At 62.8% G+C, this 57,671-nt stretch carries 41 protein-coding genes and 3 pseudogenes (1 of these 44 cut by a window edge); 24 read left to right on the top strand and 20 right to left on the bottom strand.

Annotation, left to right across the window (positions count from 1 at the left end; all coding sequences use genetic code 11):
- The first annotated feature begins 75 nt into the window (after nucleotides 1-75).
- On the top strand, nucleotides 76-1,140 hold the full coding sequence (gene hemE, locus QIY50_08935) for a uroporphyrinogen decarboxylase (protein WGV22281.1): 1,065 nt from the start codon (nucleotides 76-78) through the stop codon (nucleotides 1,138-1,140).
- A 116-nt stretch (nucleotides 1,141-1,256) separates the two neighbouring features.
- Nucleotides 1,257-1,604, top strand: coding sequence for a NirD/YgiW/YdeI family stress tolerance protein (locus QIY50_08930; protein ID WGV22280.1), 348 nt, complete (start codon nucleotides 1,257-1,259; stop codon nucleotides 1,602-1,604).
- A gap of 81 nt (nucleotides 1,605-1,685) precedes the next feature.
- Here the strand turns inward: QIY50_08930 and QIY50_08925 are convergent, their stop codons facing one another.
- Entirely contained in the window at nucleotides 1,686-2,873 is a 1,188-nt protein-coding gene (locus QIY50_08925; protein WGV23024.1) for an MFS transporter, read from the bottom strand.
- 166 nt (nucleotides 2,874-3,039) lie between these two features.
- On the opposite strand from QIY50_08925, the gene QIY50_08920 reads away from it, so the two are divergent.
- Nucleotides 3,040-3,939 carry a LysR substrate-binding domain-containing protein gene (locus tag QIY50_08920; protein ID WGV22279.1) on the top strand — a complete coding sequence of 300 codons (900 nt, stop codon included), beginning with the start codon at nucleotides 3,040-3,042 and terminating at the stop codon, nucleotides 3,937-3,939.
- 76 nt (nucleotides 3,940-4,015) lie between these two features.
- Nucleotides 4,016-4,789 (top strand): ParA family protein, encoded by a 774-nt coding sequence (locus QIY50_08915; protein ID WGV22278.1) that lies wholly within the window; start codon nucleotides 4,016-4,018, stop codon nucleotides 4,787-4,789.
- On the opposite strand, the gene trxC is transcribed toward QIY50_08915, so the two are convergent.
- From trxC to betI, 7 genes and pseudogenes are all read right to left on the bottom strand, one after another.
- A complete protein-coding gene (gene trxC, locus QIY50_08910; GenBank protein ID WGV22277.1) occupies nucleotides 4,786-5,220 on the bottom strand; it encodes a thioredoxin TrxC in 435 nt (144 codons plus the stop codon). The two genes, QIY50_08915 and trxC, sit on opposite strands and share 4 nt — an antisense overlap.
- 131 nt (nucleotides 5,221-5,351) lie before the next feature.
- Nucleotides 5,352-6,813, bottom strand: a pseudogene (locus QIY50_08905) (YdiU family protein).
- Nucleotides 6,814-6,993: 180 nt separating this feature from the next.
- The gene (gene mscK, locus QIY50_08900; protein WGV22276.1) at nucleotides 6,994-10,302 is read right to left on the bottom strand and encodes a mechanosensitive channel MscK; all 3,309 of its coding nucleotides are present in this window, start codon (nucleotides 10,300-10,302) and stop codon (nucleotides 6,994-6,996) included.
- A gap of 35 nt (nucleotides 10,303-10,337) precedes the next feature.
- Nucleotides 10,338-12,080: a potassium/proton antiporter gene (locus QIY50_08895; GenBank protein ID WGV22275.1), complete on the bottom strand. Its 1,743-nt coding sequence runs from the start codon at nucleotides 12,078-12,080 to the stop codon at nucleotides 10,338-10,340.
- A gap of 268 nt (nucleotides 12,081-12,348) precedes the next feature.
- Nucleotides 12,349-14,046 carry a choline dehydrogenase gene (gene betA, locus QIY50_08890; protein WGV22274.1) on the bottom strand — a complete coding sequence of 566 codons (1,698 nt, stop codon included), beginning with the start codon at nucleotides 14,044-14,046 and terminating at the stop codon, nucleotides 12,349-12,351.
- A 77-nt stretch (nucleotides 14,047-14,123) separates the two neighbouring features.
- A complete protein-coding gene (gene betB, locus QIY50_08885; protein ID WGV22273.1) occupies nucleotides 14,124-15,596 on the bottom strand; it encodes a betaine-aldehyde dehydrogenase in 1,473 nt (490 codons plus the stop codon).
- A gap of 39 nt (nucleotides 15,597-15,635) precedes the next feature.
- On the bottom strand, nucleotides 15,636-16,292 hold the full coding sequence (gene betI, locus QIY50_08880) for a transcriptional regulator BetI (protein WGV22272.1): 657 nt from the start codon (nucleotides 16,290-16,292) through the stop codon (nucleotides 15,636-15,638).
- A 533-nt stretch (nucleotides 16,293-16,825) separates the two neighbouring features.
- On the opposite strand from betI, the gene QIY50_08875 reads away from it, so the two are divergent.
- Together QIY50_08875 and QIY50_08870 are read left to right on the top strand one after the other, a co-directional pair.
- Nucleotides 16,826-18,772, top strand: coding sequence for a BCCT family transporter (locus QIY50_08875; protein ID WGV23023.1), 1,947 nt, complete (start codon nucleotides 16,826-16,828; stop codon nucleotides 18,770-18,772).
- A 122-nt stretch (nucleotides 18,773-18,894) separates the two neighbouring features.
- Nucleotides 18,895-23,547, top strand: coding sequence for a hypothetical protein (locus QIY50_08870; GenBank protein WGV22271.1), 4,653 nt, complete (start codon nucleotides 18,895-18,897; stop codon nucleotides 23,545-23,547).
- A 77-nt stretch (nucleotides 23,548-23,624) separates the two neighbouring features.
- Here QIY50_08870 and QIY50_08865 read toward each other — a convergent pair whose 3' ends face one another.
- The 5 genes from QIY50_08865 to gpmI form a co-directional block, all read right to left on the bottom strand.
- Nucleotides 23,625-25,028 (bottom strand): trypsin-like peptidase domain-containing protein, encoded by a 1,404-nt coding sequence (locus tag QIY50_08865; GenBank protein WGV22270.1) that lies wholly within the window; start codon nucleotides 25,026-25,028, stop codon nucleotides 23,625-23,627.
- 78 nt (nucleotides 25,029-25,106) lie between these two features.
- Nucleotides 25,107-25,874 carry a divergent polysaccharide deacetylase family protein gene (locus QIY50_08860; protein WGV22269.1) on the bottom strand — a complete coding sequence of 256 codons (768 nt, stop codon included), beginning with the start codon at nucleotides 25,872-25,874 and terminating at the stop codon, nucleotides 25,107-25,109.
- A gap of 8 nt (nucleotides 25,875-25,882) precedes the next feature.
- The gene (locus tag QIY50_08855; protein WGV22268.1) at nucleotides 25,883-27,199 is read right to left on the bottom strand and encodes a S41 family peptidase; all 1,317 of its coding nucleotides are present in this window, start codon (nucleotides 27,197-27,199) and stop codon (nucleotides 25,883-25,885) included.
- Between the two features lie 77 nt (nucleotides 27,200-27,276).
- Nucleotides 27,277-28,581: a murein hydrolase activator EnvC gene (locus QIY50_08850; GenBank protein WGV22267.1), complete on the bottom strand. Its 1,305-nt coding sequence runs from the start codon at nucleotides 28,579-28,581 to the stop codon at nucleotides 27,277-27,279.
- A 230-nt stretch (nucleotides 28,582-28,811) separates the two neighbouring features.
- Nucleotides 28,812-30,347: a 2,3-bisphosphoglycerate-independent phosphoglycerate mutase gene (gene gpmI / locus QIY50_08845; GenBank protein ID WGV22266.1), complete on the bottom strand. Its 1,536-nt coding sequence runs from the start codon at nucleotides 30,345-30,347 to the stop codon at nucleotides 28,812-28,814.
- A gap of 207 nt (nucleotides 30,348-30,554) precedes the next feature.
- Here gpmI and QIY50_08840 point away from each other — a divergent pair, with 207 nt between their 5' ends.
- From QIY50_08840 to secB, 3 genes are read left to right on the top strand one after another with little or no spacing between them, the layout of a single operon-like run.
- Complete coding sequence (locus QIY50_08840; protein ID WGV22265.1) at nucleotides 30,555-30,968, top strand: rhodanese-like domain-containing protein; 414 nt, start codon at nucleotides 30,555-30,557, stop codon at nucleotides 30,966-30,968.
- A 1-nt stretch (nucleotide 30,969) separates the two neighbouring features.
- Complete coding sequence (gene grxC / locus QIY50_08835; protein ID WGV22264.1) at nucleotides 30,970-31,224, top strand: glutaredoxin 3; 255 nt, start codon at nucleotides 30,970-30,972, stop codon at nucleotides 31,222-31,224.
- A gap of 39 nt (nucleotides 31,225-31,263) precedes the next feature.
- Complete coding sequence (gene secB, locus QIY50_08830; GenBank protein WGV22263.1) at nucleotides 31,264-31,749, top strand: protein-export chaperone SecB; 486 nt, start codon at nucleotides 31,264-31,266, stop codon at nucleotides 31,747-31,749.
- 151 nt (nucleotides 31,750-31,900) lie between these two features.
- On the opposite strand, the gene trmL is transcribed toward secB, so the two are convergent.
- Nucleotides 31,901-32,362 carry a tRNA (uridine(34)/cytosine(34)/5-carboxymethylaminomethyluridine(34)-2'-O)-methyltransferase TrmL gene (gene trmL / locus QIY50_08825; GenBank protein ID WGV22262.1) on the bottom strand — a complete coding sequence of 154 codons (462 nt, stop codon included), beginning with the start codon at nucleotides 32,360-32,362 and terminating at the stop codon, nucleotides 31,901-31,903.
- On the opposite strand from trmL, the gene QIY50_08820 reads away from it, so the two are divergent.
- Nucleotides 32,361-32,798 carry a hypothetical protein gene (locus tag QIY50_08820; protein WGV22261.1) on the top strand — a complete coding sequence of 146 codons (438 nt, stop codon included), beginning with the start codon at nucleotides 32,361-32,363 and terminating at the stop codon, nucleotides 32,796-32,798. The genes trmL and QIY50_08820 overlap by 2 nt on opposite strands.
- A gap of 381 nt (nucleotides 32,799-33,179) precedes the next feature.
- On the opposite strand, the gene ntrC is transcribed toward QIY50_08820, so the two are convergent.
- The 4 genes from ntrC to glnA form a co-directional block, all read right to left on the bottom strand.
- The gene (ntrC, locus tag QIY50_08815; protein ID WGV22260.1) at nucleotides 33,180-34,616 is read right to left on the bottom strand and encodes a nitrogen regulation protein NR(I); all 1,437 of its coding nucleotides are present in this window, start codon (nucleotides 34,614-34,616) and stop codon (nucleotides 33,180-33,182) included.
- Nucleotides 34,613-35,698, bottom strand: coding sequence for a nitrogen regulation protein NR(II) (glnL, locus tag QIY50_08810; GenBank protein WGV22259.1), 1,086 nt, complete (start codon nucleotides 35,696-35,698; stop codon nucleotides 34,613-34,615). The genes ntrC and glnL overlap by 4 nt, the downstream gene beginning before the upstream one ends.
- Nucleotides 35,699-36,005: 307 nt before the next feature.
- Nucleotides 36,006-36,473 (bottom strand): cupin domain-containing protein, encoded by a 468-nt coding sequence (locus QIY50_08805; GenBank protein WGV22258.1) that lies wholly within the window; start codon nucleotides 36,471-36,473, stop codon nucleotides 36,006-36,008.
- A gap of 152 nt (nucleotides 36,474-36,625) precedes the next feature.
- Nucleotides 36,626-38,032, bottom strand: a complete 1,407-nt coding sequence (gene glnA, locus QIY50_08800; protein ID WGV22257.1) for a type I glutamate--ammonia ligase — start codon at nucleotides 38,030-38,032, stop codon at nucleotides 36,626-36,628.
- A gap of 490 nt (nucleotides 38,033-38,522) precedes the next feature.
- Here glnA and thiI point away from each other — a divergent pair, with 490 nt between their 5' ends.
- Nucleotides 38,523-39,977 (top strand): tRNA uracil 4-sulfurtransferase ThiI, encoded by a 1,455-nt coding sequence (thiI, locus tag QIY50_08795; GenBank protein WGV22256.1) that lies wholly within the window; start codon nucleotides 38,523-38,525, stop codon nucleotides 39,975-39,977.
- A gap of 127 nt (nucleotides 39,978-40,104) precedes the next feature.
- Nucleotides 40,105-41,925, top strand: a complete 1,821-nt coding sequence (gene typA / locus QIY50_08790) for a translational GTPase TypA (GenBank protein ID WGV22255.1) — start codon at nucleotides 40,105-40,107, stop codon at nucleotides 41,923-41,925.
- 170 nt (nucleotides 41,926-42,095) lie between these two features.
- Here typA and QIY50_08785 read toward each other — a convergent pair whose 3' ends face one another.
- On the bottom strand, nucleotides 42,096-42,500 hold the full coding sequence (locus QIY50_08785; GenBank protein WGV22254.1) for a YkgJ family cysteine cluster protein: 405 nt from the start codon (nucleotides 42,498-42,500) through the stop codon (nucleotides 42,096-42,098).
- A 184-nt stretch (nucleotides 42,501-42,684) separates the two neighbouring features.
- Here QIY50_08785 and QIY50_08780 point away from each other — a divergent pair, with 184 nt between their 5' ends.
- The 5 genes from QIY50_08780 (at nucleotide 42,685) to QIY50_08760 (ending at nucleotide 48,120) form a co-directional block, all read left to right on the top strand.
- A complete protein-coding gene (locus QIY50_08780) occupies nucleotides 42,685-45,135 on the top strand; it encodes a glycogen/starch/alpha-glucan phosphorylase (GenBank protein ID WGV22253.1) in 2,451 nt (816 codons plus the stop codon).
- A 255-nt stretch (nucleotides 45,136-45,390) separates the two neighbouring features.
- Nucleotides 45,391-46,401 (top strand): class 1 fructose-bisphosphatase, encoded by a 1,011-nt coding sequence (locus tag QIY50_08775; GenBank protein ID WGV22252.1) that lies wholly within the window; start codon nucleotides 45,391-45,393, stop codon nucleotides 46,399-46,401.
- 3 nt (nucleotides 46,402-46,404) lie between these two features.
- Nucleotides 46,405-47,001 (top strand): DUF924 family protein, encoded by a 597-nt coding sequence (locus QIY50_08770; protein WGV22251.1) that lies wholly within the window; start codon nucleotides 46,405-46,407, stop codon nucleotides 46,999-47,001.
- A 295-nt stretch (nucleotides 47,002-47,296) separates the two neighbouring features.
- Nucleotides 47,297-47,551 carry an outer membrane protein assembly factor BamE gene (gene bamE, locus QIY50_08765; GenBank protein ID WGV22250.1) on the top strand — a complete coding sequence of 85 codons (255 nt, stop codon included), beginning with the start codon at nucleotides 47,297-47,299 and terminating at the stop codon, nucleotides 47,549-47,551.
- Nucleotides 47,548-48,120, top strand: a complete 573-nt coding sequence (locus QIY50_08760) for a lipocalin family protein (protein WGV22249.1) — start codon at nucleotides 47,548-47,550, stop codon at nucleotides 48,118-48,120. Before bamE ends, QIY50_08760 begins: the two co-directional genes overlap by 4 nt.
- A gap of 145 nt (nucleotides 48,121-48,265) precedes the next feature.
- Here the strand turns inward: QIY50_08760 and QIY50_08755 are convergent, their stop codons facing one another.
- Complete coding sequence (locus QIY50_08755; protein WGV22248.1) at nucleotides 48,266-49,630, bottom strand: formimidoylglutamate deiminase; 1,365 nt, start codon at nucleotides 49,628-49,630, stop codon at nucleotides 48,266-48,268.
- A 145-nt stretch (nucleotides 49,631-49,775) separates the two neighbouring features.
- Between QIY50_08755 and hutC the strand changes: the two genes are divergently transcribed.
- From hutC to hutG, 7 genes and pseudogenes are all read left to right on the top strand, one after another.
- The gene (gene hutC, locus QIY50_08750) at nucleotides 49,776-50,486 is read left to right on the top strand and encodes a histidine utilization repressor (GenBank protein ID WGV23022.1); all 711 of its coding nucleotides are present in this window, start codon (nucleotides 49,776-49,778) and stop codon (nucleotides 50,484-50,486) included.
- Nucleotides 50,483-51,055, top strand: coding sequence for a HutD family protein (locus QIY50_08745; protein WGV22247.1), 573 nt, complete (start codon nucleotides 50,483-50,485; stop codon nucleotides 51,053-51,055). The genes hutC and QIY50_08745 overlap by 4 nt, the downstream gene beginning before the upstream one ends.
- A 257-nt stretch (nucleotides 51,056-51,312) precedes the next feature.
- Entirely contained in the window at nucleotides 51,313-52,986 is a 1,674-nt protein-coding gene (hutU, locus tag QIY50_08740; protein WGV22246.1) for a urocanate hydratase, read from the top strand.
- A gap of 105 nt (nucleotides 52,987-53,091) precedes the next feature.
- Nucleotides 53,092-54,625: pseudogene (gene hutH, locus QIY50_08735) on the top strand (histidine ammonia-lyase).
- Nucleotides 54,626-54,776: 151 nt separating this feature from the next.
- Nucleotides 54,777-56,183: pseudogene (locus QIY50_08730) on the top strand (amino acid permease).
- Nucleotides 56,184-56,199: 16 nt separating this feature from the next.
- Complete coding sequence (gene hutI, locus QIY50_08725) at nucleotides 56,200-57,405, top strand: imidazolonepropionase (GenBank protein ID WGV22245.1); 1,206 nt, start codon at nucleotides 56,200-56,202, stop codon at nucleotides 57,403-57,405.
- 10 nt (nucleotides 57,406-57,415) lie between these two features.
- Nucleotides 57,416-57,671, top strand: partial view of an N-formylglutamate deformylase gene (hutG, locus tag QIY50_08720; GenBank protein ID WGV22244.1) — the beginning only. Its footprint extends 548 nt past the window's final position; 256 of the gene's 804 nt are visible here — the first part of the coding sequence; it begins with the start codon at nucleotides 57,416-57,418; the stop codon falls past the right edge of the window.

Genomic DNA, 57,671 nt, shown 5'->3' with positions numbered 1-57,671 from the left:
AAAACGCATGGCCATGGCCGTGCCTTTTGCGCTGGCCTCTGAGAAAATGCCCGCACTATTTTTCCGGATGCCGACATGACTGCCCTGAAGAACGATCGTTTCCTGCGTGCACTGCTCAAGCAACCCGTAGACGTCACCCCGGTGTGGATGATGCGCCAGGCCGGCCGCTACCTGCCGGAGTACCGCGCCAGCCGCGCCAAGGCCGGTGACTTCATGAGCCTGTGCATGAACCCGCAGTTCGCCTGCGAGGTTACCCTGCAGCCGCTGGACCGCTATCCGCTGGACGCAGCGATCCTGTTCTCGGACATCCTCACCATCCCCGATGCCATGGGCCTGGGCCTGTATTTCGAAACCGGCGAAGGTCCGCGTTTCAAGAAGGTCATCAGCACCCCGGCCGACATCGAAGCGCTGCCGATCCCCGACCCGCAGAAAGACCTTGGTTATGTGATGGACGCCGTCAGCACCATCCGCCGCGAACTGAATGGTCGCGTACCGCTGATCGGCTTCTCCGGCAGCCCTTGGACCTTGGCCACTTATATGGTCGAAGGCGGCTCGTCGAAGGACTTCCGCAAGACCAAGGCCATGGCCTACGACAACCCGCAGGCTCTGCACCTGCTGCTGGACAAACTGGCCCAGTCGGTCACCAGCTACCTCAATGGCCAGATCCTCGCGGGTGCCCAGGCTGTACAGATTTTCGACACCTGGGGTGGCAACCTGTCGGCGGCGGCTTACCAGGAGTTTTCCCTGGCCTACATGCGCAAGATCGTCAGCGGCCTGATCCGCGAGCACGAAGGGCGGAAGGTGCCGGTGATCCTGTTCACCAAGAACGGCGGCCTGTGGCTGGAAAGCATCGCTGAAGCCGGTGCCGACGCGCTGGGCCTGGACTGGACCTGCGAGATCGGCGATGCCCGCCGCCGCGTGGGTGACAAGGTTGCGCTGCAGGGCAACATGGACCCGACCGTGCTGTACGCCAAGCCCGAGGCCATCCGCAAGGAAGTGGCGCGCATCCTGGCCAGCTATGGCCACGGCACAGGCCATGTGTTCAACCTGGGCCACGGTATCACCCCGGAAGTCGACCCGGAGCACGCCGGCGTGTTCATCAACGCCGTGCATGAGCTGTCGGCGCAGTATCATCAGTGAATTGATTGCTGAACACGAAAGCCCGGCCATGTGCCGGGCTTTTTGTTGCATTAAGTTTTAATTCAGCGATCGTCGTTAATCTGGTCCCATCGAAACCGAAACAGGACCCGATCCTCATGAAAGCACGTTATCTTGCGTTGATCCTCGCCCCGTTGTTCAGCACTGCCGCCCTGGCCGCCGGTTATACCGGCCCCGGTGCCCAGTCCGTCACCACTGTAGCAGCGGCGAACGACGCTGCCGACGACACACCAGTGGTGCTGCAAGGCTTCGTGACCAAAAAGATCAACAACGACGACAAGTACGAGTTCAAGGACAACACCGGCACCATCACCGTGGAAATCGATGATGAAGACCTGCCGACGACACCGTTCAATGACAAGACCAAGGTCAAGCTGACCGGCGAGGTGGAGAAGCACCTGATGAGCCGGGAGGTGGATGTGGATATGGTTGAGATCATCAACTGATCCGCTGGCCTCTTCGCGGGCACGCCCGCTCCCACAGGGTACTGCGCCGAACCTGTGGGAGCGGGCGTGCCCGCGAATGCTTCACACCGATTTCGGTGGCAGCTTGCTCAGGTGTAGCGCCACCAGCAGCGCTACCACCAGCAGGCTGCCGATGAACAACCCGATGCCATTCCAACCCCACTGGTGCCAGAACACCCCGCCCGCCGTACCGGCCACACTCGACCCCGCGTAATAGCTGAACAGGTACAACGACGACGCCTGCCCCTTGGCCTTCAAGGCCCGGCGGCCGATCCAGCTGCTGGCCACCGAGTGCGCGCCGAAGAAGCCAAAGGTGAACACCAGCATGCCGGCAATCACCATCACCAGCGGGCTGGCCAGGGTCATCAGCAAGCCGCCCGCCATGACCACGATACTGGCCCAGAAAACCTTGCGCCGGCCCAGCTTGTCGGCCAACGCGCCGACCTGCGCCGAGCTGTAGATGCCAGACAGGTACACCACCGACAGCAAGCCGACCAGCGCCTGGTTCATGTGGTAGGGCTCGGCCAGCAGGCGGTAGCCGATGTAGTTGAACAGGGTGACGAAAGCGCCCATCAGCAGGAAGGCTTCGAGGAACAGCCAGGGCAGGCCGGCATCCCTGAAGTGCATGACGAAACCATCCAGCAGGCTGCGTGGGTTCATCGCCTGCGCGCGGAAATTGCGCGATTCGGGCAGCACCTTCCAGAACACCAGCGCCGCCACCAGGGCCAGGCCGCCGATGGTCAGCATCGCCGTGTGCCAGCTGACGAAGTCGATCAGCACGCCGGTGATCAGGCGCCCGCTCATACCGCCAATGGCATTGCCACCGATATACAAGCCCATGGCCAGGCCGATGTGCTGTGGGTGAATTTCTTCGCTCAGGTAGGTCATGGCCACCGCCGCCAGGCCGCTGAGTGACAGGCCGACCAGGGCGCGGGTGGCCAGTACCAGCTCCCAGCTCGGCATTATCGCGCTGGCCAGGGTGGAGAGGGCGGCGCAGACCAGGGCAAACACCATCACCGGCTTGCGCCCGATGCGGTCGGAGATGGGGCCGGTGATCAACAGGCCGAACGCCAGCATGGCTGTGGAGACCGACAGCACCAGGCTGCTCTGCGCCGCATTGATGGCAAATTCCTTCGACAGCAACGGCATCATCGGCTGCACGCAGTACAGCAGGGCGAAGGTGGCGAAGCCGCCGCTGAACAGTGCCAGCACGGTCTTCATGAAAGCGGGGGTGCCTTTTTCGATCCACATTTCGTTCAGCGGGGCAGGTTCGGGCTCGGCGGGAAGGGGCGCTACAGCAGTTTTCACGGGCGGGTACCTCTGGCGCAATGAAAAAAAGCATATAGCTGGCTAATAATTACATCCAATATATTGTTCGACCTATTTGAGACGTTTTGCGACCTGTTCGGAGCCACTCATGGAATTGCGTCATCTGCGTTACTTCATCGCCGTGGCCGAAGAGCTGCACTTTGGCCGCGCTGCTCGGCAGTTGGGTATTTCGCAACCCCCCTTGAGCCAACAGATCCAGGCGCTGGAGCAGGAACTGGGGGCCCGCCTGTTCGAGCGTACCAACCGTCGGGTCGAGCTGAGCGAGGCAGGGCGGCTGTTCCTCGACGAAGCCCGCCAGGCACTGGCGCAGGTGGCGCGGGCTGCCGATGTGGCCCGGCGTGCGCAGTTGGGTGAACTGGGGGAGATGAAGATCGGTTTTACCTCGTCGGCACCGTTCACCTCGAAGATCCCCAAGGCCATCCATGCCTTCCGCCAGCGCTTCCCGGCGGTGCACCTGAACCTCAAGGAAATGAGCAGCCGCGACGTTGCAGAAGGCGTATTCGACGAGTCTATCGAGGTGGGGCTGATGCGGCCGATGCCGCTGCCGGAAGGGCTGGTGGCCACTGAACTGTTTCGCGAGCCGCTGGTGGCGGTGATCAATGCCTCGCATCCATTGGCAGAAGGCACGGAACATGGCGTGCACATGGGCGACCTGGCCGATGAGCCGTTCGTGTTCTTCCCACGCAGCTATGGCAGCGGGTTGCATGCGCAGTTGCTGAGCCTGGCGCGCCAGGCGGGTTTCAGCCCGCATTTTGCCCAGGAAGCTGGGGAGGCGATGACCATCATTGGCCTGGTGTCGGCGGGGCTTGGGGTGTCGGTGCTGCCGGCGTCGTTCCAGCGCATGCGCATCGAGGGGGTGGTTTATCGCACGTTGCTGGATGAAGGGGCGATATCGGCGGTATGGCTGGTGCAGCGCGAGCGCGGCAATTCGGTGATGGCCAAGGCATTTGCCGAACTGTTGACGGGGCAGGTGGGCGGCCAAGGGTAATGCCGGTCAAATGGCACTGGCCATTGCCGCAGTGGCGCCACATACTCGGGCATTCGTTGATACACGGAGGTCAATCATGCGGCGCGTGGTGTTCAATCAGAAAGGTGGCGTGGGCAAGTCGAGTATCGCCTGCAATCTGGCGGCGGTCAGTGCCAATGAAGGCTACCGGACCCTGTTGATCGACCTGGATGCCCAGGCCAACTCGACCCAGTACCTCACCGGCCTCACCGGCGAGGACATCCCCATGGGCATCGCCGACTTCTTCAAGCAAAGCCTGTCCAGCGGGCCGTTCAGCAAGAAGAACAAGGTCGATATCTACGAAACCCCGTTCGATAACCTGCACGTGGTGACCGCCACTGCCGAGCTGGCCGACCTGCAGCCGAAGCTTGAGGCCAAGCACAAGATCAACAAATTGCGCAAATTGCTCGACGAACTGGACGAGGACTACGAGCGCATCTACATCGATACCCCGCCGGCGCTGAATTTCTATGCGGTTTCCGCGTTGATCGCCGCCGATCGCGTGCTGATCCCCTTCGACTGCGACAGTTTTTCCCGTCAGGCGCTGTACGGCCTGCTGGCCGAGATCGAAGAACTCAAGGACGACCACAACGAAGACCTGGTGGTCGAAGGCATCGTGGTCAACCAGTTCCAGTCCCGCGCCAGCCTGCCCCAACAGATGCTCGACGAGCTGCTGGCCGAAGGGCTGCCGGTGCTACCGGTGTACCTGGGTAGTTCGGTGAAGATGCGAGAGTCGCACCATGCCAGCCTGCCGCTGATTCACCTGGAGCCCAGGCACAAGCTGACCCAGCAGTTCGTCGAGTTGCATTCGCTGCTCGAAGAGAATGCTTAGACCCCCTGGCTACGCAACCACTCCAGCAACGACTGCAGTGGAAACGCCCCGGCCTGGCGACTGACTTCACGGCCATTCTTGAACAGCAGCAGGCTGGGGATCGAGCGGATGCCCAGTTGCCCGGCCAGGTTGCGGTTGGCTTCGCTGTCGAGCTTGGCCAGGCGGCAGCGGCCGGCCAGTTGGCGGGCGGCCTGTTCGAAGGTGGGGGCGAAGGACTTGCACGGGCCGCACCAATCCGCCCAGATGTCGACCAGCAATGGCAGGTCGCCTTTGATCTGGCTGGCGTAGCTGGCTTCGCTGAGTTCGAAGGGGGTGCTGAGCAGCACGGCCTGTTTGCAGCGGCCGCATTTCGGCGCGTCGCCCAGGCGCTCGGCGGGCAGGCGGTTGAGGCCGTTGCAGTGGGGGCAGGGGATTACCAGTGGTTCGGACATTTCATCTCCAATAGGTGTATCGCGAATCCCTGTGGGAGCGGGCTTGCCCGGCGAACACCGGCGAAGCCGGTGCCATCCATCGCGTTGCCTGCTTCGCGGGCAAGCCCGCTCCCACAGGGTTCGGTGTTAAATCAGGACGAGCAGCTGATTTCCAGGTGTTTGCCCCATTCCGGTGGGCGTTCGGCGTAGGCCTGCATTCCGGCTTGCTCTTCGAAGGGCTTGCTCAGCACCTGATGCAGCCGCCGCACTTCGCTGTAATCCCCTGCTTCGGCCGCTTCGATGGCTTTCTGTGCCAGGTAGTTGCGCAGCACGTAAAGCGGGTTCACCGCATGCATGCGCTCACGCCGCCCTTCGGCATTATCCGCTTCGCGTGCGCAGCGGGCCAGGTAGTCCGCCCCCCAGGCATCGAAACCGGCCAGGTCGATGAAGTCGTCGCGCACCACTTTCAGCGCCTCGCTGACCGGCTGATCGCCCAGCCTGCGGAAGAACAGGTTGTAGTCCACACCTCCACTCTGCATGCGCTGCAACAGGCGCTCCACCAGCGCCATGTCTTCCTCTTCCCCGGTGGTCAGGCCCAGGCGCCGGCGCATCAGGTCCAGATAGTGTGCCTGGTACAGCGGCAGGAACATGCCCAGCGCTTCCTTGAGCGGTTCGACTTCGATCACCGTGGTCAGGGCCTGGGCCAGCGCACTGAGGTTCCAGTGGGCGATCGGTACCTGGTTGGCGTAGCTGTACCGGCCACGGTCGTCGGAGTGGTTGCAGATGAAGTTGGCGTCGAAGTCGTCGAGGAAGGCGTACGGGCCGAAATCGAAGGTGATACCGAGGATCGACATGTTGTCGGTGTTCATCACCCCGTGGCAGAAACCATAGGCCTGCCAGCGGGCGATCAGCTCGGCATTGCGTTCGACGATGGTGCGGAACATGGCCAGGTAGGGCTGTTCGGCATCGCGGCATTCCGGATAGTGCTGCTCCAGCACATGGTCGATCAGCACCCGCTGCTGTTCTGGTTGCCTGGTGTAGTAGAAGTACTCGAAATGCCCGAAGCGCACATGGCTCTGCGCCAGTCGGGTGAGCATGGCGGCGCTTTCGCGGGTTTCGCGCCACACCGGGGTGCTCGAGCCGATCACACACAGCGCCCGGCTGCTGGGAATGCCCAGGGCGTGCAGGGCCTCGGAGGCGAGGAATTCGCGGATCGAGGAGCGCAGCACGGCGCGGCCGTCGCCCATGCGCGAGTAGGGCGTCTGTCCCGCGCCCTTGAGGTGCAGGTCCCAGTGTTCGCCTGCGTCGTTGAGTACTTCGGCCAGCAGCAGGCCACGGCCATCACCCAGGCGCGGGTTGTAGGAGCCGAACTGATGGCCGGAATAGACCATCGCCCGAGGGTCCGCCTCTTCCCACAGCTTGTGGCCACTGAACAGCTCGGCGAAAACCGGCAGCTCTGCCTGGGCCGGGTCGAGGTCGAGCAGCGCCATGGCCGACTCGCTCGCTACCACCAGGCGCGGGTCTGCGATGGGTTCGGGCAGCACCTGGGTGGAGAACGCGTCGCCCAGGCGTGGCAAAGCGATTGTCGAAGGTGAGTTGGTCGAGGGCTTTCACGGGGCCGGCTCCAGAAATTGATGGACTGGGGCCGCTTTGCGGCCCTTCGCGGGCAAGCCCGCTCCCACAGGTATTGCGCAGTGCCTGAGAGCGGCGCGGCCCTTGTGGGAGCGGGCGCGCCCGCGAACGAGGGCGAAGCCCTCGCAGGGATTCTGCACAGAATAAAGTATTAGAGCCCACTCAGGCCGAAGCAGTGCCATCCGGTTTTGGCTGTTCCACCGGAATCAGCTGCTGTTTGCCGCCCTTCGGGTCCATCAGGAACACCTCGACCTGGCGCACCGAGATCTTGATATTGTGCGCCTTGAATTCGCGGTTGATGTAGCGGTTGATCTCGTCCAGCGTCGGGTTGCGGTCGCCCAGGTCGCGTACGTGCATGCGCAGCTCGTGGTCCAGCGAGCTCTCGCCGAAGTTGAGGAAGTACACGATCGGCTCCGGGTCCTTGAGTACGCGTGGGTTTTCATGGGCGCCCTTGAGCAGCAGATCGCGCACCAGGTCCAGGTCCGAGCCATAGTCGATGCCCAGCTTCAGCGTTACCCGGGTGACCGTGTCGGTCAGCGACCAGTTGATCAGCTGGCCGGTGATGAAGGTCTTGTTGGGGACGATGATGTCCTTGCGGTCGAAGTCGGTGATGGTGGTGGCACGGATGCGGATCTTGCTCACCGTGCCCGACAGGTTGCCGATGGTGATGGTGTCGCCAATCCGTACCGGGCGCTCGAACAGGATCATGATGCCGGAGATGAAGTTGGCGAAGATTTCCTGCATGCCGAAGCCCAGGCCCACCGACAGCGCGGCTACCAGCCATTGCAGCTTGTCCCAGCTGACCCCCAGGGTCGACAAGGTGCTGACGATACCGATACCGACGATGGTGTACGACAACAGCGTGGTGGTGGCGTAGGCACTGCCTTGGGCAAGATTCAGGCGTGACAGCACCAGCACTTCCAGCAGACCCGGCAAGTTGCCGGCCAGGGCGAAGGTGATGCCGACGATCACCAGAGCGCCCAGCAGGTCGCCGAGGCTGATAGGTACCATGCTGGCGGCAGCGCCAGTGCCGCTGGTGTATTCGTAGAGGACGAAGTTGTTGAGGTAGGCGAACACCGAGATCAGGTCCGACCACACCCAGTACAGGCCGGCGATGAAGCCGCCAAGCAGCGCCAGGCGAATCAGGCGCAGCGACTGTTGGTTGACCTGTTCGATGTCCAGTGTCGGTTCTTCGGTGATGACCTCGCCATCCAGCCCTTCCTTGACCGCTGCCCGCTTGCTTAGCGCGCGCTGGTAGGCCAGGCGCCGTGCCGCCACCGACAGGCCGCGCACGAATGCGGCTTCGATCACCAGCCAGAACAGCAGCAGGTACAGGGTATAGATCAGCCGGTCGGTCAGTTTCAGCGCGGTGTAGTAATAGCCGAAGCACACGGCCACGAACAGGGCGATGGGCAGGGCGGTGAAGGCCACGCCCACGGCCTTGCGGAACAGCGAGGTGTCGCGGTGCGCCGGGCTGCTGAGCAGCAGCCGGCTGAGCAGCCAGGCCATCAGTGCATAGCAGGTCAGCACCACGCCGATACCCAGTACATCATCGGCCAAGGCCGAAGGCTGATGTTCGGCCACCGCCACCACACCGACCAGTGCCAGTACCACGGTGCCCAGGCGGCGCACCCAGCCGCGCAGGAACTCGACCTGCGGCTTGTGCCAGCGGAAGTGGATTTCCGCCACGCCGCCCGGGGCGAGGACGCGGTAGGCGGTGTAGAACACCAGCCAGGCCTGGGCCAGTTGCCAGAGGGCAGCGCCGAGGTTGGCATTCTGCCCGCGGGCGTCGATCTGCAGGGCGTAGCTGCACAGGGCCAGGCCCAGGCTGACCGGCATTGCCAGCAGGATGTTGATGAGGATTGCCTGCGGTGTATGCCACTGGCTGTCACGACGGAAATGGCCGATGTCCTGGTGCACCTTGCCCAGCCGTTGGTACAGGTATTTGCGCCGCCACAGCAGGGCGCCGATCACCAGCAGCAGCGGCAGGAACAGCAACGGGCGCTGGCTCAGGCCGTCGGCCAGTTCCTTCAGGCCCGAGCCCCACGGCAGGTTGGCCACCTGGTCGGCCAGGCGTTCCGGCACATAGCGCAGCCAGTCCCAGTCCAGCGGTTTGTTGCTGGGGATCCAGAACATCTGCTCGTCGAGGGTGGTGCGCAGGCTCTGGGCGGTGCCCAGCAGCTGCTTCTGGTTGAGCTGCAGGGTGATCGATTCGTTGAGCAATGCCGACAGCTCGCGGTTCAACCGCTCCAGCAGGTCGCTGCGGGTTATCGCCACTTCCAGCAGGGCCTTGCGCAGCTGTGGCGTCACTTCTTCCTGTGGTTGGGCGGCCAGCAGCTTGTCGACGTAGGTGACCGGGCTGCTCATCTGCTCGCGTTGCTGGTTGACCTCGAACTGGTACAGGCGGGTGTCGGCGATCTGGTCGGCGAGGTCGCGGTCGACCTTGAGGTGCGGCAGGGTCTGCTTCTGCTTGTAGAGGATTTTCGACAGCAGCAGGCTGCCCTTGAGCACGTTGATCTGCTCGTCCAGCGCCTGGTCGGCCTGGGTCAGGCTGTCCAGTTGCTGCTTGGTGCGCAGGTTCTGCTGGGTCAGCTCGTTGAGGCGGTCAGTGCTTTTCAGCAGGTAGTCGGAGAGCTTGAGGTTGACCGCGCTTTCGGTGGCCAGCAGGCTGCTGCCGCCGGCTTTCTGGGCTTCGATCGACTGCTGGGTGACCGCTTCCTGGGACTGGGCCAGGCGCTTGTCGTTGATCAGGGTCTGCAGATCCTGGATTTCCTGCTCCAGACGTGCGGCGCGCTCGATCAGCAGGTCGTGGCGGGCATTGCCCAGGTCTTGCAGCAGGCTGTTGCCGGCCAGCTCCTGGCGGCGCAGCAGGGTCAGTGCGTTCAGCGAGGCCAGTTCGGCATTCAACTGGTTGCGCTGGTCGGCGTTGATCGGTTTGCCGGCGTCCTTGCCGGTCTTGAGGATGCTGTTGATCTGCTGGGTGCGTGCCTGGCTGTTGCTGATCTCGGCCTGGGCGCGTTCCGGGCGGGTCTGCGAGTTGATGATCAGGCTGTTGGCTTCGGACAACGCCTTCTGCAGCTCGCCCTGCAGGGTGCTGCGCTCGCTGAGCATCTGCTCCAGTTGCGGCACGGAGAGGGCGGCGTAACGCTGGGCCACCGGCTGAGGCTTGCTTTCCTTGAGCCTGGCCAGTTCGCGCTGGCTGTCACTGGTTTCTTTCGGCGCACCGGCCAGCTGCTGCTTAAGCGCGGCGAGTTTCTTCTCGTTGTCTTCCTTGCTGGCGAGCAGGCTGAGGGTTTGCTCCAGCACCTGCTGCAGGGCTTTCTGCTCGGCCTCGGGCAGCTTGCGCTCGGCGATCTTGTCGAGGCTGTTCTGGATGCTGGCGGTGGTCGGGGCTTCTGCTGCAGTTGCTGCAAAAGAGAGAGACAGGCACAGCCCGAGCAGGGCTGTGCGAAGGTACACGCGCAGGGACATAGGCAGACTACTTGTGGATCCGGCAGAAACGAAGTTTAGAGGAACAATCCTGGTCCGGGTCGCGTTCCTTCGGGGAATCTGACGCCTACTTTCTGAATCTTGTTCCCGTCCATTGTGGCCACGGTCCAGATCGTGCCATGCCATTCGACCTGGTCACCTACTACTGGAGCGCCTCCGACCTTCTGTCGGATGAACTGGGCTAGCGGCATTTTCGCGTCCAGACCGTCGAGTTTCAGGCCATACAGTGCTGCCACCGCACCCAGTTCGGCATCGCCTTCGAGCACGAAGTCGCCGAAGAAACGCAGGTCCAGGCCACGTTGTGGCGCCTGGCTGAACAGTTTGCCCAAGGCCGGCAGGTTGTGCTCGTGACCGATCACGCAGAGCATGTCCCCCACTTCCAGCACGGTGCTGCCTGACGGGTGCAGCAGCTGCTCGCCCCGGAACAGCGCGGCGATCCGCGTGCCTTCGGGCATTTTCAACTCGCGCAGGGCGGCGCCGATACACCATTTTTCGGCGCCCAGGCGGTAGACGAACATTTCCCACTCGCTGGTGATGTGCACTTCCAGGGCGGAGCGGGAGATCGGTGCCGGGTCTGGCGGTACCGTCACTTTCAGCAGCTTGGCCATCCACGGCAGGCTGGTGCCTTGCACCAGCAGCGACACCAGCACGATGAAGAAGGCCAGGTTGAAGAACAGCTGGGCGTCCGGCAAGCCGGCCATCAACGGGAACACCGCAAGGATGATCGGCACCGCACCGCGCAGGCCGACCCACGAGATGAAGCCCTTTTCACGGCCATGGAAAGCCTTGAACGGCAGCAGGGCGGCGACCACCGACAGCGGGCGCGCCACCAGGATCATCCACAGTGCCAGACCCAGCGCCGGCAGGGCGATGGGTAGCAGATCGTGGGGCGTGACCAGCAGCCCCAACACCAGGAACATGCCGATCTGCGCCAGCCAGGCCATGCCGTCGAGCATGTGCAGAATACCGTGGCGGCTGCGGATCGGCTTGTTGCCCAGTACCAGGCCGCACAGGTACACGGCAAGGAAGCCGCTGCCGTGCAGGGCGTTGGTCGCCGAGAACACCGCCAGGCCGCCGGCGACCACCAGGATGGGGTACAGGCCGCCGGCCAGGTTGATGCGGTTGACCAGTTGCAGCATCAGCCAGCCGCCGCCCAGCCCCAGCAGCCCGCCAATGCCGAACTCGCGCAGCAGGTGGGCGAGCAGGCTCCAGTGCAGGCCAGTCTGGCCGCTGGCGATCATGTCGATCAGGGTGACAGTGAGGAACACCGCCATCGGGTCGTTGCTGCCCGACTCGATTTCCAGGGTAGCGGTAACCCGTTCGTTCAGGCCTTTGCCACCGAGCAGCGAGAACACCGCCGCAGCGTCGGTAGAGCCGACGATGGCGCCGATCAGCAGGCCCTGGATCAGGCTGAGGTTGAACAGCCAGGCGGCAACCAGGCCGGTGAGGGCGGTGGTGATCATTACCCCGACCGTGGCTAGCGACAGCGCTGGCCACAGCGCCACGCGAAAGCTTGCCACCCGTGTGCGCAGGCCACCGTCGAGCAGGATCACGGCCAGTGCCAGGTTGCCCACCAGGTAGGCGGTGGGGTAGTTGTTGAAGATGATGCCGCCACCATCCACACCGGCGACCATGCCGACGGCGAGGATGATGACCAGAATAGGGATGCCCAGGCGCGACGACAGCGAGCTGACCAGGATACTTGCACCCACCAGCAATGCGCCGATCAGGAACAGGCTGTTGATGGTGCTTGCATCCAAAGGCAGGTACTCCGGGGACCGCAGGGGGGAGGGGACTTGATAGCATGACGCTAGCAGGTCGCGTGCCAAATGATTCTAACCTGATGAATTGGCAGGCTGTAAAGCGTTTCTGCAGATGAAAAAAAGGCACCGCGGTGGGTGCCTTTTGATGTGTTGCCTATGCGGGCCTCTTCGCGGGCTTGCCCGCTCCCCACAGGGATATCGCAAGGCCTGCTGGCGATGCAATACCTGTGGGAGCGGGCGCGCCCGCGAAGAGGCCAGTGCAGGCTTACGCCTGTTTCACTTCACGCATCGGCTTGCCCTTCACCGGTGCATCACCCGCCACATAGTACTTGGCGGTGCTGCGCGGCAGTGGTTTGCGGCCACGGATCTTGTCCGAGATTTTCTCGGCGATCATGATCGTAGTGGCGTTGAGGTTACCGGTGATGATCAGCGGCATGATCGACGCATCGACCACGCGCAGGCCCTTCATGCCATGCACACGGCCTTCGCCGTCGACCACCGCCATGTCGTCGGTGCCCATCTTGCACGAGCAGGACGGGTGGAAGGCGGTTTCGGCGTGCTCGCGGATGAACTTGTCCAGTTCTTCATCGGTTTGCACGTGTGCGCCCGGGCTGATCTCGCGGCCACGGTACGGGTCCAGTGCCGGCTGGGCCATGATTTCGCGGGTCAGACGGATGCCGTCCCGGAATTCCTGCCAGTCCTGTTCGGTGGACATGTAGTTGAACAGGATGCTCGGGTGTTGGCGCGGGTCCTTCGACTTGACCTGGATGCGGCCGCGGGCAGGCGAGCGCATGGAGCCCATGTGCGCCTGGAAGCCGTGTTCCTTCACGCCATTGGAGCCGTTGTAGTTGATGGCCACCGGCAGGAAGTGGTACTGGATGTTCGGCCACTTGAATTCAGGGCGGGTGCGAATGAAACCACCGGCCTCGAACTGGTTGCTGGCGCCGATGCCGGTGCCGTTGAACATCCACTCGGCACCGATGGCCGGCTGGTTCCACCACAGCAGCGACGGGTACAGCGACACCGGCTGGGTGCAGGCGTACTGCAGGTACAGTTCCAGGTGGTCCTGCAGGTTTTCGCCCACGCCCGGCAAGTCGTGCACCACCGGGATGTCGAGGCTTTCCAGCAGGGCGCGCGGGCCGACGCCGGAGCGCTGCAGCAGCTGCGGCGAAGCGATGGCGCCCGAGCTGACGATGACTTCCTTGCGGGCACGGGCTTCAACGCGTTCTTCGCTGTCGCCGACCAGGTAGGTCACGCCAATTGCGCGCTTGCCGTCGAACAGCACACGGTCGGTCAGAGCGTGGGTGACGATGGTCAGGTTCGGGCGCTTCTTTGCCTGGTCCAGGTAGCCACGAGCGGTGCTGGAACGGCGGCCGTTCTTGGTCACGGTACGGTCCATGGGACCGAAGCCTTCCTGCTGGTACCCATTGAGGTCTTCGGTACGCGGGTAACCGGCCTGCACGCCGGCTTCGACCATGGCGTGGAACAGCGGGTTGTTGCCCGCTTTTGGCGTGGTCACGCTGACCGGACCTTCGCCGCCGTGATAGTCGTTCGGGCCGATGTCGCGGGTCTCGGCTTTACGGAAGTACGGCAGGCAGTCCAGATAGGTCCAGTCTTCCAGGCCTGGCAGTTCTGCCCAGCCGTCGAAGTCCATGGCGTTACCGCGGATGTAGCACATGCCGTTGATCAGCGACGAGCCGCCCAGGCCCTTGCCGCGGCCACATTCCATGCGGCGGCCGTCCATGTACGGCTCCGGGTCGGTTTCGTAGGCCCAGTTGTAGCGGCGGCCCTGTAGCGGGAAGGCCAGGGCGGCCGGCATCTGGGTACGGAAGTCGAAGCGGTAGTCGGGGCCACCGGCTTCCAGCAGCAGTACGGTGACGCCGGCATCTTCGGTCAGGCGGGTCGCCAGGGTGTTACCGGCCGAGCCGGCACCGACGATGATGTAATCGAATTCTTGGGACATGAAAGTACCCTCGTGTTGGCGGTGATCAGGGAGCGGGAACGCCCGTGCGCAGCGGCACGGGCGGGGCTAGACAGGGTTCAGAAAACCGAGTTGTAGCCGCCCAGCTCGACCTGGACCGACTTGATGCGAGTGTATTGAGCCAGCGAGCTGATGCCGTTCTCACGGCCGACACCCGACTGCTTGTAGCCACCGACCGGCATTTCGGCCGGCGATTCGCCCCAGGCGTTGATCCAGCAGATACCGGCTTCCAGCTTGTGGATGATGCGGTGGGCGCGGGTGATGTCGTTGGTGCAGACACCGGCGGCCAGGCCGTATTCGGTGTCGTTGGCACGGCGGATCACTTCTTCTTCGGTTTCGTAGGTGAGGATGCTCATCACCGGGCCGAAGATCTCTTCCTTGACAATGGTCATGTCGTCGGTGCAGTCGGTGAACACGGTCGGGGCCACGAACGCGCCCTTGGCGAAATCACCGGCGGTCAGGCGCTCGCCACCGCACAGCACGCGGGCACCTTCTTCCTTGCCCTTGGCGATGTAGCCAAGCACGCTTTCCATGTGCTGGAAGCTGACCAGCGGGCCGAAGTTGGTGTTTTCGTCTTCCGGGTTGCCAGCGCGGATGCGGGCAACACGCTCGACGATCTTGGCTTCGAAGGCAGCCTTCATTTCAGCCGGGACGAACACGCGGGTGCCGTTGGTGCAGACCTGGCCCGAGCTGTAGAAGTTGGCCATCATGGCGATGTCGGCGGCCTTGTCCAGGTCGGCGTCGGCGCAGATGATCAGTGGCGACTTGCCGCCCAGTTCCATGGTGACTTCCTTGAGCGACGAGCTCGAGGCGCTGGCCATGACCTTCTTGCCGGTGGTGGTGCCGCCGGTGAAGGAGACTTTTTCGATACGTGGGTGCTCGGTCAGCCAGGTGCCGACTTCGCGGCCGCTGCCGGTCAGGACGTTGAACACGCCGTTCGGCAGGCCGGCTTCGGTGTAGATCTCGGCCAGTTTCAGGGTGGTCAGCGAGGTGACTTCCGACGGCTTGAAGATCATCGCGTTGCCGGCGGCCAGGGCCGGGGCGGATTTCCACAGGGCGATCTGGATCGGGTAGTTCCAGGCTCCGATACCGGCGGTTACGCCCAGCGGCTCGCGGCGGGTATAGACGAAGGACGATTCACGCAGCGGGATCTGCTCGCCTTCGATGGCCGGTACCAGGCCAGCATAGTACTCCAGCACGTCGGCGCCGGTGACGATGTCGACGTAACGGGTTTCAGAGTACGACTTGCCGGTGTCCAGGGTTTCCAGCATGGCCAGCTCGTCGTTGCGCTCGCGCAGGATCTCGACGGCGCGGCGCAGGATACGCGAACGCTGCATGGCGGTCATCGCGGCCCAGACTTTCTGGCCACGCTCGGCGCTTTCGACGGCCTTCTCGACGTCAGCCGCGGTGGCACGTTGCACGTGGGCGAGGACTTCGCCGGTGGCCGGGTTGATGGCTTCGAAGGTGGCATCGCTGCCAGCGTCGACGTAAGCGCCATCAATGTAGAGTTTTTGCGTTCCGAAACGGGCCATAGTGTCCTCGCAAGTGCAGTGTGTGGTTTGGCTTGCGCGTCACGCTCCTGCCGGGTTGGCAAGGGCCGTGCGCGGTTGTTCAGCGGCCTGGTCGTTTGTACCCAGGGTGTGCTGTTTAGCCAGTTGTAGATCCATGTATTCGTAAGCAATCCGTATCGCCTGGTCGGTGTCGAATGCATCACCCGACAGGGCGCCACGCAGCCACAAGCCGTCGATCAGAGCCGCCAGGCCGCGGGCGGCCTTGCGCGCATGGTAGAGCGGCAGGGCGCGGCGGAACTGGCAGCACAGGTTGGAATACAAGCGGTGGTCGTTGATCCGCTGCAACCTGTGCAAATCGGGCTGGTGCATGCTGGAAGCCCAGAAGGCCAACCAGGTTTTCATCGCCGGGCCGTTCACCTGGCTGGCATCGAAGTTGCCCTCGATGATCACTTTCAGGTGGGCGCGCGGGCTGTCGTCCGTCAGGGCCTGGCGACGTGCTCTGACACCTTCGTTGAGCATGTTCATGATGTAACCCATCGTCGCTGCGATCAGGCCGTTCTTGTCCCGAAAGTAGTGACTGATGATGCCGTTCGACACACCGGCCAAACGGGCAATCAGCGCAATGCTGGCGTCACCCAGTCCGACCTGATCGACCGCCTGCAATGTGGCTTCGATCAACTGCTGGCGGCGGATGGGTTGCATACCGACCTTGGGCATCTTGCTATCTCCTCAGGCCTGCGAGCAGACGACGGGCGGCTGACTCGGCGAAGGCCAGTCTATTTTGTTTTGATTGAACGTTCAATCAATAAAGAATAAGCTCTGCGACAATTTGTGCCATTGACAGTTTTTCAGGCGGTCGAAAAGGCACGAGTTGACACCCCAGGAAATCGCGTAACCCCCGGAATACAAGGCGTTGACGGGCATGAGCGATGCGAAATGCAGATTCTGCCGTAGGGTCATCTACTCTGCGGCGGGCCCTTGGAGCGGGCGGGGTGATCTGTGACGAATGCGCGCACCTCGGCTGAGGCGTGGCATTTTCAGCAGGCCACCTGTCTGTTTTTTGCAACGTATCGATTCGGGATCACGGTTTCCAAGGGTGCTTTTATAACACCTGATGCAGTGGGGATATTCCACCAATTGCTCGGGAAAGACTGATTAGCCTCCACAGCTGCACTGCCCGGAGCATTCGTGCAATGAGTTCTGCCTCACTTACCAACCCTCCGGCCGAGAGGGTACGGGTCAACCGCGTGGTGTTCTTCACCTCCGCACTGATGATCCTCGTTCTGACTGCCTTGCTTATCGCTGTACCCGAAACCGCCGGCCAGGTGCTGGGCGTGGCCCAGAAATGGCTGACCCGCACCTTTGGCTGGTACTACATGCTGGTAATCGGCGGTTACCTGCTGTTCGTCATCTACCTGGCCTTCTCCGACTACGGCAAGCTCAAGCTTGGCGGCAAGGATGACCAGCCCGATTTCAGCTATGGCGCCTGGGCCGGCATGCTGTTCTCCTCCGGTATCGGTATTTCGCTGCTGTACTTTGGCGCCTCCGAACCGCTGGACCACTACTTCAACCCACCGGAAGGCACCTCTGCCAGCCTCGACGCCGCGCGCCAGGGCCTGCAGCTGACCTTCCTGCACTGGGGCCTGCACGGCTGGGCGATCTACGCCCTGGTCGGCCTGGCCGTGGGTTACTTCGCCTACCGTCATAACCAGCCGCTGGCCCTGCGCTCGGCGCTGTACCCGCTGGTAGGCGAGCGTTGGGTCAAGGGTGCCGCCGGCAACGCCGTGGACATCTTCGGCATGTTCGTCACCCTGCTGGGCCTGGTGACCAACCTGGGCATCGGCTCGATGCAGGTGGCCTCCGGCCTGGAATACCTGTTCGGCATGGACCACAGCAAGACCAACCTGCTGGTGGTGATCCTGGTCATGGCCGGCGTGGCCACCGTGGCGGCCGTCTCGGGTGTGGAAAACGGCATTCGCCGCTTGTCCAACCTGAACATCGTGTTGTTCAGCGGCCTGTTGATCTTCGTCCTGCTGGGCGGCGAAACCCTGCACCTGCTCAATGGCTTCGTGCAAAACATCGGCGACTACCTCAACGGCATCGTGTTGAAAACCTTCGACCTCTACGTATATGAAGGCGAAGCCGGCAAGTCCGAGCGCTGGCTGGGCCTGTGGACCGTGTTCTACTGGGCCTGGTGGATTTCCTGGGGCCCGTTCGTCGGCATGTTCATTGCCCGTATCTCCAAGGGCCGCACCGTGCGCCAACTGGTCAGCGGCGTGTTGCTGATCCCGCTGGGCTTTACCCTGGCCTGGCTGTCGATCTTCGGCAACACGGCGCTGGACCTGGTAATCAACCAGGGCGCGGTGGAACTGGGCAAGACTGCGCTGGAGCAGCCGTCGATGTCGATCTACCAGCTGTTGGAATACTTCCCGGCTGCCAAGATCGTGATCGGTGTGGCGGTGTTCGTCGGCTTCGTCCTGTTCCTCACCCCGGCCGACTCTGGCGCGGTGATGATGGCCAACCTTTCCTGCAAGGGCGGCAAGGTGGACGAAGACGCCCCGCACTGGATGGTGGTGTTCTGGTCGGTGGTCATCACCCTGGTCACCATCGGCCTGCTGTTCGCCGGTAATTTCGAGGCCATGCAGACCATGGTGGTACTGGCGGGGCTGCCGTTCTCGGTGGTGCTGGTGCTGTTCATGTTCGGCCTGTACAAGGCGATGAAACAGGACGTGGTGGTCGAGCAGGAGCGTGCCGAGCTGGCCGCCCGTGGCCGTCGCGGATTCAGTGAGCGCCTGACCCAGCTGGAACTGCAGCCGACCCAGGCCGTGGTACAGCGGTTCATGGACCGGCATGTCAGCCCGGCGCTTAAAGAGGCCGCCGCGCAGTTGCAGACCCTGGGCTTCGAGGTGGAAACCCGTGTTGGCCAGTCGCGCAACATGATGGGCCTGCGGGTGATGATGGAAGAGGGCAACCCGTTCGTCTACGAAGTGAGCCTGGACGGCTACCTGGCGGCACCGAGCGAAGCACCGGTGGAAGGTGAGCCGGAAGTCCGTCAGCGCTTCTATCGAGCCGAGGTGTACTTGCACGATGGTAGCCAGGAGTACGACCTGATGGGCTTTGCTCCGGAGCAGATCGTGCGTGACGTGCTGGACCAGTTCGAAAGCCACCGCCAGTTGCTGGGGCGTGTATACAGCTGATACTGGTGAATTGAAGAAAGGCCTTGCCCGAAAGAGCAAGGCCTTTTTTTTGAGCAATATGTAGTGCGGGTAACGGGTCTGCTTGCCACAGCCTACCGTTTTTCGAGGCGGAGGCACCCAGCATGACCCGTAACCAGGTTCCAGTCTTTGATTTCAGGCAGGCCGTTGCCAGGCAGTTCGACGATCGGCCGACCCTGCGCCAGGTCGCCAGCGCACAGCTGCTGCGCGTGTTGCTGGCAGAATTGCCATGGTTGGCCTACGTTACCCCTGCCCTGACAACGGCTGACCCGCTGACGCTGGACAGCCCGGAGCCCTACACCAACTATTGGACCACAGGCCCCTTGGTGGATCGGGTTCTGCAAGCCTTGCTCGACCCGCAGCCGCTGAGTCTCGAGCCACTGGCTGATGGCCGCCATTTCAACCTCGGGTTGACTGGCGCCTATCGTTTCGCCGGCTCGACGAGTGATTTCGATACCCGTCAGTTGTCAGGCTTGTCATCCGCCCTCAATCAGCTGGTAGAGGAGCTTCCACAACGTTTCTGCGAGGCCCAGCTCGAGTATTGGCGGGGCACGGGCAACGCAGCAGTCAGTCGCGACAGCTGGTTGCAGTTGCTGCTCAAGACCGCCCTGCTGCGCGGGTTGCCCTTGCAAGGCCTGGATCCACAGGAGCAGGCGTGTATCCGTGGGCTGCTGCACGGCGGTGACGACCAGCCCCCGGTGTATTTCGTCCAGACGCATCTGACCAGTGCGTCACTGCAGTATGCCCAGATGCAATGCCAGATGCTGATTTGTGGTGAGTGGGACGAGCGCGAGGTTGTCCTGTGGTGCGCGCCTTCGGGCGCGGTGCGCAGCTTCGATTCGTTGACTGCGTTTGGCCTGGCGTTGCGTGACGAACTGGCGCAAGCCTATGCCTTCGAACAAATGAGTTGGCAACGTCATCCGGCCCAAGGCAACGTTTTCGCCCAGCAGGTCTCGCTCTTGCTCGAGACGCTGTTTCAGGGAATCGAGCAAGCCCGCTATTGCGAAATCAAAGACGTTTCGGCCCTTGAGCAGCGTTTCGCCCAACTGAGCGATCCTTCGCCCTGGTTCGAGGCCTACCAGGACGAAACCCCGGCAGTACAACCACCTCCGGGTTTGCGGGATAGCCATGCACGGGACAGCTTTGCGTGCAGGGCTGCGTTGCTGCAGATCGCGCTTTATCAACTCGACTCTGGCGGCATCGCGGCACTGGATGGCATTCAGCCGTTGACCGATTACGCTCGCCGGCGGCTGATTGCACAAATCCGCGAGGACCATGCGGCTGACATCTCACCGGATGAGCTGATGTTCGACCTTTACCTCGCCCGCGGGGTGCCGGGAGGGGCGGCAACAGGTGCTGGCGGTGGTGAGCCGCTCGCTTTCGCTGGCAGCAAGACGCTCACCGAGTTCGCCATCGGTAACCTCGCCTCCCTCAAGGGGGCGAGCATCAAGCGGGTTTACCTTCGCAGCGGCGGGGATGTGCCGGCATGGTTGAATGCCGAGTCAGCCAAGGCACTGGTCACCAAGGTGGATATCGGAAGCCACTATCCAGCCTATGTTGCCGCGCAGCTGGATGATCCGGCCACTCGCGCGGACCGGGTCAGGCGGTTGGGTGGGGAATGGCGTGCCGCTCTGCTCGCCAGTGCGATCACTGCCAAGCTTGACGCAAAGGTCACAGAGCCTGGGTTGCAATGCGTGGTCGACTTCTGTGCCGGTCATGTCGACCCGAGCACGCCGCGAATGATGTTGATTCCGTTGGCGTTCAAGCGCAGCGTAACCTCTGCGAAAACGGACGAAGTCCGGTGCATGTACATTCTGTACTGCGCAGAACCCTCGCTGGTACTGCTTTACCGCCCTTTGTTCAGCCAGGACACGCTTCGTGAATATGCCAGCCTGTCGGCCTTGCTCGAACATGTGCGCGAGTCGGTGATCCTGCAGGACAGCATTCTCGACTGGATGGATCCGAGCGTCCGGTCGGTATATGACCATGGTGGTTTCAGCGAACCCCACATCAGGGTTATCGGCATCGACCCCTACGTCAATCCCACACGCCCGGCACCGGCCCAGCTGGCCATCACCTATTGGCGTAACAACATCGACGAGAAGCTTTACGGGGCGAACCGCGATCTGCTGGTAAGTGTCGCCGAAGAGCAGTCTGTATCCAATGCCGAGAGCCGCTGGCAGACCCTGTGCGAGGGCGCATGGCTATTGTTCGATGTCGTGACCTTGGCGCTTCGTGGGCCGGTGGCATCCGTGGCCTGGCTGGTACAACTGCTGGCTTCCTTGGAGCACGACCTTGACGCCCTTGAGCGCGACGATGAGTTTGATCGTGCGGCTGCCGCTGCCGATCTGATGCTGAATTTGAGCATGGTGTTGTTGCATGCCAGGCAACCCCGACGCAAAGTTCCCAGCCATGAACTGCCTGGCGCGGCAGCTGTGGAAGGGTCTGGGCCGCAGCGCGGGGCCTTTGCCGAGGTTACTGTCGCCCCGGTGGAGCAGGCGCAGGTTGCTGGTGAAGCGCTGCCCAGCAGCTGGCTTGATTTTAGCTGGCGTGGCCAGAGTGGCTTCAACTGGTTGCCACACGCCCAGCGCAAAGCCCTGCTGGCGATGCGTTCCAGTGTGTCGCTCAATGGCATCAAACCGTTGGGTGACGGCCACATGGAGGGCTTGTACCGCATCGACGACAACTATTACGTGGCTTTGGCTGGTGACGTCTACCGCGTGGAGCAGTTGCCAGGTGGTGTGCGGGTGGTCGGCTCCAAAGGAACCCCAGGACCCTGGCTGAGTTTTACCGATAGCGTCTGGCGGGTTGATACGACACTTCGTCTGGCCGGTGGTATGCCGCAAAACTCTGCCCGCGCCCGGCTGGCAAAGCGCTTCCGCGAATTGCATCAGAAAATCAACCAGCTAGATCAACAGGTCAACCGGGCAAGAGAGCAATTCGGCAGCATGGCCGCGAAATCGCTCGACTCGAAGAAAAAGCTCGACGCTTTGAAGGCGCTCAGAGCCAAGGCAGCCGCAACCCAATCGTCGCTGCCGGAGGGAGACGAAGCTGCCCGTTTGAGAGCTCTGCTGCAGCGCTACGATGAGCGCATAACCGCTCTGGAGGTGGATGGCCTCCAGCAGAGGGACCAGGCGATACAGCAGTTGGAGGCCGCTGTCAGCGCAGAAAGGGCAACACTCCCTTTACTGGCGACCATCAAAGAACCCAAATATGCCAACGAGCGGCAGAAGGGCAACTGGGATGATGTGCTTCCAAAATACGAGACAACTGCACGGGAGGGCCTTATCCGCAATAGCGACTTCATCATCGATGAGCTCTGGGACCTGGTGGATTACCCCAAATTGGTCGAAATGCAAAAGGCTCTGGATGGGCAGCCAGTCGCCGAAGTCGCTGAGCTGTATCAGACGTTCCGCCTCAGGCTGGAAAAGGTTGTCGGCCTGCAGGAGCGCATACTCGTAGGGTTCGAGGATCTCGACCAGTTGTTGGCTGATACTGCAGACGATTTCGCGATCAGCGGTATCTCGGATGCACCTGTGCGTACCGTTGCGCAACTGATTGCCCGGCGCAAGGTCTCCACGGTTCAGCTGCGTTTCCACCAGGTATTGAACCTGGCTGACCTGGCCTTGCACCTTGACAGTGAGTCCGGTCAAAACGTGCTTGCCGGTTACAGGGAGGAGCTGGCCAGCCTGAGTCTGCGCAACGCCGCTGAAGCTCATGGCGAGCTGGACTTCGCCAACCTGTCGGCGCAGGACCGGATCGTCATCCTGCAGGAAGCCTGGGATGAATACAGTGCTGCGCTGCTCGACAGCGACCGTATTCGCAAGGAAGGCGGGGTGTTGATCGAGCCGACGATGATCGATCGCTACCGCGAGCATCTCGGCAAGCTCAAGCTGGATGCGGGCAGCCGTCTGGTCGAGGCGGCTCGGGAGCAGGATGACCCCAGCGTGCCTGCCAGGTCTTCGCCTTACAAGGCGTCCAGCGCGACGCAGCGGCTAGTGCGCAATGCTCAGGGCCAGCTAATGATCGGAACCGAGATCGAAGTGCAGGGGCAGCGCCTGCTCGAGGTGCGTGAGGCGTTCAGCAAAACCGTGCTGGCCACGTTCGAACGAATAGAGGGCGAGTGGCGCCAGCGCGAGGCTGAGCAGCCTTCGGCGGCTGACGAAGCGCCCCCAAGTGACCTGGCCATGTGGGTGCAGTCACTGCTGGACGAGAGCAATGCGTTGCGGGTGAAGGCCAAGTCGTATGTCGACAACGATATCAAGGGTACCTTGCTCGCTCGTTTGTTCGACCAACAGCTGGGCAAACTGGATCAGGCAGCAAGCACGCTGCGTGATGCCGGTGGCAACGACACGCTGCTCAGGACCCTGGAGCGCGAGGCGGATGCTTTGGCTGCGGAGAAAGAGCTCCAACTCACCACCCTGTATACCGACACCCATTATCCCTCCGCTGAAGCCTTGCGCTTCCTGCACGCAAAGAAGCTGATCACGGTTGAATACAATGAGCGGCGTACCATGCAGGATGGTAGTGCGTTTGACGAATATCGGGTGCTGCGCCTGCCAAGCAAACGAAATCTGTGGGCTGCGCATTTCCATTTCCGCTCGCCTGACGACTTCGCCGAGAATTTCCTTACCGGCCACCTCAAGACCTGGAGCCAACGTCGCATGAGCAGCCGCCTCGCTGCGAGCGCAGGGCAGCGGCTCCACCGGGGCAGGCTGACGCTGGAGCAAGCGCGGGGGATCATTCCGTTCCATTGACCGGCCCGGTAACAAGACGGGAGCCGGCCTGCCGAACCTGGCATTCATGCCCGGGTACGGCAGGCTCGGGCGGCCTGTTACGGTGCCACGGCTTGAACCAGATCCGTACGGAACTCGGAACTCTGCCCAATCACATCGATGGCGACGCTGCATAGCTTCAAGGGCAGGGCCGAACCCGGAATATCGTGGCTTTGTGCGCGCAGCAGGCGATAGCCTGACGGATCATTGCAATCTGTCGTTGCCGGTACACCACGTTTTACCCGGTAGAACACCACATCAGGATCGCGCAACCAACTGATCCGGGCGCCACCGTCAGGCAGTTGTTCAGTCATCACCTGAGCCAAGGGTTTGCCAGGTGGTAGCAGCTCCACCTTGATGCTCAGGCTATTGGCCATGAGCGCACGAGAAGGTAACTGCTCTGGCGACTGTACGCCGACCAGGCACAGGTAGTGAGTACCGGGCTCGGGGCCGATCGGGTCGTTGATCATGGCTTCGCTTGAAGGGAGGGTGCCGCTGTAGCCAACCGGATCTTCGCAGGCGAGTGCATCTGTGCTGGTTTTGTAGCGGTAGCGCGGTGTATCGATCAGGAACTGGAAGCCCCAGCGCGCAGGCTCGAGGGGCTCATCGGCCAAGCCGCGGTACTTGGTCAGTGTTTTGAAGCTGTTGCCCTGCGGCTCGAGTTGAAAGCCCGGCAGCAACTGGCAATCTTCCAGATCGAGGTCTGCACGACCTGCACTGAAGCAGCCATGAAGGCGTTGGACCGGGATTGCACCGACCTCATTGTCATGCAGGCTGTTGGCAATGCTGACCAGGCGATTGCTGGCGGTGTCGATGACCGGGCTGCCGGAGGCCCCCTCATCCAGGCCTTGGCAATCGTTACGCCTGACGTTGCGCCACACCCAGTTGCCGACACTGGATGTACTGTGGAAGCGCTCCGTGCAGGTGGACAAGCGCAGGCCTTTGCCGATTGAGCTGGGTTCGCCGATTACCTGAACCGCGCTGCCCGATGCCGCGGAGCGGCCCAGCTTGAGTGGCGTGATGCCTTGTGCCAGCAGCTCCTCAAGGGTGGCCTCCAATTCCAGAAGCGCCAGGTCGGCACCTTGCAGGCTGCTCCATACCGTTCGTTTCAACGGCACGGTATGGTGCTGGTCTTGTGTATCGACAAAATAATTGAAGGCAATGCTGCCGGTAATCGGCTGGTCGACAATGACCTTGCCATTGACACCGCCAGCGCAGTGGCCGGCTGTCAGTATGTAGGCCGGCCCACTTGTACCGTGGGTGTCATCACGGCTGTCCAGCAAGGTGCCGATGCAATGTCGGTTTTTCCAGATCAGCCGGCCAACGCCTGTCCACTGCGAGTTCTGGCCAGCGCTGTTGTGCAGGGCAAGTGGTGCCGCGGGAGGAGGCGTGGTGTCGTTGGCATTGGCCAGGTTGCTGAAGAGTGTCAGGCCCAGCGTGGCCAGAAGTAAGGGGTTATGCATGTCGTACCTCCATGGGATGGAGGACGAAGGGTGAAGGTGCTACCGATGCGCTTGGCGGTACATAGTTGAAGGGCCTGCTCAGCGGTTGCTGTAGCGGCCATGCTTGCCATGTGCCGGCATTGCCTGGTTACTCCGCTCGGCGATCATCTGCGACAGCTTGATCAAGATGACACCTTGGCCGTTGAGCCGTGGCAGTTCGCGCTCCAGCACTTCCAGCGTCTGCGGGTAAGGATGCCCGATCAGCACTGCCGAGCCTTGCTTGCGGGCCGTGGCAATGGCTTGCTGAAACTGCTGCGTAATCGCCTCGGTGGTGCGCACGTCGTCAAGGAACACATCGCGCGAAACGTGGGCCAGGCCGATGCGCTGGGCTTCGGCTGCGGCCACGGTGGCGGCGCTGGTGCGGCTGTCGACGAAGAACAGATGGCGCCGCTGCAATTCGCCCATCAGCCAGTCCATGGGTTCGCGCTGCGCGGTCATGCGGCTGCCCATGTGGTTGTTGATGCCGGCGGCGTAGGGCACCTTGAGCAAGGCGCTGTCCAGGCGCCGGGCCAGCTCCGCGATGGGTAGGCCAGGATGCCAGGCATAGGGCCCGGTGGCCGGGTCCATGGGCATGTGCAGGATTACCGTCTTGCCGGCCTTGTGTGCCTGGCGAGCGAAGTCGGTGGCATGTGGGGTATCAGGCATGATCGCCATGGTCACCGGCCCGGGCAGGGCCAGGGTGCGGCTGTCACGCTCGGGGCTCTGGCCCAGGTCGTCGATGATGATGCTCATGTAGGCCTTGCCGGCCGGCGCCGCTTGTGCGACCCCGGCCAACAGGCAGAACAACAGACACAGCAGATAACGCATGGGGTGGGTCAGTCGCCCTTGGTGATGTTCAGGCCCTTGAGCAGGCTCAGGGCCTGGCTCAGCTGGAAGTCGTCATCCTGTGGGCGCTCCTTGCGCTTGCCGCTGCCGGTCGGGCGGTCGGCGCCGCCGTTGCCGTTGCCCAGGTGGCCCTGCAGGTCGGCTTCCTTGAAGTTGTCGGTGTCGGCTTCGGCGGTGAGCTTGGCCGGGCGCACTTCGATGTCGGGGACGATGCCCTGGGCCTGGATCGAGCGGCCATTAGGGGTGAAGTACAGCGCGGTGGTGAGCTTCAGCGCACGGTCGTTGGCCAGTGGCAGCACGGTCTGCACCGAGCCTTTGCCGAAGCTGTCGGTACCCATCAGCACCGCGCGTTTCTGGTCTTGCAGGGCGCCGGCGACAATTTCCGAGGCCGAGGCGCTGCCGCCGTTGATCAGCACTACCAGTGGCACGCCGGCGCTGGCGTCGGCCGGGTCGGCCGAGAAGCGCAGCTCGGAGTTGGCGATGCGGCCCTTGGTGTAGACGATCAGGCCCTTGGTCAGGAAGTGGTCGGCCACTTCCACCGCCGACTGCAGCACGCCACCGGGGTTGTTGCGCAGGTCCAGTACCACACCACGCAGCTTCTTGCCGTTGTCCTTGCGCAGCTTGGCCAGGGCCTTGCCGACTTCGTCGCCGGTCTTGACCTGGAACTGGGTGATGCGGATGTAGCCGTAGTCGTTCTCCAGCAGCTGGCTCTTCACGCTCTTGACCTGGATGACCGCACGGGCAAGGGTCACGTCGAAGGGGTTGCCGCCGTCACGTACCAGGGTCAGGGTGATTTTCTCGCCGACCTTGCCGCGCATCTTGTCGACCGCTTCGGTCATGGTCTGGCCACGGGTCGGGGCGCCGTTGATCTTGACGATCAGATCGCCTGCCTGCACGCCGGCACGCGAGGCCGGGGTGTCATCGATCGGCGAGACCACCTTGATGAAGCCGTCCTCCTGGCCCACTTCGATGCCCAGCCCGCCGAACTCGCCGCTGGTGCTTTCCTGCAGTTCCTGGAAGTCCTCGGGGCCGAGGTAGGCCGAGTGCGGGTCCAGGTTGCTGAGCATGCCCTTGATGGCATTTTCCAGCAGGGTCTTGTCATCCACCGGCTCCACATAGGCCGCCTTGATGCGGTCCATGACTTCGGCGAAGGTGCGCAGTTCTTCAAGCGGCAGTGGCGCCTTGGCGGTCACCTCGGTGGCCGCTACTGCGGCCGGCTTGGCCGGCTCTGCGGCAATGGCCAGGGGCGCGCCGATCGCCAGGGCGATGGACAGGGCCAGCTGGGTGAGACGAGGCGAGTGCAGCATGTCGAACGAACTCCTGATCCTGTAAGCGCTCCCTGGGGAGCATCGGGGCAGCCCGTGGCTACCCCGTAGAAATTTGACTAGCCCCGGCACCACTGTGAAGGGTCGGTAGGCCGGCCCTGCTGGCGGATGGCGAAATACAAGCCGGCAGCGTCCTGGCCGCCGCTGTCGCCAACGGTGGAAATGGCTTCGCCGGCCTTGACGATATCACCGGCGCTCTTGAGCAGGCTCTGGTTATGGCCGTACAGGCTCAGGTAACCGTTGCCATGGTCGAGAATGACCAGAAGCCCGGCACCGCGCAACCAGTCGGCGAACACGACGCGCCCGCCATGCACGGCTCGTACCTGGGTGCCGGGGTTGGCGCTGATCATCACCCCGTCCCACTTGGCACGTGCATCGCTGCCACGGGCATCACCGAAGCGTGCCAGCAATCGACCATTGACTGGCCAGGGAAGTTTTCCCCGAGCGGCAGAAAATGCGCCACCGTAGCTGACGCCATCGCTGGAAACCATCGGGCCCAGGGTGGTGCGGGCCTTTTTCGGTGGTTCCACCGGTTCGCGGGCCTGTTCGCGGGCGGCAGCGGCGGCCAGGGCTTCCTGCTGGCGTCGTTTTTCCGCTTCCTGCTGGGCCAGCAGGGCCTTCTTGCGCGCTTCTTCGGCCTCACGGGCCTGGCGGGCGAGGGTTTCCTCGATGGTCTTGAGAACTTTGGACAGGTCGGCCTGGTCCTGCTCGCGCGATTGCAGCTTCTGGTCGCGGTCCTTCATGTCGCTGTTGAGCTTGGCCAGTACCTGCTGGCGCTTGCCCCGCTCGGTTTCCAGAGCCTGTCGGCGGCTGTCGAGGTCGGCGCGCTGGGCCAGCAACTGTTGCTGCTGGGTGGCGATTTCCTGTTCGACGTTGGCCAACTGGCGCAGGGTCTCGTTGAAGGTGCGCAGTTGCTCCAGGCGCGCCTTGCTCAGGTAGTCGTAGTAGGTGAGGGTACGGGCGAACTTTTCGGGGTTCTGCTGGTTGAGCAGCAGCTTGAGGTATTCCTCACGGCCGTTCTGGTAGGCCGAGCGGGCCTGGATGGCGATCAGTCGCTGTTGTTCAACGCGGGCGCTCTGGAGTTTTTTTTTCTCGGAATCAAGGCGCTCCAGCTCGCCCTCGGTCTTTTTTAGTTCTTGCTGCAGGGCCTCCACCTGCTTTTCGAGGTTGCCGATATCGGTCTCGGTGGCTTTGAGGTCCTTTTGCACACCGGCCTTTTCTTCCTGGAGCTTGCCCAGCGTCTTCTTGAGCTCGGCAATGTCCTGGCGGGTGGCGTCCAGTTGCTGCTGGGTCTGCGCACGCTCATCGGCAAAGGCCGGACTGAGCAGGCAAGACAGGGCTAGGAGGATCAGGGCGCGAAGCATGGGGTTTGGCGTACCAAGGATGGAGACTGGCCTAGTATGCCCGCGCGGGCGGGCAAAAAAAACGCCTCGCTGCGGGTGCAGAGGGGCGTTTGTCTGGAATTCATGTGTTATTGGGGCTGCGCTGCAGCCCTTCGCGGGCACGCCCGCTCCCACAAAAGCAGGCTGTACCGCCGATCCTGTGGGAGCGGGCGTGCCCGCGAAGGGCCGCAGAGCGGCCCCAATACACAGAATCAGGCGTCAACCAGGATGGATGTGCCGGTCATTTCCACCGGCTTCTCCAGCCCCAGCAGCTTCAGCATGGTCGGTGCCACATCAGCCAGCACGCCGCCATCGCGTACTTTCACGTTGCGCTTGCCGACATAGATGAACGGCACCGGCTCGGTGGTGTGCGCGGTGTGTGCCTGGCCGGTACACTCGTCTTCCATCTGCTCGACATTGCCGTGGTCGGCGGTGATCAGCGCTTCGCCGCCGACCTTGTCCAGTGCTTGGACGATGCGCCCGACGCAGCCATCCAGAGCCTCGACGGCCTTCACCGCAGCTTCGAAAACACCGGTATGGCCGACCATGTCGCCATTGGCGTAGTTGACCACGATCACGTCATAACGCTGCTGCTCGATGGCCTCGACGATGCGGTCGGTCACTTCCGGTGCGCTCATTTCCGGCTGCAGGTCGTAGGTGGCGACTTTCGGCGACGGAATCAGGATGCGCTCTTCGCCTTCGAACGGTTCCTCGCGGCCACCGGAGAAGAAGAAAGTGACGTGGGCGTACTTCTCGGTTTCGGCGATGCGCAGCTGGGTCTTGCCGTTTTTCGCCAGGTACTCGCCCAGTACGTTGTTCAGGCTGGCCGGGGCGAAGGCGGCGGGGGCCGGGATTTTCGCCGAGTACTGGGTCAGGCCGATGTAGGCGGCGAGTTTTGGCAGGCGGGCACGCGGGAATTCGTTGAAGTCGGCTTCGACGAACACGCGGGAAAGTTCGCGAGCGCGGTCGGCGCGGAAGTTCATGAAAATCACCGCGTCGCCGTCTTCGACCTTGACGGCTTCACCGATGCGCGTGGCCTTGACGAACTCGTCGCTCTCGTCGCGGGCATAGGCCGCTTCCAGGCCGGCCAGGGCGGTGTCGGCGGTGTATTCGGCAGCGCTGTCGACGATCAGGTTATAGGCGGCGCTGACGCGGTCCCAGCGGTTGTCGCGGTCCATGGCGTAGTAGCGGCCGATCAGGCTGGCGATGCGGCCCTTGCCCAGCCTGGCGAAGGTGGCATCGAGCAGTTGGATGGACGACTGCGCGCTGCGTGGCGGCGTGTCGCGGCCGTCGAGGAAGGCGTGCAGGTAGATCTTCTGTGCACCGCGCTGAGCGGCCAGTTCGGCCATGGCCACCAGGTGGTCCTGGTGGCTGTGTACGCCGCCATCGGACAGCAGGCCGAGGATGTGCACGGCCTTGCCGGCACTGGCTGCCTTGTCTACCGCACCGGTGAGCACCGGGTTCTCGAAGAACTCGCCGTCGCGGATGGCCTTGGTCACCCGGGTGAAATCCTGGTACACCACGCGACCGGCGCCGAGGTTCATGTGACCGACTTCGGAGTTGCCCATCTGCCCGTCCGGCAGGCCGACATCCATGCCAGAACCGGAAATGAGGCCATGCGGCTGGCTGGCGCGCAGGCGGTCATAGACCGGTGTGTTGGCGGCATAGATGGCGTTGTATTCGGGGCTTTCGCTGTGGCCGAAGCCATCCAGGATGATCAGGACCAGGGGTTTGGGCGTACTCGTCATCAATCAAACTCACGGTTGTTCAAAGATGATAAAGACACGCATTTTAGGGCAAATGCGCCACCGACGGCGAATATTCGTCCCATTCCCCCGACCGGCGTGCACGTGCCAGCAATGTGCAGATGGCTTAGCCGCCGGCCCGCCGGGCTTTGGTGGCAATAAGGGGCTGTGTATACTGGCCGGCATTTTCAATCGCGTGGAACACCCCAGATGGTTGCTAACCTGATTCAATTTGCGACAAACCACTACATCCTGGTGGCGATCTTCGTTGTCTTGCTGGTCGCGCTGCTGGTCAACGAAATCCGTCGCGGTGGCCAGAGCCTGAGCAACGGCCAGTTGACTGCCCTGGTCAATGCCGAGAAAGCCCTGGTCATCGACATCCGCCCGACCAAGGAATATTCCGCCGGTCACATCGTCGGTGCGGTGAACATCCCGCAGGACAAGCTGGTCAACCGCATGAGCGAGCTGGACAAGCACAAAGAGAAGACCCTGATCGTCGTCGACTCGATGGGCCAGCAGTCCGGCACCATCTGCCGCGAGCTGCTCAAGGCTGGTTACAACGCCGCCAAACTGAGCGGTGGCGTTTCCAGCTGGAAAGCCGATAACCTGCCCCTGGTGAAGTGATATGAAGCCCGTCATCGTCTATTCCAGCGACTACTGCCCCTACTGCATGCGCGCCAAGTACCTGCTCGAGAGCAAGGGCGTGGTCTTCGAGGAAATCAAGGTCGACGGCAAGCCGCAGGTTCGCGCCGAAATGAGCCAGAAGGCCGGCCGTACATCGGTGCCGCAGATCTGGATCGGCAGCACCCACGTCGGTGGATGCGATGACCTCTACGCCCTGGAGCGCGCCGGCAAGCTCGACGCGCTGCTGGCGGCCTGATTTGCACTGCATTCAAAAACATTAGGATAAGGATCTGCCATGACTGACCAACAGACCAACGGCGCTGCTGCAGAAGACAACAGCCCTCAGTTCTCCATGCAGCGCATCTATGTGCGCGACCTGTCGTTCGAGGCCCCGAAAAGCCCGCAGATCTTCCGCCAGACCTGGGAGCCGAGCGTTGCCCTGGACCTGAACACCAAGCAGAAAGCCCTGGAAGGCGACTTCCACGAGGTGGTGCTGACCCTGTCGGTTACCGTCAAGAACGGTGACGAAGTGGCCTTCATCGCTGAAGTTCAGCAGGCCGGTATCTTCCTGATCAAGAACCTGGACGCGGCTTCGATGAGCCACACCCTGGGTGCGTTCTGCCCGAACATCCTGTTCCCGTACGCCCGCGAGACCCTGGACAGCCTGGTGACCCGCGGTTCGTTCCCGGCTCTGATGCTGTCGCCGGTCAACTTCGACGCCCTGTACGCGCAAGAGATGCAGCGCATGCAGGAAGCTGGCGAAGCGCCGACCGTTCAGTAATAGCTGCCGGTATCAGGAAAGCGCCTCTCGGGGCGCTTTTTTGTTGCCTGTGCCAGCCCTTTCGCGGGCTCGCCCGCTCCCACAGGGATCGCGCCGAACCCGAACCTGTGGGAGCGGGCGCGCCCGCGAAAGGGCCGGCACAGGCTATCGCTCAGCTCCCGGCAAACCCGTTCTGCCGCCACGCCTCATACACCGTCACCGCCACGGTATTGGACAGGTTCAGGCTGCGGCATCCCGGCCGCATCGGCAGGCGCAGGCGTTGTTCGGCCGGCAGGCTGTCCAGCACTTCGGTCGGCAAGCCACGGCTTTCCGGCCCGAACAGGAACGCATCCCCCGGCTGGTAGGCCACTTCGTGGAACGGGTGCGAGCCCTTGGTGGTGAAGGCGAACAGCCGTGGGTTGCCCAGGCTCTCCAGGCATCCGGCCAGGCTCTCGTGGCGCTTGAGCGTGGCATACTCGTGGTAATCCAGCCCCGCGCGGCGCAGGCGCTTGTCATCCAGTTCGAAGCTGATGGGTTCGATCAGGTGCAGGTCGCAGCCGCTGTTGGCGCACAGGCGAATGATGTTGCCGGTATTTGGCGGAATTTCTGGTTGAAAAAGGATGACGTGAAACATGCACGGCTCCAAGCGTGAAGATGACGGGCATTCTACCCCCGAACCGGACGTGCGTTCGAAGGCGTTCCCGCGGGTGATGCTGTCGCTGGCTGTCGTCGGCTTGATGGTGGGGCTTATGATCGGCCGCCTGACCACGCCCGACGAGCGCGAGCTGCAGCAGGTGGAGGTGGTGCAGGATGGCCTGCAACTTTGGTTCAACGAGGAGCCCCAGCTGCATGGCGAGAATGTGGACGGCACTGTGGCGCTGCTGTTCCAGGCCCAGGGCAAGGCCCAGCAAGGGCAATTGAGCCTGCAAGGCAAGCCGGTGAGCTGGCGGGTGCAGAAGAGCAAGGAAGGTTTATTGCTGACGGTGGTCGCTGCGCGCCCCCTGCTGGGCGAATGGGCCGGTGCAGAGGACGCGGGGCGCTGGCGGGTGCAGGTGAAACTGCACGAATAAAAGAGGGGATGTCCCGGCCTGCCTGTACCGAGGTCCCCAAAACTGGCGGTGTTGCGAATAAAAGAGGGGTTCACCCGGCCTGCCTGTACCAGGGCCCCCGAAACTTGGGATGTATTAGCTATTGCAGGGGGCGTGCCAGTTTTGCCAAGCCCCGTGAATAGGGGCTTTGAGGGGAATCTGGCCGGATTTTGAGGGGATTTGTGCCTTTGAGCGGTGCGTCAGGCACAGGAACGGTGCATCGGAAGGCTGAAACTTGTTCTGGCTCTTACAACGCATTCGCGGGTAAACCCGCTTCCACAGGGACGGCGCTAACCTCGAGGCTGGCGCTGTACCTGTGGGAGCGGGTTTACCCGCGAATGCGTCGGTGCAGGCGGTCAAGGATTAATGGTCGTCACCTTCCTCATCATCTCCCCCCGCCACGTTCATCCCCAGTTCCTTGATCTTGCGCGTCAGGGTATTGCGCCCCCAACCCAGCAACAGCGCCGCATCACGCCGACGGCCAGCGGTGTGTTTGAGCGCGGTCTCGATCATGATCCGCTCGAAGCTCGGCACTGCGCTGTCCAGCAGGCTGGTCTGGCCACGTGCCAACGCCTGGTCGGCCCACTGGCGCAGGGCCTGCTCCCAGTTGGTCACCGGCGCGGCGTCCTGTGGCAAGTTCAGCAGTTCGGGCGGTAGGTCACCGATCAGTACTTCGCGGCTGGAGGCCATCACGGTGATCCAGCGGCAGGTGTTCTCCATCTGCCGCACGTTGCCCGGCCACGGCAGGTTGCGGATGAATTCCTCGGTTTCCGGCTTGAGGATCTTCGGCTCGACCGCCAGTTCCTGAGCCGCGCGGGCAAGGAAGTGGCGGGCGAGGGCAGGGATATCCTCGCGCCGGTCGGCCAGCCGCGGAATATGGATACGGATCACGTTCAGGCGGTGGAACAAGTCCTCGCGGAACTTGCCGGCCTGTACCAGCGACTCCAGGTTCTGGTGGGTTGCGGCGATGATGCGCACGTCGACCTTGACCGGCACGTGGCCGCCCACGCGATAGAACTCGCCATCGGCCAGTACCCGCAGCAAGCGGGTCTGGGTGTCGGCGGGCATGTCACCGATTTCGTCAAGGAACAGGGTGCCGCCGTCGGCCTGCTCGAAGCGCCCCCGGCGCAGGTTGGCGGCGCCGGTGAAGGCACCTTTCTCATGGCCGAACAGCTCGGACTCCATCAAGTCCTTGGGGATGGCGGCCATGTTCAGAGCAATGAACGGTGACGCCGCGCGCGGGCTATGGCGATGCAGGGCGTGGGCCACCAGCTCCTTGCCGGTGCCGGACTCGCCGTTGATCAGCACGGTGATGTTGGAGTGGCTGAGGCGGCCGATGGCGCGGAACACTTCCTGCATCGCCGGTGCTTCACCGATGATTTCCGGGGTGCGCGCCAGGCTCTGCGGCACATCCAGCCCTTGTTGCTCCTGGGCGTGCTGGTTGGCGCGCTTGACCAGCGAGACTGCCTCGTCCACATCGAACGGTTTGGGCAGGTACTCGAATGCACCGCCCTGGTATGACGCCACGGCGCTGTCCAGGTCGGAGTGGGCGGTCATGATGATGACCGGCAGGCGCGGGTGCTGCTCACGTATCTGTGCCAACAGGTCGAGGCCGCTGGTGCCTGGCATGCGGATATCGGAAATGATCACGTCCGGTTGCTGGCGTGCCAGGCGGCCCATCACGCCATCGGCGCTATCGAAGCTCTGGGTGGTCATGCCTTCCTGTTGCAGGGCTTTTTCCAGGACCCAGCGGATGGAGCGATCATCGTCGACGATCCATACGGTTTCACTTCGGCTCATGAGGCGGTGGCTCCTTGTTCCAGGGGCAGGTAGATCGAGAAGGCGGTGTGGCCGGCATGGCTTTCACACTCGATCAGGCCCTGGTGCTGGCTGATGATGTTCTGGGTAATGGCCAGGCCCAGCCCGGTACCGTCCGGGCGGCCGCTGACCATGGGATAGAAGAGGGTGTCCTGCAGCTCCGGCGGGATGCCCGGGCCGTTGTCGATGATCTCCACCCGCGCCACCAGGCGATGGCGCACGTGACCGATGGTGAACTGGCGCAGGGCGCGGCTGCGCAGGGTGATACGGCCCAGGCGCAGCTCGTTCTGCGAACTGATCGCCTGCATGGCGTTGCGCACGATGTTGAGCACGGCCTGGATCATCTGTTCGCGGTCGATCAACACGTCCGGCAGGCTGGGGTCGTAATCGCGCACCAAAGTGATGCAGCCCTGGCTTTCGGCCTCTACCAGGCTGCAGACCCGCTCCAGTACTTCGTGGATGTTGGTCATGGCCAGCGACGGCAGCTTGTTCGAACCGAGCATGCGGTCAACCAGGTTACGCAGGCGGTCGGCTTCCTCGATGATCACATTGGTGTAGTCGCGCAGGCCTTCGTCCGGCAGTTCGCGAGCCAGCAACTGGGCTGCGCCGCGGATGCCGCCGAGGGGGTTCTTGATTTCGTGGGCCAGGCCGCGCACCAGCATCTTGGTGGTTTCCTGCTTGCTCAGCTGGGCCTCCTCCTTGGTGATGCGCAACAGCCGGTCGCGCGGGTGCACCTCCAGCAGCAGCAGGGTCTGGCCCTGATGCAGGATCGGCGTTACCGCGTAGTCGACGGTGATGGCCTGCCCGGTCAGCGAGGTGAGCTGCGCTTCGCGCTTGGTGAACGGGTGCGCCTGCTCGACTGCCTGGCGCAGCGAGCTGAGCGCCTCGGTCGATTCGGTGAACAGTTCGCTGATGAACTGCCCGTGGCTGCGCTGACCACTGACAGCCAGCAGCATTTCCGCGGCAGGGTTCATGTACTCCAGGCGCAGCTCGGCGTTGAGCAGTAGCGTGGCGGTGGTCAGGTTGTCCAGAAGCAGACGGTGCTGCGCATCGCTGATGGTCATAAGGCGTCGTTGACCTCTTTTGGCGCGTGTCGACTATGGCTGTGGGCAGGGCCGGACGCGCTGTGGAATCCGCTGATGCAAGCAAAATGCAAGAAACAAACCAAGGCTCCGAAAAGAAGCGGATTTTCCCTATAAAAGCCTGGAATTGCGCAAATTCGGACCAGAATGCCCTGATAAATCGGTTCTTGTGACCTATTTTGGGCGATGGCGGCGGAGATTGATGCCCTTTTGTGCACCAATATAGAGCATAGAAGAATCCCGAACCTGACGGGTGTCGACGCGGGCAACAAGCTCCGCTATCAGCTTTTCAGCCTGCCGTAGGCGTGGCCATGCCTTGTTTCGGCGCAGGTTGCGGGCATTCTTCCGCTGGCGTGAAGGGCGCCACACCTCGGGCGCCGGCATAGAACATCAGGATTTCGGCGGAGGCCTCTGCAGTGCGTCCTCGATGCAGACCGCCTACGATCTCGGCCAAGGCATCGCCTGCGTTGAGCATTACCCGTATGCCAGCAGCGTTTTCGACTTCGATCTGGCCATCGAGCAGGTAGCCGGCGTTGGGCGCCAGGTGGCAATGCCAGTCCATGGTCGTGTGCGCAGGGATGCGGATTTTCATCAGTGACAGTTCGGGCCGGCCCGCCGGGTAATGCGTATAGGGCGTCTGGTCCCAGGCCACGCGTGTGCGCAGGAGGGTCTTGGCTTCTATCGAGGCCGCTTGCGGTGGGTTTTTGTCGCAACCTGTGATGAGCAAGGTGGTGAGCAGAAGTAGCGCAGTTCGCATGGCAATCCCCTCGTTGCAGGAGAGTGGATTGTGCGCGCTCAACGTTGGCCTTGTTTGTAGGAAGCATCTGAATCGGTGGGACTTGAAACAAAAACGGCCTTCAGAAGAAGGCCGTTTCCGGTCAGCTGATCGGCGCAGGTGCGCCGATCAGATCAGCAGCTGTAGTACAGCTCGTATTCCAGCGGGTGAACGAAGGTGCGGACCTTGATTTCTTCTTCGCTCTTCAGCTCGATGAAGGCATCGATGAAGTCGTCGGAGAACACGCCGCCCTTGGTCAGGAACGCACGGCCTTTGTCCAGCTCTTCCAGAGCTTCCTTCAGGCTGCCGCAAACCTGCGGGATGTCCTTGGCCTCTTCAGGCGGCAGGTCGTACAGGTTCTTGTCGGCAGCATCGCCTGGGTGGATCTTGTTCTGGATACCGTCCAGGCCGGCCATCAGCAGGGCTGCGAAAGCCAGGTACGGGTTGGCCGATGGGTCCGGGAAGCGGGCTTCGATACGGCGGGCTTTCGGGCTGCCGACGTAAGGAATACGGATCGAGGCGGAGCGGTTGCGCGCCGAGTAGGCCAGCATTACCGGGGCTTCGAAGCCTGGGACCAGACGCTTGTAGGAGTTGGTCGACGGGTTGGTGAAGCCGTTCAGGGCCTTACCGTGCTTGATGATACCGCCGATGAAGTACAGGGCAGTGTCGGACAGGCCGGCATAGCCTTCACCCGAGAAGGTGTTCTTGCCGTCTTTCCAGATCGACATGTGCACGTGCATGCCCGAGCCGTTGTCGCCGTACAGGGGCTTCGGCATGAAGGTAGCGGTGCGGCCGTAGGCGTCGGCAACGTTGTGCACGACGTACTTCAGCGCCTGTACTTCGTCAGCCTTCTTCACCAGGGTGTTGAACTTGACGCCGATTTCGTTCTGGCCGGCAGTCGCCACTTCGTGGTGGTGAACTTCGACGGTCTGGCCCATTTCTTCCAGTGCGTTGCACATGGCAGTACGGATTTCGTGGTCGTGGTCGAACGGCGGAACCGGGAAGTAGCCGCCTTTCACGCCTGGACGGTGGCCTTTGTTGCCGCCTTCCACGTCAGCACCGGTCATCCACGAGCCTTGCTCGGAGAAGATCTTGAACATCGAGCCGGAGATGTCCGACTGGAACTTCACTTCGTCGAAGATGAAGAACTCTGGCTCGGGGCCTGCGAATACGGTGTCACCGATGCCGGTGCTCTTCAGGTACTCTTCGGCGCGTTTGGCGATGGCGCGTGGGTCGCGATCGTAGCCCTGCATGCTCGACGGGTCGACGATGTCGCAGGTGATGATCAGGGTTGGTTCTTCGGTGAACGGGTCCAGTACGGCAGTTTCGTCGACCGGCATCAGGATCATGTCGGATGCTTCGATGCCTTTCCAGCCAGCGATGGAGGAACCGTCGAACATCTTGCCGACTTCGAAGAAGTCGTCTTCCAGCGCATCACGCGACGGCATGGTCACGTGGTGCTGAATGCCTTTGGTGTCCGTGAAACGCAGATCAATCCACTTGACGTCATGATCTTTGATGAGTTGAACCGACTTCGACATGTTGTCCTCCGGATGGTCTAGAGCGCGGTGGGCCGCTGCCCTGGAAAAAGGGTGTTGCCGGGCGCGGATAGTCGGCCAAGCGTACCTGCCTCACAAGGGAGCAAATTGCATGCCAGTGCCCGAAAATGGCGAGGGCGGGATAAAAGGGGGCGTTTGCGGGCATCTGGTGGTGGGTCGATGGGGAAAAATGCACCCTTAAGATGCGAATTTTTGTAGCAGTGCACTGATATGGTGCGATGGTTGAGTGGTGTGCATTGTTCAAGGGCCTCTTCGCGGGCACGCCCGCTCCCACAGGAATTACACTGCATTCGAAATCGGTGCAGTCCCTGTGGGAGCGGGCGTGCCCGCGAAAGGGCCGGGACAGGCAGCACAAAACCTGCTTCCTGCATTTATCTGCAAGCTTCTGATCAAAAGTTGGTCAAATCCTGAGCAATTTCCGCTATAATTCGCGCCCCTCATTTTCGGCAGGCCCTGTGCGCGCTGTTAACCAATGAAACTTATCGTCAAAGTCTTCCCAGAAATCACCATCAAGAGCCGGCCGGTGCGCAAGCGCTTCATCCGCCAGCTCGGCAAGAACATCCGCAACGTGCTCAAGGACCTCGACCCTGAGCTCGTGGTCGATGGTGTCTGGGACAACCTCGAAGTGGTCACCCGCGTCGAAGACGAAAAAGTCCAGCGCGAGATGATCGAGCGCCTCACCTGCACCCCGGGTATCACCCACTTTCTGCAGGTAGAGGAATACCCGCTCGGTGACTTCGACGACATCGTCGCCAAGTGCAAGCAGCACTTCGGGCACCTGCTGGCCGGCAAGCACTTCGCCGTGCGCTGCAAGCGCGGCGGCCACCACGACTTCACCTCGATGGACGTTGACCGTTACGTCGGCAGCCAGCTGCGCCAGCAGTGCGGCGCCGCCGGCATCGAGCTGAAGAGCCCGGAAGTGCTGGTGCGCATCGAAATCCGCGACCAGCGTCTGTACGTGATCCATAACCAGCACAACGGTATTGGCGGCTATCCGCTGGGTGCCCTGGAGCAGACCCTGGTGCTGATGTCCGGCGGCTTCGACTCCACCGTGGCGGCCTACCAGATGATGCGCCGCGGTCTGATGACCCACTTCTGCTTCTTCAACCTCGGTGGCCGTGCCCACGAACTGGGCGTGATGGAAGTGGCTCACTACCTGTGGAAAAAGTACGGCAGCAGCCAGCGCGTGCTGTTCATCAGCGTGCCGTTTGAAGAAGTGGTCGGCGAGATCCTCAACAAGGTCGACAACAGCTATATGGGCGTAACCCTCAAGCGCATGATGCTGCGCGGTGCCGCGCACATGGCCGACCGTCTGCAGATCGATGCGCTGGTTACCGGCGAGGCGATTTCCCAGGTGTCCAGCCAGACCCTGCCGAACCTGTCGATCATCGACTCGGCCACCGACAAGCTGGTATTGCGCCCGCTGCTGGCCAGCCACAAGCAGGACATCATCGACCAGGCTACCGAAATCGGCACCGCCGACTTCGCCAAGCACATGCCGGAATACTGCGGCGTGATTTCGGTAAACCCGACTACCCATGCCAAGCGTCACCGCATGGAGCACGAAGAAAAGCAGTTCGACATGGCTGTGCTGGAGCGCGCCCTGGAGCGTGCCAAATTCATTTCCATCGACCATGTGATCGATGAATTGGGCAAGGACGTCGAAGTCGAGGAAGTGGCCGAGGCGCTGCCAGGCCAGATCGTCATCGACATTCGTCACCCCGATGCCCAGGAAGACGAACCTCTGGTGCTGGAGGGTATCGAAGTCCAGGCCATGCCATTCTACGCAATCAACAGCAAGTTCAAGCACCTGGACCCTACGCGCCAGTACTTGCTGTATTGCGACAAAGGTGTGATGAGCCGCCTGCACGCACACCACCTGCTCAGTGAGGGACATGCCAATGTGCGTGTTTATCGTCCGACATAAGACGCCAGGGCTGTATGGCGGCAGCATCCGCCATCGCCCTCCCGACCATCGGGCCCGCTGAGCCTCAAACCGTACATATTCGCCGCCTACACTGGCGGCAACCGAATCCTCTGATCGAGATACAGTTGTGATCGAAAATCTGCGTAACATCGCCATCATCGCCCACGTTGACCATGGTAAAACCACCCTGGTCGACAAACTCCTGCGCCAGTCCGGCACCCTGGAGCGTAACGAGCTCAACGACGAGCGCGTGATGGACTCCAACGACCAGGAAAAAGAGCGCGGCATTACCATTCTGGCGAAAAACACCGCCATCAACTGGAACGGCTACCACATCAACATCGTCGACACCCCCGGCCACGCCGACTTCGGTGGCGAGGTCGAGCGTGTAATGTCCATGGTCGACTCCGTGCTGCTGCTGGTCGACGCCCAGGACGGCCCGATGCCGCAAACCCGCTTCGTGACCAAAAAGGCTTTCGAAGCTGGCCTGAAGCCAATCGTCGTGATCAACAAGGTTGACCGCCCGGGCGCGCGTCCTGACTGGGTTCTGGACCAGATCTTCGACCTGTTCGACAACCTCGGTGCCACCGATGAGCAGCTGGACTTCAAGGTTGTCTACGCCTCGGCCCTGAATGGCATTGCCGGTCTGGACCACACCGAAATGGGCGAAGACATGACCGCGCTGTACCAGTCGATCGTCGACAACGTACCAGCACCGTCCGTTGACCGTGACGGCCCGTTCCAGATGCAGATCTCCGCACTGGACTACAACAGCTTCCTCGGTGTTATCGGCGTTGGCCGTATCGCCCGTGGTCGCGTCAAGCCGAACACCCCGGTTGTCGCCATCGACACCAACGGCAAGAAGCGTAACGGTCGTATCCTGAAGCTGATGGGTCACCACGGCCTGCACCGCGTGGATGTCGAAGAAGCCCAGGCGGGCGATATCGTCTGCATCAGCGGTTTCGACGAGCTGTTCATCTCCGACACCCTTTGCGCACCGGATGCGGTAGAAGCGATGAAGCCGCTGACCGTCGACGAGCCAACCGTTTCGATGACCTTCCAGGTCAACGACTCGCCGTTCTGCGGCAAGGAAGGCAAGTTCGTCACCAGCCGTAACATCAAGGACCGTCTGGACAAAGAGCTGCTGTACAACGTAGCCCTGCGCGTTCAGGAAACTGATTCTCCTGACAAATTCAAGGTATCGGGCCGCGGTGAACTGCATCTGTCGGTACTGATCGAAACCATGCGTCGTGAAGGCTTCGAGATGGCCGTAGGCCGTCCTGAAGTGATCATCCGCGAAGTCGACGGCGTGAAGCAGGAGCCGTTCGAGAACGTCACCATCGACATCCCTGAAGAATCCCAGGGCAAGGTCATGGAAGAGATGGGCCTGCGTAAGGGCGACCTGACCAACATGGTGCCGGATGGCAAGGGCCGTGTTCGCCTGGAATACAACATTCCAGCCCGCGGTCTGATCGGTTTCCGTAACCAGTTCCTGACCCTGACCAACGGTGCAGGCATCCTGACCTCGATCTTCGATCGCTACGACACCATGAAGTCGGGCCAGATGTCCGGCCGTCTGAACGGCGTTCTGGTATCGGTAGAGACCGGCAAGGCGCTGACCTACTCGCTGGAAACCCTGCAGGCTCGCGGCAAGCTGTTCGTTGAACACGGCCAGGAGATCTACAACGGTCAGATCATCGGCCTGAACAGCCGTGACAACGACCTGGGCGTGAACCCGACCAAGGGCAAGAAGCTCGACAACATGCGTGCTTCGGGCAAAGACGAAGTCATCGCCCTGGTACCGCCGGTTCGCCACACCCTGGAACAGGCCCTGGAGTTCATCCAGGACGACGAGCTGTGCGAAGTGACGCCGAAGTCGATCCGCCTGCGCAAGAAGATCCTGGACGAAGGCGAGCGTACCCGCGCTGCCAAGAAAGCCAAGGCTTGATCGTCTAGCTTGAGCTGAAACGAAAACGCCCCCGGTCGAAAGGCCGGGGGCGTTTTTGTTTGCCTGCAGGATTTGTGCTGGCCCCTTCGCGGGCTTGCCCGCTCCCACAGGTACTACACAGGTCCTGTGGGAGCGGGCAAGCCCGCGAAGGGGCCCTTGAAGGCTAGCGCTTAGCGCCCGACCACCTTGGGCTTGTAGGCACAATACCCCGGCCGCGGCCCGACCTTGGGGTGGTTGCGGCAGGTGTCCGGCCGCTTGTCATAAATGGTGCACAGGCGGCTTTTACGATCCAGATAAAGGCAGTCGTCATTGCTCATCCGGGTCAGGGTGAAGATCCCGGATTTCTGGTTGAAGCGCTCGATGATGCCGTCCTTCTGCAGGCGCTTGGCGATGTTCTTCGGCGGTTCGTCTTTCTCGAACTCATCGACCACGCCGATACGGATCAGATCCTTGATCTTCACCTCCACCGGCAGGGTGCAGCAGGTCGAATGGCAGCCATGGCACATGTTGCTGGTGTAGCGCTGCCAGGTCTCCAGGCGGTCGACTTCGGCTGCGGCGATCAGGGTCGTTTTCATCATTATGAGGTGTATCACGGTCTTGGGGCGCGCGATCATACCGGAATTGTTCAATTTATGAACAACCTTTTGCCGGAATCGCAGAGTGGGCATGAAAACTGCGAACGGTAACTGTCACTCCCTGTCGAAGGGTCTAGGCTCAACAGTCTCCCTCCGTTTTCGTCAACTTGCCCGAGGATGCCGCATGTCCCAGGAACCCAAAGCTCGTGACGCCGAGGTGGCCGAATTCCGCGCCGCTGTACTGGACAAGCTGACCTACGCGGTCGGCAAGGACCCGGAGCACGCTTTCGACCACGACTGGTTCGAAGCCATTGCCCTGGCCGCGCGCGATCACATGGTCGATCACTGGATGGACCACACTCGTCAGGCTTATCGCCGCAGCCAGAAGCGGGTCTATTACCTTTCCCTCGAATTCCTCATCGGCCGGCTGCTGTACGACAGCCTGAGCAACCTGGGCCTGCTCGACATTGCCCGCGACGCCCTGGAAGGGCTGGACGTGGACCTGGAACGCATCCGCCTGCTCGAGCCCGATGCCGCGCTGGGCAACGGTGGCCTGGGCCGCCTGGCGGCGTGCTTCATGGAGAGCATGTCGACCCTGGGCATCGCCGCCCACGGTTACGGCATCCGCTACGAACACGGGCTGTTCCGCCAGGCCATGGTTGATGGCTGGCAGCAGGAGCAGACCGAGAACTGGCTGGACTTTGGCAACCCCTGGGAGTTCGAGCGCGCCGAGGTGATCTACCCGATCAGCTTTGGCGGCAGCGTCGAAACGGTGCACGACACCCATGGCCAGCAGCGCCAGGTGTGGTGGCCGGGCGAGACCGTGCGGGCGGTGGCCTATGACACCCCGGTGGTCGGTTGGCGCGGGGCCAGCGTCAACACCCTGCGCCTGTGGCGTGCTCGGGCGCTGGAAGAGCTGCATCTGGAGCGCTTCAACGCCGGCGACCACCTGGGCGCGGTGGCCGAGGTGGCACGGGCCGAGAGCATTTCGCGGGTGCTGTACCCGGCCGACAGCACCGAGGCGGGCCAGGAACTGCGCCTGCGCCAGGAATACTTTTTTGTCTCGGCTTCGCTGCAGGACCTGCTGCGCCGCCACCTGAACATGCATGACAACCTGCTCAACCTGCCGGATGCGGCGGCCATCCAGCTCAACGATACCCACCCGTCGATCGCCGTGGCCGAGCTGATGCGCCTGCTGGTCGACCAGCATGAAATTCCTTGGGATACCGCCTGGGAGCTGACTGTCGGCACGTTGGCCTACACCAACCACACCTTGCTGCCCGAAGCCCTGGAAACCTGGCCGGTGGCGTTGATGGAGCGCATGCTGCCGCGGCACATGCAGATCATCTACCTGATCAACGCCTACCATATCGACGCGCTGCGGGCGAAAGGCCTGCACGACTTCGATGTGCTGCGGGCCGTGTCTTTGATCGAAGAAGACAACGGCCGCCGGGTGCGCATGGGCAACCTGGCTTTCCTCGGCTCGCACAGTGTCAACGGTGTATCCGCGCTGCACAGCAAGCTGATGAAAAGCACGGTATTCGCCGAGTTGCACAAGCTGTACCCGCAACGGATCAACAACAAGACCAACGGCATTACCTTCCGCCGCTGGCTGTACCAGTCCAACCCGCAACTGACCGCGATGCTGGTAGAGGCGCTGGGACCGGAGCTGCTGGATGACCCCGAAGGGCGTCTGGCCAATCTGGTGCCGTTCGCCGACAAGAGCGGCTTCCGCAAACAGTTCGCCGCGCAGCGCCTGCACAGCAAGCGAGCCTTGGCCAGCATCATCCAGGACCGCCTGGGCGTCACGGTAAACCCCGAGGCGTTGTTCGATGTGCAGGTCAAGCGCATTCACGAGTACAAACGCCAATTGCTCAACCTGCTGCATACCGTGGCGCTGTACCAGGCCATGCGCAACGACCCCGGTACCGACTGGGTGCCGCGGGTGAAGATTTTCGCCGGCAAGGCCGCGGCCAGCTATCACCAGGCCAAGCTGATCATCAAGCTGGCCAACGACATCGCTCGGGTGGTGAACAACGACCCGACCGTGCGCGGCCTGCTGAAGGTGGTGTTCCTGCCCAATTACAACGTCAGCCTGGCCGAAAGCATCATCCCTGCGGCAGACCTTTCGGAGCAGATTTCCACCGCTGGTTACGAAGCTTCCGGCACCAGCAACATGAAGTTCGGCCTCAACGGCGCGCTGACCATCGGCACCCTGGATGGTGCCAACGTGGAAATGAGCGAGCAGGTCGGTGCCGACAACATGTTCATCTTCGGCCTTACCGCGCAGCAGGTGGAAGCGCGGCGCCGCGCCGGGGACTTCGGTGCGACGGCGGCAATTGCCGCATCGAGTCGCCTGAATGATGTGCTGCAGGCCATTCGCAGCGGGGTGTTCTCGCCGGATGATCCTTCGCGCTACAGCGCCTTGATCGACGGGCTGGTGGCCTATGACCGCTTCCTGGTGTGCGCCGACTTCGATGCCTACTGGGATGCCCAGCAGCGGGTCGAGGACCTGTGGCACAAGCCGCAGGAGTGGTGGCGCATGGCGGTGCTGAACACTGCGCGGATGGGTTGGTTCTCGTCGGACCGGACCATTCGGGAGTATGCCAGCGAGATCTGGAAGGCTCTGGATTGATGTAAGTCTGTTCCGGCCTCTTCGCGGGCACGCCCGCTCCCACAGGGACTGCACAGGTTTCGAAGGCTGTGCAATCCCTGTGGGAGCGGGCGTGCCCGCGAATGGGCCCACAACCAGACCACCGGCCTGGCGCGCGCTGAACTACCGACCTATTGTGCCGTCTGAGAGCCGTGGCGAGTCTCATCACTCGCTAGCCCGCAACTCTCCCTGTAAACTGCGTGGGTTTTTTATCCCCCAATCCTTTCGGAGCCATACATGTCCCGCGTTACCCTGAGTCGCTATCTGATTGAGCAGACCCGCAGCAACAATACCCCTGCCGATCTGCGCTTCCTGATCGAGGTGGTGGCGCGTGCGTGCAAGGAAATCAGCCATCACGTGTCCAAAGGCGCCCTCGGCGGTGTACTGGGCAGCATGGGCACTGAAAACGTGCAGGGCGAAGTCCAGAAGAAACTGGACGTGATTTCCAACGATATCCTGCTGGAAGCCAACGAGTGGGGCGGCCACCTGGCCGGCATGGCTTCCGAAGAAATGGACAACGCCTACCAGATCCCGGGCAAGTACCCGAAAGGCGCCTACCTGCTGGTCTTCGACCCGCTGGATGGCTCGTCCAACATCGACGTCAACGTTTCGGTCGGCACCATCTTCTCGGTACTGCGTTGCCCTAACGAGTACCTGAGCCAGAACGAAACCCTGAACGAAAATGCCTTCCTGCAGCCAGGCACCCAGCAGGTCGCCGCCGGTTACGCCATCTATGGCCCGCAGACCATGCTGATCCTGACCCTGGGCAACGGCGTCAAGGGCTTCACCCTGGACCGCGAACTGGGCAGCTTCGTCCTCACCCATGAAAACATCCGCGTACCGGAAAGCACCGCCGAGTTCGCCATCAACATGTCCAACCAGCGCCACTGGGAAGCCCCGGTTCAGCGTTACGTGGGCGAACTGCTGGCAGGCGAGACCGGCCCGCTGAAAAAGAACTACAACATGCGCTGGATCGCCTCGATGGTGGCCGACGTGCACCGCATCCTGACCCGTGGCGGCCTGTTCATGTACCCACGTGACGCCCGCGAACCGAGCAAGCCGGGCAAGCTGCGCCTGATGTACGAAGCCAACCCGATGTCGTTCATCATCGAACAGGCTGGCGGCGCTTCCACCAACGGTTACGATCGCATCCTCGACATCAAGCCGGAAAGCCTGCACCAGCGAGTGTCGGTAATCCTCGGCTCGAAGGAAGAGGTCGAGCGCGTTACCGCCTACCACAAGGAGTAAGTCATGCTCGCACCTTGGCAGCCGTTGCTGGAGTGGTGGTTCGGTTGGGGCACCAGTCCCCAGGCCGTGGCTGACGAGAAGAGCACGCTGTGGTTCGGCAAGCATCATGACGCCGAGGCCCAGGCGCTGTTTGGCGATCTGGTCGAGCATGCCCTGGCGGGTGGGCTTGACGAGTGGCAGCAAAGCCCGCAGGGCTGGCTGGGTCTGCTGCTCCTGCTGGACCAGCTGCCACGCATGATCTACCGCGACACGCCGCGCGCCTTCGAGGGCGACCGGCGTGCCCAGGTGGTGGCGATGCAGGGTTTGCAGAAACACTGGGATTACCAGTTGCTGCCGATCCAGCGGGTGTTCGTGCTGCTGGTACTGGAGCATGCCGAAGTGCTGGACTGGCAGAACCTGTGCGTCGAACGCTACCAGCTGTTGCTGGACGAGCAGCCTGAGGCCAACCGCCGGTTGTTCGAAGGCTTCCTCGACTATGCCGAGCAGCACCAGCGGGTGATTGCCCGGTTCGGGCGCTTCCCGCACCGCAATCTGGTGCTGGAGCGGCCGAGCACCAGCGAAGAGATGGATTTTTTGCTGGAGCCTGGGTCCAGGTTCTGACGCCACGCTGGCGGCTTTTTGCAGGAGCAGCCTTGCGCTGCGAAGAGGCCCTCGCGGCCCATGCATTCCTGTTGACCTTACCGGCCCTTTCGCAGCACAAGGCTGCTCCTACAGTGCGTAGGGGCGGCTTTTTTATTGGGCGGGTGATTAATGCTTTGTGATTAATCGCACAGTAGTGGCCATCCGACCAATGGTGTAGGCGCAAAGGGGGTAGGGCAGGGAACCTGGGAGGCTTTTTTTCGTCGAAGGTCACTGCAGGCCACTCGCCTGTATCCCCTCTTCAGGAGTGTCCTTCATGTCGTTGCGTTCCCTCGCCCTGTTGTCGCTGTGCGTCGTCCTGACTGCCTGCAGCAAGATCAACCAGGAAAACTATTCCAAGATCAAGGCCGGTATGAACAAGGCCGAGGTCGAGCAGCTGCTCGGTACGCCGACCGAGTGCTCTGGCGCACTGGGCATGAGCAGCTGCACCTGGGGGGACGAGAAGAGCTTCATCAGCGTGCAGTACGCGGCTGACAAGGTACTGATGTATTCAGGGCAGGGTCTCAAATGAGACGTCTGTATCTGCTGATGGGGGTATGCCTGGCGTTGCTGCTGGGCGGTTGTGCCGGCTCCGTGCATGACCCGCTGGCACCGAAAACTGCAGGCAACATCGACCTCAAGCGCTATCAGGGCAAGTGGTATGAGCTGGCGCGCCTGCCGATGCGCTATCAGACCGGCTGCGAGCAGTCCGAAGCGCACTACAACCTCAGGCTCGATGGTAGCCTCGGCGTGCTCAACCGCTGCCGCACCATGGGTGACGAATGGTTGCGCGCCGAAGGGCATGCGAACATCCAGGAACCGGGGCACACCGACAAACTCTGGATCGAGTTCGATAACTGGTTCACCAAGCTGGTGCCTGGCGTGGCCAGGGGCGAGTACTGGATTCTGTACGTGGATGATCGCTACCGCACGGCGGTGGTCGGCAGCCCGGACCGCAAGCACCTGTGGATCCTGTCGCGCACGCCGACGCTACCTGCCTGGGAGCGCGAGAACCTGATGTCCAAGGCGCGGCAGCAGGGCTATGACACCAGCCGCTTGATCTGGCGCGCATCGGACCAACAGATCGTCAAGAGGCACTGAATTTTCTGGGGTTGCTTTGCAACCCTTCGCGGCGGTTCGGCGCCCCGACACGCCCGCTCCCACAGGGTTTAGCGCAGAACCTGTGGGAGCGGGCGTGTCGGGGCGCCGAACCGCCGCGAAGGGCTGCAAAGCAGCCCCAATACACTTACCCCAAAAGCTGGCGCAACACCTCGGCAAACGCCCGCGCGCTTTGCTCTTCCTGCGCATGCCGCCCCTGGCGCACCACCCACTGCCCATTGACCATTACATCGCGCACCTGGCGATCGCCGCCGGCAAACAGCCAGCGGTTGAGAATGGCATCGCCATCGGCCATGGCGATGTAAGGGTCCTGGCCGTCGAGCACCAGCCAGTCCGCGCGCTTGCCTACGGCCAGCTCACCGACCGCCTGCCCCAGCGCCTGCGCACCGCCCGCCAGCGCAGCGTCATACAGCGTGCGCCCGACCATCGGCTGGTCGCCGCGATACAGGCGGTTGCGCCGCTGGTCGCGCAGCCGCTGGCCATATTCCAGCCAGCGCAGCTCCTCCACCACGCTCAGCGATACATGGCTGTCCGAACCAATGCCCATCCGCCCACCCTGCGCCAGGTAGTCCACTGCCGGGAAAATCCCGTCGCCGAGGTTGGCCTCGGTGGTCAGGCACAGCCCGGCTACCGCGCCGCTGCGAGCCATGGCGGTGACTTCATCCGGCTCGGCATGGGTAGCGTGCACCAGGCACCAGCGCGGGTCGACGTCGACATGCTCGTACAGCCACTGCAACGGGCGCAGGCCGCTCCAGGCCAGGCAGTCGTCGACTTCCTTCTGCTGCTCGGCGATGTGGATATGCACAGGGCATTGCTTGTCGCTGGCGGCCAGCACCTCGACAATCTGCCCGGGCGTCACCGCCCGCAGCGAGTGGAAGCACAAGCCCAGTTGCTGCGCCGGTTGCGCGGCCAGCAGCGGGGCCAGTTGCGCTTGCAGTTGCAGGTACTGTTCGGTGGAGTTGATGAAGCGCCGTTGCCCGTCATTTGGCGCCTGGCCGCCGAAGCCGGCGTGGCTGTACAGCACCGGCAGCAAGGTCAGGCCAATGCCGCTGCCGGCTGCGGCTGCGCTGATGCGGCGGGACAGTTCGGCCGGGTCGGCATAGGCCTTGCCCGCCTGGTCGTGGTGCACGTAGTGGAATTCGGCCACGGAGGTGTAGCCGGCCTTGAGCATCTCGATGTACAGCTGGCGGGCGATCACCTGCAGCTGTTCCGGGCTGATCTGGCCAACCAGGCGGTACATCAGGTCACGCCAGGTCCAGAAGCTGTCGTTGGGGTTGCCGGCGACTTCCGCCAGCCCCGCCATGGCGCGCTGGAAGGCATGCGAGTGCAGGTTGGGCATGCCCGGCAGCAGCGGGCCGGCCAGGCGCTCGGCGCCTTCGGCCGAACCGCCCGGCTCGATGCGGGCCACGTGGCCATCGCTGGCGACCTCGATGCGGACATTGCTGGCCCAGCCTGTGGGCAGCAGGGCGCGTTCGGCGAAGTAGGCGGACATCGGTGCAAATCCTGTTATTGTTAACTTGTATATACATATACAGGCGTTTGCCTGCCGGGTAAACTGCGGCAAGCTACCGCTCATTCCATTTGCACAAGGATCCAACGCCGTGCCGACACCTCCTGTCTCCGCGCTGGTTGCCCAGATGGGCGAGGGCCCGGCGCCGCTGTACGCCCGGGTCAAACAGATGATCATCCAGCAGATCGACAACGGCAGCTGGCCGCCGCATCACCGGGTACCCTCGGAGAGCGAGCTGGTCAGCGAACTGGGCTTCAGCCGCATGACCATCAACCGCGCCCTGCGCGAACTTACCGCCGAAGGCCTGCTGGTACGCATGCAAGGGGTCGGTACCTTCGTGGCCGAGCCCAAGGGCCGTTCGGCGCTGTTCGAGGTCAACAACATTGCCGACGAAATCACTGCGCGTGGCCACCAGCATAGCTGCCAGGTGATCACCCTCACCGAGGAAACGGCCGGTTCCGAGCGGGCCCTGGCCCTGGACATGCGCGAAGGCCAGCGGGTGTTCCACTCGCTGATCGTGCATTTCGAGAACGGCGTGCCGGTGCAGATCGAGGACCGCTACGTCAACGCGGCGATTGCCCCCGATTACCTCAAGCAGGACTTCACCCGGCAGACGCCTTACGCCTACCTGTCGCAGGTGGCGCCGCTGACCGAGGGTGAACACGTGGTCGAGGCCATCCTGGCCGAGCCGGAAGAATGCCGCCTGTTGCAGATCGAGCGGGGCGAGCCTTGCCTGCTGATCCGCCGTCGCACCTGGTCCGGCCGCCAGCCGGTGACCGCCGCGCGGCTGATCCACCCCGGTTCCCGTCATCGCCTGGAAGGACGTTTCAGTAAATGAGTCAGTTGCAGTTGTTGCGTGCGCAGGGCTACCCGCGCATGCCTTGGAAGAACGGTGGCGGTTTCACCGAAGAAATTACCCGCGACAATGGCGAGGGCCTGGACGGCTTTGGCTGGCGCCTGTCGATTGCCGATATCAAGGAGTCCGGCGGCTTTTCCACCTTCGCCGGCTACCAGCGGATCATCACCGTGCTGCAGGGCGACGGCATGCGCCTGCTGGTCGACGGCCAGGCCAGCCGGCCGTTGCTGCCGTTCGATGCCTTTGCCTTCAGCGGCGAGAGCCAGGTCAGTTGCAAGCTGCTGGGCGGGGCGATCCGCGATTTCAACCTGATCTATGCACCGCAGCGCTATCGGGCGCGGTTGCAGTGGTTCGATGGTACCAGTCGCTTGTACAGCTCGGCTTCGACGGTGTTGCTGTTTGCGGCCAGCAATCAGGTCGAGGTTGGCATTGCCGGGCGCGAGACGCAGCGGCTGGGGTTGTATGACTGCCTGCGACTGGAGGGTAATGACCAGTTGCTGGGGCTGGATGTGCAGGGGCGCTGCTGCCTGATCGAACTCGTTTCACGTTGAGATAGTCGGGGCTGCTGCGCAGCCCTATCGCGACACAAGGCCGCTCCTACAGCGACCGCGTATGCCCTGGCTGACGTGGTCCCCTGTAGGAGCGGCCTTGTGTCGCGATAGGGCCGCAAAGCGGCCCCAGCTTTTTCAACCGCTCAGCGGATCAGTCCAATTATTTTGGTTGTCCATGCTTGTACATACAAGTAAAGGTGTGTTTGTATATCTACCACGACATACCCGCCCGCGGACGACCGTAGAGGACCTTTCCCGTGACCGACAACAACAAATACCGTGACGTTGAAATCCGTGCCCCACGTGGCAACAAGCTGACCGCCAAAAGCTGGCTGACCGAAGCGCCACTGCGCATGCTGATGAACAACCTCGATCCACAGGTCGCGGAAAACCCGAAAGAACTGGTGGTGTACGGTGGCATCGGCCGCGCTGCGCGCAACTGGGCCTGCTACGACAAGATCGTCGAGACACTGACCCGCCTGGAAGACGATGAAACCCTGCTGGTGCAATCGGGCAAGCCGGTTGGCGTGTTCAAGACCCACAGCAACGCCCCGCGCGTGCTGATCGCCAACTCCAACCTGGTGCCGCACTGGGCCAACTGGGAACACTTCAACGAACTGGACGCCAAGGGCCTGGCCATGTACGGCCAGATGACCGCCGGCAGCTGGATCTACATCGGCAGCCAGGGCATCGTCCAGGGCACCTACGAAACCTTCGTCGAAGCCGGTCGCCAGCATTACGGCGGCAGCCTGAAAGGCAAGTGGGTTCTCACCGCTGGCCTGGGCGGCATGGGTGGCGCCCAGCCACTGGCCGCCACCCTGGCCGGCGCCTGCTCGCTGAACATCGAATGCCAGCAGAGCCGCATCGACTTCCGCCTGGAAACCCGTTACGTCGACGAGCAGGCAACCGACCTCGACGACGCCCTGGCACGCATCGCCAGGTACACCGCGGAAGGCAAAGCCATCTCCATTGCCCTGCACGGCAACGCTGCCGAAATCCTGCCAGAGCTGGTCAAGCGTGGCGTGCGCCCGGACATGGTCACCGACCAGACCAGTGCCCACGACCCACTGAACGGCTACCTGCCTGCCGGCTGGACCTGGGAGCAATACCGCGACCGTGCGCAGACCGAACCGGCCGCAGTGGTCAAGGCTGCCAAGCAATCGATGGCCGTGCACGTTCAAGCCATGCTCGACTTCCAGAAGCAGGGCATCCCGACCTTCGACTACGGCAACAACATCCGCCAGATGGCCAAGGAAGAGGGCGTGGCCAATGCCTTCGACTTCCCGGGCTTCGTACCGGCCTACATCCGTCCGCTGTTCTGCCGTGGCATCGGCCCGTTCCGCTGGGCGGCGCTGTCCGGTGATGCCGAGGACATCTACAAGACCGACGCCAAGGTCAAGGAACTGATCCCCGACGACGCTCACCTGCACCGCTGGCTGGACATGGCCCGCGAGCGCATCAGCTTCCAGGGCCTGCCGGCACGTATCTGCTGGGTGGGTCTGGGTCTGCGCGCCAAGCTGGGCCTGGCGTTCAACGAAATGGTCCGCAGCGGCGAGCTGTCGGCGCCAGTCGTCATCGGCCGCGACCACCTGGACTCCGGTTCGGTGTCCAGCCCCAACCGTGAAACCGAAGCCATGCGCGACGGCTCCGACGCTGTTTCCGACTGGCCGCTGCTCAACGCCCTGCTGAACACCGCCGGCGGTGCTACCTGGGTGTCGCTGCACCACGGTGGTGGCGTGGGCATGGGCTTCTCCCAGCACTCGGGCATGGTCATCGTCTGCGACGGTACCGACGAAGCCGCCGAGCGTATTGCCCGCGTGCTGACCAACGACCCGGGGACCGGTGTAATGCGCCATGCCGATGCCGGTTACGACATCGCCATCGATTGCGCCAAGGAGCAGGGCCTGGACCTGCCAATGATCACTGGCTGATCGCCACGCTTTGGATCGCACCCCACAAGGGTGATACTGAACAACAAGAAGGGGCGCGCAGGCACCAGAAACGGGCCTGCGGCTCCACGCGATTGGAGTAGTAAAGTGACCGAATTGACCCTCAAGCCCGGCACCCTGACCCTGGCCCAGCTGCGCGCCATCCACGCCGCGCCCGTGCGCCTGCAACTGGACGCCAGCGCCGCGCCGGCCATCGACGCCAGCGTTGCCTGCGTCGAACAGATCATTGCCGAAGACCGTACCGCCTACGGCATCAACACCGGTTTCGGCCTGCTGGCCTCGACCCGCATCGCCAGCCACGACCTGGAAAACCTGCAGCGCTCGCTGGTGCTGTCCCACGCCGCCGGTGTCGGCGCGCCGCTGGATGACGACCTGGTGCGGCTGATCATGGTACTGAAGATCAACAGCCTCAGCCGTGGCTTCTCCGGCATCCGTCGCAAAGTCATCGACGCGCTGATCGCCCTGGTCAACGCCGAAGTCTACCCGCACATCCCGCTGAAGGGCTCGGTGGGTGCTTCCGGCGACCTCGCCCCGCTGGCGCACATGTCGCTGGTGCTGCTGGGTGAAGGCAAGGCCCGCTATAAAGGGCAGTGGCTGCCGGCCACCGAAGCCCTGGCGGTCGCCGGCCTCGAGCCACTGACCCTGGCCGCCAAAGAGGGCCTGGCCCTGCTCAACGGCACCCAGGCGTCCACCGCCTATGCCCTGCGTGGCCTGTTCCAGGGTGAAGACCTGTACGCCGCCGCCATCGCCTGCGGTTGGCCTGAGCGTCGAAGCCGCACTGGGCTCGCGCTCGCCGTTCGATGCGCGCATCCACGAAGTGCGTGGCCAGCGCGGCCAGATCGACACTGCTGCCTGCTTCCGTGACCTGCTGGGCGACTCCAGCGAAGTGTCGCTGTCGCACAAGAACTGCGACAAGGTCCAGGACCCGTACTCGCTGCGCTGCCAGCCGCAGGTCATGGGCGCCTGCCTGACCCAGCTGCGCCAGGCTGCCGAGGTACTGGGCATCGAAGCCAACGCCGTGTCGGACAACCCGTTGGTGTTCGCGGCCGAAGGTGACGTGATTTCCGGTGGCAACTTCCACGCCGAGCCGGTGGCCATGGCCGCCGACAACATCGCCTTGGCCATCGCCGAAATCGGTTCGCTCAGCGAGCGCCGCATCTCGCTGATGATGGACAAGCACATGTCCCAGCTGCCGCCGTTCCTGGTGGAGAACGGCGGGGTCAACTCCGGCTTCATGATCGCCCAGGTCACGGCAGCTGCCCTGGCCAGCGAGAACAAGGCTCTGTCGCACCCGCACAGCGTCGACAGCCTGCCGACCTCGGCCAACCAGGAAGACCACGTGTCGATGGCCCCGGCTGCCGGCAAGCGCCTGTGGGAAATGGCTGAAAACACCCGTGGCGTGCTGGCCATCGAGTGGCTGGGCGCCTGCCAGGGCCTCGACCTGCGCAAGGGCCTGAAGACTTCGGCCAAGCTGGAGCAGGCGCGCCAGGCGCTGCGCAGCGAAGTGCCGCACTACGATCGTGACCGTTTCTTCGCGCCCGACATCGAAAAGGCCGTGGAACTGTTGGCCAAGGGTAGCCTGACTGGCCTGCTGCCGGCGGGTGTGCTGCCAAGCCTGTAATGCCCCCTGGGGCCGCCGTGCGGCCCATTCGCAGCACAAGGCTGCTCCTGCAAGGCGACGCGCTCCCTTGTAGGAGCAGCCTTGTGCTGCGAAAGGGCTGCAAGGCAGCCCCTTCGATCTCACGACCACAAAAACAATTTAAGGACGTGACATGCAACAAGCTCAAGGTCTCAAACGCGGGCTAAGTGCCCGCCACATCCGCTTCATGGCCCTCGGTTCCGCCATCGGTACCGGGCTGTTCTACGGCTCCGCCTCGGCCATTCAGATGGCCGGCCCGGCCGTGCTGCTGGCTTACCTGATCGGCGGCGCCGCGGTGTTCATGGTCATGCGCGCCCTCGGCGAAATGGCTGTGCACAACCCGGTTGCCGGCTCGTTCGGCCACTACGCCAGCACCTATCTCGGCCCAATGGCAGGCTTTATCCTCGGCTGGACCTACGCCTTCGAGATGGTCATTGTCGCCATCGCCGATGTCACCGCCTTCGGTATCTACATGGGCTTCTGGTTCCCGGAAGTGGCCCGCTGGATCTGGGTGCTGGGCATCGTCTTCCTGATCGGCGGCCTCAACCTGTGCAACGTCAAGGTCTTTGGCGAAATGGAATTCTGGCTGTCGCTGCTCAAGGTCGGCGCCATCGTGGACGATGATCCTGGCCGGCCTCGGCATCATGGCCTTCGGCTTCAGCCAGGTAGGCACCGGGCATGCCGTGGGTGTCAGCAACCTGTTCGACCATGGTGGCTTCATGCCCAATGGCGTGGGTGGCCTGATCGCCTCCTTTGCCGTGGTGATGTTCGCCTTCGGCGGCATCGAGATCATCGGCGTCACTGCCGGTGAGGCCAAGGACCCGCAGCGGGTCATCCCCAAGGCGATCAATGCCGTTCCACTGCGCATCCTGCTGTTCTATGTGCTCACCCTGTTCGTGCTGATGTGCCTGTACCCATGGCCGCAAATCGGCAGCCAGGGCAGCCCGTTCGTGCAGATTTTCAGCAACCTGGGCATCGGCTCCGCCGCCGCGGTGCTGAACATCGTGGTGATTTCCGCCGCGATCTCGGCCATTAACAGCGACATTTTCGGCGCCGGCCGCATGATGTACGGCCTCGCTCAGCAAGGCCACGCCCCGCGCGGCTTCAGCAAGCTGTCGCGAAACATGGCGTGCCGTGGATGACCGTGGTGGTGATGGGCGCTGCGCTGCTGATCGGCGTGCTGCTCAACTACCTGATCCCGGAGAACGTGTTCCTGCTGATCGCCTCGATCGCCACCTTCGCCACCGTGTGGGTGTGGCTGATGATCCTGCTCACCCAGGTGGCCATGCGCCGCAGCATGAGCCGTGAACAGGTGGCCCAGCTGCAGTTCCCGGTACCGTTCTGGCCTTACGGCCCGGCCATGGCCATTGCTTTCATGGTGTTCATCTTTGGCGTGCTCGGTTACTTCCCGGATACCCAGGCGGCATTGTTTGTCGGCGTGGTCTGGGTGGTGTTCCTGGTGGCGTCCTACCTGCTGTGGTGCAAGCCACGCGCCGGGCAGGGCCAGCCGGTAGCAGAGCCTGCCGAGTTGCACCGCTAGTAAAAGGAGATTGTGCATGAGAACCGTCTGGCAGCACTGCCATGTGGCAACCATGGCCGAGGGCCGTTACTCGGCCATCGAGGACGCGGCCATCGTCACCCGTGACGGGCTGATCGAATGGATCGGCCCGCGCACCGAGCTGGCGTCGGTCGAGGCTGAGCGCACGGTGGACCTGGGCGGTGCCTGGGTCACCCCGGGGCTGATCGACTGCCACACCCACGCGGTGTTCGGCGGCAACCGCAGCGGTGAGTTCGAGCAGCGCCTTCAGGGCGTGAGCTATGCCGAAATTGCCGCACAGGGCGGTGGCATCGCCAGCACCGTGCGGGCCACCCGCGCGGCCAGCGAGGACGAGTTGTTCGCCAGTGCTCGCCAGCGGGTCCAGGCACTGATGCGCGATGGTGTGACCACCCTCGAGATCAAGTCCGGCTACGGCCTGGACCTGGCCAATGAGCGCAAGATGCTGCGCGTGGCCCGGCGCCTGGCCGACGAACTGCCTTTGGCGGTGCGTGCAACCTGCCTGGCCGCCCACGCCCTGCCGCCGGAGTACGCCGGCCGGGCCGACGACTACATCGCGCACATTTGCGACGAAATGCTGCCGGCCTTGGCCGCCGAGGGCCTGGTGGACGCCGTTGATGCCTTCTGCGAACACCTGGCGTTTTCCCCGGCCCAGGTCGAGCGGCTGTTCATCAAGGCGCGCGAGCTGGGCCTGCCGGTCAAGCTGCACGCCGAACAGCTGTCGTCGCTGCACGGTTCCAGCCTGGCGGCGCGCTACCAGGCGCTGTCGGCCGACCACCTGGAGTTCATGACCGAGGACGACGTCATTGCCATGGCAAAAGCCGGCACGGTCGCCGTGCTGCTGCCGGGCGCGTTCTACTTCCTGCGCGAAACCCAGCTGCCGCCGATGGATGCACTGCGCCGTCACGGCGTGAAGATTGCCCTGGCCAGCGACCTCAACCCGGGCACCTCGCCCGGGCTGTCGCTGCGGCTGATGCTGAACATGGGCTGTACCTGTTTCCGCATGACCCCGGAAGAAGCCCTGGCCGGTGTCACCGTGCACGCCGCCACGGCGCTGGGCCTGGGCGACAGCCACGGCTCGCTGGAAGTGGGCAAGGTCGCCGACTTCGTTGCCTGGCAGATCGAACGCCCCGCTGACCTTGCCTACTGGCTGGGCGGCGACCTGCCCAAGCGCGTGGTGCGCAAGGGCTACGAGATTTCCAACTGAGTGAGGCACGATGGACAAGGTACTGAGTTTTCACCAGGGCCGCCTGCCGCTGCTGATCAGCATGCCGCATGCCGGCCTGAAACTGTCGCCGGCGGTACGAGACGGCCTGGTCGACCGGGCGAGCAGCCTGCCGGACACCGACTGGCATATTCCACGGCTGTATGACTTTGCCCGTGACATGGGCGCCAGTGTGGTGGCGGCGGAGTATTCGCGTTTCGTCATCGACCTGAACCGCCCGGATGACGACAAGCCGCTGTACGCCGGGG

The organism is Pseudomonas putida (genome assembly GCA_029953615.1).
In the GTDB taxonomy this organism is placed as follows: Bacteria; Pseudomonadota; Gammaproteobacteria; order Pseudomonadales; family Pseudomonadaceae; genus Aquipseudomonas.
This window is presented reverse-complemented; position numbering and strand designations above follow the sequence as displayed.

Bases quoted from the DNA above. Each gene is read 5' to 3' on its own strand.
- betI (WGV22272.1), bottom strand. From the start codon at position 16,292: ATGCCCAAGGTCGGTATGCAACCCATCCGCCGCCAGCAGTTGATCGAA.
- QIY50_08865 (WGV22270.1), bottom strand. From the start codon at position 25,028: ATGCATAACCCCTTACTTCTGGCCACGCTGGGCCTGACACTCTTCAGC.
- QIY50_08930 (WGV22280.1), top strand. From the start codon at position 1,257: ATGAAAGCACGTTATCTTGCGTTGATCCTCGCCCCGTTGTTCAGCACT.
- gpmI (WGV22266.1), bottom strand. From the start codon at position 30,347: ATGACGAGTACGCCCAAACCCCTGGTCCTGATCATCCTGGATGGCTTC.
- QIY50_08780 (WGV22253.1), top strand. From the start codon at position 42,685: ATGTCCCAGGAACCCAAAGCTCGTGACGCCGAGGTGGCCGAATTCCGC.
- mscK (WGV22276.1), bottom strand. From the start codon at position 10,302: ATGTCCCTGCGCGTGTACCTTCGCACAGCCCTGCTCGGGCTGTGCCTG.
- thiI (WGV22256.1), top strand. From the start codon at position 38,523: ATGAAACTTATCGTCAAAGTCTTCCCAGAAATCACCATCAAGAGCCGG.
- trmL (WGV22262.1), bottom strand. From the start codon at position 32,362: ATGTTTCACGTCATCCTTTTTCAACCAGAAATTCCGCCAAATACCGGC.
- hemE (WGV22281.1), top strand. From the start codon at position 76: ATGACTGCCCTGAAGAACGATCGTTTCCTGCGTGCACTGCTCAAGCAA.
- betA (WGV22274.1), bottom strand. From the start codon at position 14,046: ATGTCCCAAGAATTCGATTACATCATCGTCGGTGCCGGCTCGGCCGGT.
- QIY50_08850 (WGV22267.1), bottom strand. From the start codon at position 28,581: ATGCTTCGCGCCCTGATCCTCCTAGCCCTGTCTTGCCTGCTCAGTCCG.
- grxC (WGV22264.1), top strand. From the start codon at position 30,970: ATGAAGCCCGTCATCGTCTATTCCAGCGACTACTGCCCCTACTGCATG.
- secB (WGV22263.1), top strand. From the start codon at position 31,264: ATGACTGACCAACAGACCAACGGCGCTGCTGCAGAAGACAACAGCCCT.
- QIY50_08805 (WGV22258.1), bottom strand. From the start codon at position 36,473: ATGCGAACTGCGCTACTTCTGCTCACCACCTTGCTCATCACAGGTTGC.
- QIY50_08770 (WGV22251.1), top strand. From the start codon at position 46,405: ATGCTCGCACCTTGGCAGCCGTTGCTGGAGTGGTGGTTCGGTTGGGGC.
- QIY50_08925 (WGV23024.1), bottom strand. From the start codon at position 2,873: ATGTGGATCGAAAAAGGCACCCCCGCTTTCATGAAGACCGTGCTGGCA.
- glnL (WGV22259.1), bottom strand. From the start codon at position 35,698: ATGACCATCAGCGATGCGCAGCACCGTCTGCTTCTGGACAACCTGACC.
- QIY50_08920 (WGV22279.1), top strand. From the start codon at position 3,040: ATGGAATTGCGTCATCTGCGTTACTTCATCGCCGTGGCCGAAGAGCTG.
- QIY50_08755 (WGV22248.1), bottom strand. From the start codon at position 49,630: ATGTCCGCCTACTTCGCCGAACGCGCCCTGCTGCCCACAGGCTGGGCC.
- QIY50_08870 (WGV22271.1), top strand. From the start codon at position 18,895: ATGACCCGTAACCAGGTTCCAGTCTTTGATTTCAGGCAGGCCGTTGCC.
- QIY50_08785 (WGV22254.1), bottom strand. From the start codon at position 42,500: ATGAAAACGACCCTGATCGCCGCAGCCGAAGTCGACCGCCTGGAGACC.
- QIY50_08760 (WGV22249.1), top strand. From the start codon at position 47,548: ATGAGACGTCTGTATCTGCTGATGGGGGTATGCCTGGCGTTGCTGCTG.
- hutC (WGV23022.1), top strand. From the start codon at position 49,776: ATGGGCGAGGGCCCGGCGCCGCTGTACGCCCGGGTCAAACAGATGATC.
- QIY50_08860 (WGV22269.1), bottom strand. From the start codon at position 25,874: ATGCGTTATCTGCTGTGTCTGTTGTTCTGCCTGTTGGCCGGGGTCGCA.
- QIY50_08840 (WGV22265.1), top strand. From the start codon at position 30,555: ATGGTTGCTAACCTGATTCAATTTGCGACAAACCACTACATCCTGGTG.
- QIY50_08820 (WGV22261.1), top strand. From the start codon at position 32,361: ATGCACGGCTCCAAGCGTGAAGATGACGGGCATTCTACCCCCGAACCG.
- QIY50_08855 (WGV22268.1), bottom strand. From the start codon at position 27,199: ATGCTGCACTCGCCTCGTCTCACCCAGCTGGCCCTGTCCATCGCCCTG.
- QIY50_08775 (WGV22252.1), top strand. From the start codon at position 45,391: ATGTCCCGCGTTACCCTGAGTCGCTATCTGATTGAGCAGACCCGCAGC.
- glnA (WGV22257.1), bottom strand. From the start codon at position 38,032: ATGTCGAAGTCGGTTCAACTCATCAAAGATCATGACGTCAAGTGGATT.
- betB (WGV22273.1), bottom strand. From the start codon at position 15,596: ATGGCCCGTTTCGGAACGCAAAAACTCTACATTGATGGCGCTTACGTC.
- ntrC (WGV22260.1), bottom strand. From the start codon at position 34,616: ATGAGCCGAAGTGAAACCGTATGGATCGTCGACGATGATCGCTCCATC.
- trxC (WGV22277.1), bottom strand. From the start codon at position 5,220: ATGTCCGAACCACTGGTAATCCCCTGCCCCCACTGCAACGGCCTCAAC.
- bamE (WGV22250.1), top strand. From the start codon at position 47,297: ATGTCGTTGCGTTCCCTCGCCCTGTTGTCGCTGTGCGTCGTCCTGACT.
- QIY50_08745 (WGV22247.1), top strand. From the start codon at position 50,483: ATGAGTCAGTTGCAGTTGTTGCGTGCGCAGGGCTACCCGCGCATGCCT.
- QIY50_08915 (WGV22278.1), top strand. From the start codon at position 4,016: ATGCGGCGCGTGGTGTTCAATCAGAAAGGTGGCGTGGGCAAGTCGAGT.
- hutI (WGV22245.1), top strand. From the start codon at position 56,200: ATGAGAACCGTCTGGCAGCACTGCCATGTGGCAACCATGGCCGAGGGC.